Source organism: Halomicrobium sp. HArcel3 (assembly GCF_058933135.1).
In genome coordinates, this window is sequence record NZ_JBZYDN010000010.1 from 1 (window position 1) to 57,671 (window position 57,671).

Sequence of the window (57,671 nt, forward strand, 5' to 3'; positions counted from 1 at the left end):
GGCATCCGGCCGCTAATCAAACACCGGATCTTGGCGCCGTTCGACCACGCGCACAACGGCCGCATGGACACCGACGCGTACAACCAGCGCTGGATGTCCGAAACTGTCTTTTCCAGCATCAAACGCAACCCCGGCGCCACCGTCCACGCCCGCAGCTGGTGGCTCGAATTCCGCGAGATGGTGCTGAAAGCCACCGTCTACAACCTCCGCCGCAGCGTTAGATACTCGTGAAAATCACGCACCGACAGACCGATCCTACAGAGCATTTCAGTCCACCAGGCACCGCACCGCAGCCTTCCCTTCCCCTGGTCGGCCGACGAGACGGCCTCCCGGCCGACCGCCGGGCGGTTGCGGAGCGGTCAGGACGCGTGTCGCGCCGCCAGGCGCGACCGGGGAGGTTTGGTGGACTCAATCGCGAGCGCCTCGGTGCGCGAGCAACGCGGATCCTGGCGGAATGAAATGCTCTGTAGGATCGCTTGAGTGGGTCTAAGGTGACGGCGATCGACCTCCGAATGTTACCCAGCAGTTAGACGCCAGGAGCATTCACCCGTTTTCCACTCTGCTACGGGTGATCGGTGCATCATAGCTGGATACTGTTGTTCGATCCCATCAATACTCGACCCCCGAGACCGGCCAACTAGCGATCCTACAGAGCAGAATGAAAGGGCGAGGTGCGCTCGCCGACGTCCGACGACGTAAGCACCGCAGCGGAGCGAGGAGCGCAGCGAGTCGCACGAGGCGAACGCGACGAGGGCTTTCGACGTGTTTGACGTCGTGCTAAGAGCGACAACCCCGGCACCCACCAAACGCTACGTAGCTGATCTATACTGATCGGCAAAAAGAGCTAAGCGTCTGCTCCAGAGAGTACCCACGGAATGCAAGAGCGTGACGTGCTGGACCTGTTCCTCGTCGCCGTCCTGGCGGTCCTCACCTACGTCGAGGCGTTCGGGCTGGCCGACCCCATCGCGACGGTCGACGAGATACTCGCCATCTTCGCCGGCATCGGCGTCGAGGTGTACCTCGTCCTCGGGGGGCTGTTCGGCATCGTCTTCGTCGGCTACCTCACGGTGTACCTGCCGAAGAAAGACGCCAGCCAGCCCGTCCGTCGGTGAGCGGCGCGCAGGTTCCGCGGCGGTGACGGTCGGGGCGACGGCCCGGTCGCGAACGCGTGGAGACCGCGTGACCTTTATCTGGGGGCGCCGATCCGTCTGGCAATGACCGACTTCGACCCGGAGCGCTTCGAGGACAAGTACGCGAACTACTTCCCCGAGCTACAGAAGGCGTACAAGCAGGCCTTCGAGGAGATGAACGACGCGTACGACTCGGAGCTGATCCACGCCATCGACCAGCAGATCCTCAACGAGTCGGAGCCATTCTACGAGGGGGACGGCGAGTTCCGGATCGACCTGCCAGAGAGTCCCGTCGACCGTCTGGACGCCATCGTCGTCGCCGACGAGAAAGTCGAGGCGGTGCTCGAACGCTACGTCGACGAGCTGGAGCGCCAGCATCGACGTATCTTCGGCTTCGAGGAGTGACCGCCCATCGTCGTCGGCCCGACCCCCGTTCCGGAACGCAGGCAACGAACGGACGTGGGCAACGAACGGGTGAGTCCAAAGGTCTAAGCGCCCACGGAATCAAAGACAGGATATCATGAGCACCGAAACAGACGAGGCCGCGAACGACGACCTGAAGGAGCGCATCTCCAACTTCCTGCGCCGCAACTTCCCCCAGATCCAGATGCACGGCGGGAACGCGGCCATCGAGGACCTCGACCGCGAGGAGGGCAGCGTCACCATCCAGCTCGGCGGCGCCTGTTCGGGCTGTGGCATCTCGCCGATGACCATCCAGGCCATCAAGACGCGCATGACCAAGGAGATCCCCGAGATCGACACCGTCCACGCGAACACCGGCATGGGCGGCGGTGGCGGGATGGGCGGCGGCGGTCCGTCGATGCCCGGCGACTCCCGCGGCGGCGAGATCGGCGGCGACGACGACGAAGGCCCCGAAGCGCCCTTCTAGGGTTCGCGGTTCGTCGGTCGAACGCGGCCGTCGGTGGCCGTCTTGACGGTTTGCGGATTCTCCCATCGTTTTCACACCTGCTCCTGGCCCGTAGCGACAGCGGCCAGCCATGGTGACCGTCAGTACGCGTCCCGGGCAGAGACGGGGTAGGGCAGGGGGCAGACCTGACAAGTACCATATTATTTTGCTTTATTATCCGATGTCAATCAGGTAGGGCGATAGACGCCCGCCTGCAGTTGAATCAGGCGTATCAAGCGCTGAGGTCGCCACATTCGCCACAATTCGACAGATCCTTCGTTACTATCGGCGAAAATCGTCCGACGGATTTGATCCGAGCTTAGGCGGCTCCCTGTGGCCGCTCGAAGGGTTTGTGAATGTTAGCCCACGATCGATCTGCGACGTCGTACTTCGTACTAACAGGTGAAAAAGTAGTATCTCATCCTGATATTTTTCGCCGCAACAGGGCGTCGCCGCCGTCGCCCCGGCGGCGGGACGCGGGACGCCCGACCGCCGACGGTGCGCTGGAAGAAGACGGCCACGAACGAAGGGGCGCTCCGTGGTCAGGTCCCCTTCATGCCGCCGCTGGCCAGGCCCTTGACGACCCACTGCTGGACCGCTGCGAACAGGACGATGACCGGGACCATGGTGACCGTCGCCGCCGTCAGCACGAGGTGCCAGGCGACCTGGTTCTGGGACTGGAACAGCTGCAGCCCGTAGGGGAGCGTGCGGGTCGCACCGGTCTGGGAGAGCACCGAGACGAGCAGGAAGTCGTTCCACGAGATGGTGAACGTGTAGAATCCGGCGACGGCCAGGCCCGGCAGCGACAGCGGGAGGATGACCCGGGCCAGGACGTCCAGTTGCGAACAGCCGTCCATCTTGGCCGCCTCGTCCAGCGATTCGGGGATGTCGTCGAAGTAGCCCTTCAGCAGCCAGATGGCCAGCGGCAGGGCGATGACCGAGTGGGCGATGATGATCCCGAGGTGAGAGTTGATCAGGTCCAGCGTGTACATCAGCAGGAAGAACGGGATCAGGATCAACACGTAGGGCAACATCTGGGTCCCGAGGAAGGCCAGCAGGAGCGAGCCTCGCCCCGGGTAGTCGAACCGGCTCAGCGAGTAGGCGGCGAGGGTACCGACCGACAGCGTCAGCGCGGTCGTCGCCGTCGCGATGATGGTCGAGTTGACGAAGTACTGCTGGAAGGCGCCCGTCGAGAGCACGTTGACGTAGTTCGCGAGCGTCAGACTGGACAGCGACGGGAGCAGCGCCGACGAGTAGAGGAACGACTGGTTCGTGAACGTCGCCAGTATCATGTACAGCACCGGGAGCAGGAGGAACAGCATGAACACGCCGAGGGCCGCGTACACGGCCAGCGCTCGCCGTGGCGAGACGTCTTCGTCGAGCCACTCGTCGAAGCGCTGGATGGCGCTCGTCGTCCCGGTTCCGCCGTCGATAGCGTCCGTTTCAGTTGCCATGGGATACCTCGCTGTACATCAGTCGGTGTCCTCCAGTTTCACGTACACTGCGGTGAACGTGAGCATGATGACGAGCATCACCACGCCCATGCTCGCCGCGTAGCCGAGCGCGTACGTCTCGAAGGCCGTCTTGTAGACGTACGTCGCCAGCACTTCGGTGTTGCCGAGCGGCCCCCCGCCGGTCGAGAGGTAGACGATCTCGAAGTTGTTGAACGTGAAGATGACGTGCAACACGATCATGATCATCGACACGTAGGAGATCTGCGGGAGCGTGACGTGGCGGAAGCGCTGGAGCGCGCCCGCGCCGTCGAGGCGCGCGGCCTCGTACTGGGTCTCGGGGATCGAGTTCATCGCCGCCATCAGCGCGATGGCGTAGAAGGGCACGTTCCGCCAGACGTGCATCAACACGATGAGCGGGAACGCCATCTCCGGGTCGCCGAACCAGTACGTCGTCTCCAGGCCGAGCGCGCCGAGGACGATGTTCGCGGGGCCGAAGCCGTTCTGGACCATGAACCGGAACAGGATGACCATCACGATGATCGGCAGGACCCACGTCACCATCGAGACGCTCCTGAAGAAGCGCATTCCCGGCACTTTCTCCTTGAGCACCATCGCCAGCGCCATCCCGAGCAGGTACTGCAGTGACACCGCGAGCGCGGTTAGCAACACCGTCTGCCACAGGGCGGTCCGGAACACGGCGTCGTTGGCCATCTCGGCGAAGTTCTCGAAACCGACGAACGTCTCCTCGCCGGGCTGGAGCAGCGAGACTTCCAGGAACGCCATCTGGATACCCCGGACCGTCGGGTACAGGATGATCGCCGCGACCAGTATCGTCGCCGGCAGGATGAGCGCGTAGCCGAGCCACGTCTCCGAGAGGAGCGACTTGAACTCCTCACTGTAGCGCGGAGACCGACCCTGAGACGTGTTCGTGGCCATCTGGATTACAGGTCGCCTTCCAGGCTTTTCAGGTTCGAGTGGAGCGTGCTCCCGGCGTCGTAGGGGTCGGTCTCGCCGTAGGCGACCTCCTGCATCAGCGGGTAGAACTCCTGGCGCACCGGGCCCCAGGAGATCTTCGCCAGCGCGCGCCCCGTCTCGAACACGTCGGTGAATGGCATCCAGTTCTCGCTCTCCAGGGTCGTCTCGACGTCCTCGTGGACCGGCGTGACGTAGTTGCCCGGGGAGTGGGACTTCTGCTGTTCCATCACCGTGGGGCTACACCGGGAGGCGACGGCCTCGAATCCGAGGTCGCCGTTCTCGGAGTTGGCGTTCACCATGACCGGTTTGACCTCGAGGTAGGTCGCGCGCTCCCCGCCCTCGGCGTAGGGGAGGTGAGCCACGGCCGTGTTCTCGTCCAGAACCTCCGAGGCCGCATCGGAGTCGTCGATCTCCGGACCGCTCGTCCAGCCGCGGATCCACGGGCCGCACTCGATCATCGCGAAGTTGCCGTTGATGTACCCGGGGTCGTTGACCTGCCAGCCGGTCCCCAGCTGGTCGGGGTCGGCGATGGGATCGTCGCTCGCCCACACCTGGTGGTAGTACTTGTCGAAGACGAGGCCCAGCGTGTCCGCGTCGACGTTCAGCGTCCAGCCGTCCCCGTCAGTCGCGTAGAGGTTCTCCGTGTGCTGGTAGACGTGGGACATCCACTCCTGGAACGCGCGGACGCCGCCGTCCTTGGTGCAGTTGTGGAACGGCGTGAGGTCGGTCTCGGACTTGATCAACCGGCCGACCTCCAGGAACTCGTCCGCTGTCTCGGGCGGATCCTGTCCCAGTTCCTCGAAGACGTCGCGGCGGTAGATCATCGCCCGTCCGTTCCCGGTGTAGGGGAGCGCGTACAGTTCGCCCTGGTACGACATCGCCTCGATCGTGCTATCGACGTAGCCGTCGTACCACTCGAGGGCCTCGGCCTCGTCCCCGATGGGTTCGATGAGGTCCGCCTCGATGTACTCGGTGAGGTGCGAGAGGACGCCCTCCACGGAGTCGGGATCGCCCGAACGAGCGCCCGTGAGGTACGCCGAGCGCATGTCCTCGTACGTGTAGTCGGTTATCTGGACCTGCTCGCCGGTGCGCTCCTCGAAGAAGTTCTGGATGTTCGAGATCGCAGTATCGAGGTCCTCCTCGTCGGAGGGGAGGCCGGCGTCCCAGTGGAGCACGTCGGCGCCGGATCCACCGTCACCATCGTCGCCTCCCCCGGTCTCTGTCCCGAGACTATCCCCGCCTCCGTCGCCGTCTCCTTCCAGGCTACCACCGTCTCCGCCGTCTCCGCCGTCGCCACTACACCCGGCCAAGGCGATACCAGCGCCCAGGCCGATGCTCTGTACGAGTTTTCGTCGCCGAAGGCTGTCCGGACTGCTGTCTGGCATTGGTTCGCATTGACAGTCGTGAAGGATAAGTATATATATTTCCATTAGTTTCCTGACAATACTGTCCGGAACCGGCGTCCGCTGCCCAGCGTCGCGGTAGCGACGAGCGCACTCGTCCCGGCCACCGGTATATTTATCCAGCAAACGCCACTGTGTCGACGCATGCCGAAGATCACCTTCATCGGTGCGGGTAGCATGGTGTTCGCCACGACGCTCGTCGGCGACGTCCTCTCGTTCGACGAACTGCAGGACAGCGAGATCGCGTTGATGGACATCGACGAGCACCGCCTCGAACAGACCGCGCGGGTCGCGGAGTCGATGGTCGATAACGCCGGCCTGGACGCGACTGTCGAGTCGACCACGGACCGCGTCGAGGCCCTGGAGGACGCCGACTACGTGCTCAACATGATCAACGTGGGCGACACCGAGCCCTTCGAGAACGAGATCCGCATTCCCCAGGAGTACGGCGTGAAGCAGGCCATCGGCGACACCATCGGGCCGGGCGGCATCTTCCGGGCCCTGCGGACCATCCCGACGATGCTCGACATCGCGAACGACGTGGAGGAGGTGTGTCCCGACGCCCTCTTCCTGAACTACACGAACCCGATGTCGATCCTCTGCCAGACGCTGTACGACGCCACGGACGTCGAGACGGTCGGCCTCTGTCACAGCGTCCCCCACACCGCAGAGGCCATCTCCAGTTACGTCGACGTTCCACAGGACGAACTCGACTACTGGGTGGCGGGCATCAACCACGTCGCCTGGTTCCTCGAGGCCGAACACGACGGCGAGAGCGTCTATCCCGCGCTCCGCGAGGCGATGGACGACCCCGACATCTACGAGCGGGACACCGTCCGCTTCGAGATGATGCGACACTTCGGCTACTTCCCGACGGAGTCCTCCCACCACATGTCCGAGTACGTCCCCTACTTCCGGACCGACGAGGCGACCATCGCGGAGATGACGGGAACGGACTACGCCGAGCGCATGGAGACCGCCACCTACCTCGAGGGCTGGAAAGAGCGGTCGGCCCAGCGCGACGACCCCGACCTGGACGTCGACCTCGATTCGGTCGCGCCGGAGCGTTCCGAGGAGTACGCCTCCCGCATCATCCACGCCGTCGAGACCGACACGCCCCGGCGGATGAACCTCAACGTCTCGAACGAGACGAACGCCATCGCGAACCTCCCAGAGGACGTCTGCGTCGAGGTGCCCGTCCTCGTCGACGGCACGGGCGTCAACCCGTGTTCCGTGGGCGAACTACCCACCGAGATCGCCCACTTCCCGCGCCAGCACGCGTCCGTCCACCGCCTCGTCGTCGAGGGCGCACTGGAGCACGACCGCGAGAAGATCCACCGGGCGGTCAAACTCGACCCGCTGACGGCCGCGGCCTGTACGCTCGACGAGATCCACGAGATGACCGAGGAACTGCTCGAGGCGAACGAGGAGTACCTGCCGCGGCTGGAGTGATTACCGCGCGTCTGGAGTGACGACCGCGCGGCTGGAGTGACAATCCGGTTCGCGAGCGTTACTCGGCTACTTCTGCGCCCGTGTCCGTCTCGACCCCAGTCAGCGTCCCGAAGTCGTCGACCTCCGGCGGCGTCCGGTTCCTGACGGCCTCGCCCGTGTCGCCGTCGAAGAGGTGGATATTCTCCTGCGGGAAGGTGACGTGGATGGTCCGGCCGGCCTCCAGCACGATGTCGCCCTCGAGTGTCGCCGTGTACTGCTGGCCGCCGACGTTCAGGTAGACGTAGGTGACGTCGCCGAGTGGCTCGGTGACCTCGACCTCGGCCGGAATCGCGTTGCGGGTGTCGGCCGGAACGGCCTCGACGTCCTCCGGTCGGATACCCAGGGTGAAACGGTCGCCCGCGCCCTCGACGTCCGCGTAGACGTCGTCGTCGAGTTCGTACTCGAACGTCTCGTTGACCAGCGTCGGCGAGCCCGTCGCGTCCAGTTCCAGTTCGAAGAAGTTCATCGACGGCGAGCCGATGAAACTGGCGACGAAGCGATTCGCGGGCTCGTGGTAACACTCCAGGGGCGTCCCGAGTTGCTGGAGCTGGCCCTCGTTGAGGACGGCGATGCGGTCGGACATCGTCATCGCCTCCGTCTGGTCGTGAGTGACGTAGACGGTCGTGACGCCGAACTCCTGCTGGAGCGACTGCAACTCGGTACGCATCTGCGTCCGGAGCTTCGCGTCGAGGTTGGAGAGGGGCTCGTCCATAAGGAACACTTCCGGTTCGCGGACGATGGCGCGGCCGAGGGCGACGCGCTGTTGCTGCCCGCCGGAGAGGTCGCCCGGCTTCTTCCCCAGCAGGTCCTCGATCCCCATCATCGCCGCGACCTCCTCGACCCGCTCGTCGATCTCTTCCTTCGAGAGGTCGGTCGTCATCTTGAGCCCGAAGGCCATGTTGCCCCTGGCAGTCTTGTGGGGATACAGCGCGTAGTTCTGGAACACCATCGCCATGTCGCGGTTCTTCGGCTTGTTGTCCGTGACGTCGTTCCCGTCGACGAGAATGTCGCCCTGGGTCGGCGTCTCCAGGCCGGCGATGCAGCGGAGCGTCGTCGACTTCCCACAACCCGACGGCCCGACGAGGACGATCAGCTCACCGTCCTCGATCTCCGCCTCGAAGTCGTCGACCGCGACGATGTCGCCACTGTCGTCGTTGAATACCTTCGTCAGGTTGCGAATCTCTAGCTCGCCCATAGTCGATGATGTAGGATGACGATGATAAACCTTTCCGCAGTGGGACGGAGTAACACGCCACGCCAGGTGCGGAGCCGGGGACCGGTCCGCGACGGCTAGACCCGCGACGGCTAGACCGACGAAGAAGCGGTGCGGGGTGCCTCGACGAGTTCGTCCGGGAGGTAGTCGACGTTTGCCGCGAGCAGGTCGTCGACCATGTCGTCGATCTCGTCGAGCGTACAGGCGGCCGACGTCAGCGGGTCCAGTTTCACCGCCCGTCGGAGCGCGTCCTGGTCGTGGTCGAGGGCCGCTTTCACCGCGAGGCGCTGGACGCTCGTGTTCGTCCGGTCGAGCGCCACCAGCTGAGCGGGGAGCTCGCCGACGGAGCAGGGGTGAACCCCCTGGCCGTCGACGAGGCAGGGCACCTCGACGCAGGTGTCGTTCCCGAGGTTCGCGATGGCGCCCGCGTCGTTGCGGACGTTGACGTTCATCCGCCGGCGCTCGCCCGTCTCCATCGAGTGGATGATGCGCGAGCCGTACTCCTCCGAGCGCTCGATCTCCGGGTCGATGTCGTCGGCCGTCATCTCGCGGGCCTCCTGCTGGTACTCGCACCAGTGCTCGAAGTAGTGGCCCGTGGGCATCCAGTCGACGAAGTAGTCGTCGAACTCCTCGTCGACGGTGTACTCCTCGATAGTCGCCTCGTCGGTCCGGAAGTACGGCACGTACTCGGACATGTGGTTGCTCGACTCCGTGACGAACGCGCCGAAGTGCCGGAGGATGTCGAACCGGACGTTGTCACGCTTGTACGTCTCCGGGTCGTCGGCCGCCTCGTACAGCGCCGGATAGATGCTCTCGCCGTCGTGTTCGGCCTCGAGGAACCACGCCATGTGGTTGATGCCCGCGACCCAGTAGTCCAGTTCCTCGCGCGGAACGTCCGCGTAGTCGGCGACGGCCTGCGCGGTGTGCTGGACGCTGTGACAGAGGCCGACGACGTCGACGTCGGTGGCCTCGTCGACGGCCCAGCACAGCATCGCCATCGGGTTGGTGTAGTTGAGCAAGAGTGCGTCCGGGCAGAGTTCCTCCATGTCGCGGGCCAGGTCCAGCACGACGGGCGCGGTCCGCAGGAAGCGGAAGACGCCACCGGGGCCGAGCGTGTCGCCGACGGCCTGGTTCACGCCGTACTCCTGGGGGATGCGGATCTCGTTCTCGAAGGGCTCCCGGCCGCCGACGTGGATCATGTTCAGCACGTAGTCGGCGCCGTCCAGGGCCTCCCGCCGGTCGGTCGTGGTCTCGATGGTCGCGTCGACGTCGTTGTGTTCGACCATCTCCCGTCCAGCCGTCGCGACCCTGTCGAGTCGCTCCTCGTCGATGTCCATCAGGGCGATCGTACTCCCCTGGAGCTCCGGGTACGAGAGCACGTCACCCATCAGGTTGCGAGCGAAGACAATACTGCCGGCGCCAACGAAGGCAATCTTCGGCATGGCTGAAGATTACCTGTCGAACAGATAAATCATGGGGACGACCCGCACGGACGCCACCCCGGTGACGGGGGGAACGGAAGCGACCGGGGCGGAACGCCGAGCCGGAGGCAGCACGTACCGGCCATTCTCGGCACTGACAGCGCGGGTAGTCGCCGCGTACCGCCCACCTGCCGCGGGCAGAAGCGAGTTCGGATCAGCTCGAGTCAGACGATCTCCAGCACGTCTGCCATCGCCTCGTCGGGATCGCCGGTCGGTGAGAACTCGCAGCCGACGTAGCCGTCGTAGCCGGCGGCGTCGATGGCGTCGAAGACGTTCGCGTAGTTCAGTTCGCCCGTCCCGGGTTCGTGACGGCCCGGGACGTCGGCGACGTGGACGTGACCGATGTCGTCGACGTTCTCGGTGATCGTATCGGTGACGTTGCCCTCCGTTATCTGCTGGTGGTAGACGTCGTACAGGAGCGTCACGGCATCCGAACCGACCTCGTCGACTATCTCGAACCCTTCCTCGCTCGTCGTCAGGAAGTAGCCCGGGTGGTCGACCGTGGTGTTGAGCGGTTCCAGCGCGATAGTGACGCCCGCGTCCTCGGCGTCCGGAGCCACCCGCGAGAGCACCTCGACGACGTTGTCGTGCTGGGTCCCGCGGTCCAGGCCGTCCTGGTCCGGACCGGTCGTGGCGATGAGCGTGGGGATTCCCAGGTCGGCCGCGGTCTCGATCGACTCGCGGATCGTCTCGACGGCGTCGTCGGCCGCCGCGGGGTCGGTCAGGTCCCCGCCGGCGACGCAGGCGACGACGTCGACGCCTGCCGCGTCCGCCGCGGTCCCGATGGCGTCGAGGTCCTTCTCGCGCCAGTCCCAGAACTCGACGGCGTCGACGCCGGCGTCGGCGGTCCGGCGGATCCGCTCGTGGAACGGCTCGTCGTCGTACACCATCTCGATACAGACCGAGAGGTCGACCATCTACTCCTCCCCCGCCGGTGCCGGCGTCAGGTCGCCCGCGTCGATCATCGCCTGGAGCGGGTTGTCGTCGATGGACAGCGGGAGGTCCACGCGGCCGCGCCGCCGGGAGGACTCCCAGGTCGCGAAGATGAGCTCGGTGGCCCTGATCGCGTTCTCGGCGCCGAGTTCCGGCGTCTCCCCCTCGCGGAGACAGCGCACGTTCTCCGCGATGGCGCGGTCGACGAACGCCCAGTCGTGGAGGCCGTCCTTCGTCTCGATGGTCTCCCAGTCGCCGCCGTCACGGCGGATCCGTAGCGCCGGGAGTTCCTCGCCGTCGTCGCCCTCGGGGCCGACCTCGATGACGCCGTCGGTCCCGATCAGGCGGTTGTGACAGGCGAAGGCACTGGCGGGACCGCCCGTCCCGGTGCTGTCGGAGGCTGCGACGCCGTGGACGCCGTTCTCGTACTCCCAGTGGACGATCGCCTGGTTCTCGTTGTGGGTGCCGAACAGGATATTCTCCGCCGAGTAGTCGATCTGGCCCAGCACCCACTCCCCCGCCGTCTCGTCGTTGAAGTAGTTACAGAGGTCGAAGGAGTGGCTGCCGTAGTCGAAGATACCGACCGGCGCCCCGAACTCCACTCGCCGGAGGTCGCCGATCTCGCCCGCGTCGAGCAGGTCCTTGGCGGTCCGGACGGCGTCGCTGAAGCGGCGCTGGTGGTTGAACGTCAGCTGGACGTCGTGGCGGTCGGCCGCCTCGGTCATCTCCCTGGCCCCGCCGTAGGTGTCGGCCATCGGCTTCTCGCAGTGGATGGCGTCGACGACGCCGCTCCGGATGCAGTCGAGCGCGATGGACGCGTGGACCGCCGGGGGGACGCAGATGGAGACGATATCGGGCTCGACGGCTTCGAGCATCGCCTCGTAGTCCGTGAACACGCCCCCGTCGTCGAGGTCGAACTCGTCGGCGAAGGCCCGCGCGTTGTCCTCGACGACGTCCGCGCAGGCGACGAGTTCGCAGTCGTCGACCTTCTCGTACCCCGTCGCGTGGTGGTACGCCATCGCGTACCCGTCGCGACCGGGGTCGTCCGGTTCCGTACCCGTTCCGATAACTGCGACGCTGTAGGACACACCGACAACTGGGCCGGGAGCGTACAAAAGCGTTCGTGCGACGCTGGGCGACCAGTTCGCGGAGTGTCGAGTCGCAAGCCCCGGACCCGGTCACCCAGCGAATTATTTACGCAGGGCCGGTGTTACGTTGCAGTATGGACGACTGGCTCGACCCGCGAACCGTGGGCCGGAATCGGCTTGGGCCCCACGTGGACGTACTGCCCTACGAGGACCCCGAAGCCGCACAGACGCGCGAACGCACCCACTCACCCTGGATACGGTCGCTCGACGGCGAGTGGGCGTTCGACCTGGCCGCGACGCCGGCGGACGCGCCGGCCGGATTCCAGGACCCGGGGTTCGACGCCGGCGACTGGGACGGCATCGACGTGCCGATAAACTGGCAGGCGGCGGGCTACGGCGACCCGCACTACACCAACGTCGTCTACCCGTTTCCGCTCGACCCGCCGAACGTTCCGACGGAGAACCCGACCGCCTCGTACCGCCGGACGTTCCACGTCGACAAGGACTGGGACGGGCGACAGGTCCGCCTCCACTTCGAGGGCGTCGACTCGGCGTTCCACCTGTGGGTCAACGGCGAGCGGGTCGGCTACAGCGAGGGCGCCCGACTTCCCTCGGAGTTCGACGTCAGCGAGCACGTCCAACCCGGTGAGAACACGGTCGCCGTGCGCGTGTACAGGTGGACCAACGGGAGCTACGTCGAGGACCAGGACATGTGGTGGCTCAGCGGCATCTTCCGGGAGGTGTACGCCTACGCCGTCCCGGAGACCCACGTCGCCGACGTCGACGTGCGGACGGAACTCGACGACGCGTACCGGGACGCCCACCTCACGGCCGCCGTCGACGTCGCGAACGTCGGCACGGCGGACGAGGTGACCCGCCGGGTAGACGCGACGCTCCGGGACGAGGACGGCGAGGTCGTCGCCGAGCTGGAGGCCGCTGTCGACGTCGCTGCGGGCGAGACAGCGACCGTCACGCTCGAAACCGACGTCGACGACCCCGAGAAGTGGACCGCCGAGACGCCGACGTGCTACGCTCTGGAGGTCGAACTGGTGGACGCGTCAGACGAGGGGAACGGCGAGCGGACGGGCGGCGCGGTGACGGAAGTCGTCGCGGAGACCGTCGGCTTCCGCGAGGTCGAGGTCACGGACGGCCAGTTCCTCGTCAACGGCGAGGCGGTGACGATCCGCGGCGTGAACCGCCACGACTTCCACCCGGACCGGGGCCGTCACGTCCCCGTCGAGTCGATGCGCGAGGACGTCGAGCTGATGAAGCGGCACAACGTCAACGCCGTCCGGACGGCCCACTACCCCAACGACTCGCGCTTCTACGACCTCTGTGACGAGTACGGCCTCTACGTCGTCGACGAGACGGACCTGGAGTGTCACGGGATGGAGCTGGCCCGCGAGACGCCACACATCAGCGACGCCGACGAGTGGGAGGACACCTACGTCGACCGGATGGTCCGGATGGTCGAGCGCGACAAGAACCACCCGAGCGTCGTCGTCTGGTCGCTCGGCAACGAGTCGGACTTCGGCTCGAACCACGTCACGATGGCCGAGGAGACCCGCGAGCGAGACCCGACGCGACCGATCCACTACGAACCGGACGAGGAGCAGGTCGTCTCGGACATCGTCGGCCCGATGTACCCGCCGTGGGACCAGCTCGAGGCCTGGGCGGCCGAAGACGAGTACGAGCACCCAGTCATCCTCTGTGAGTACGCCCACGCGATGGGGAACGGCCCCGGCAACCTCCGCGAGTACTGGGACGCGTTCTACGAGCACGACCGCCTGCAGGGCGGGTTCGTCTGGGACTGGCTCGACCAGGGACTTCGCCAGACCACCGAAGACGGCGAGGAGTGGTTCGCCTACGGGGGCGACTTCGGCGACGAACCGAACGACGCGAACTTCAACATCAACGGCCTGGTGTTCCCGGACCGGACGCCCTCGCCCGGTCTGACGGAGTACAAGAAGGTCATCGAGCCGGTGACGTTCGAGCCGTCGGACCTCGAAGCCGGCGAGGTGCTCGTCGAGAACCGCTACGACTTCCGCGGCCTCGACCACCTCCGGGCCACCTGGCGCGTCGAAGCGGACGGGGAACTCGTCGAGAGCGGCGCCGTCGACCTCCCGGACGTCGCCGCCGGCGAGCGCGCGACGCTGACCGTTCCCGTCGATCCCGAGCACCTGGACGACGACGCCGAGAACCTCCTCACGGTCGAGGCTCGACTCGGGGGCGAGGCCAGGTGGGCACCGGCAGGGCACACCGTCGCAACCGGGCAGTTCGAACTGCCCGGCGGCGAGCCGTCGGCCCCCGCTCCCGACTCGTCAGCGCCGCTCAGCTGTGAGGCGACCGACCGCGGACTCGTTGTCTCGAACGCGGCGTTCGAACTGACCTTCGACGACACCCGGGGCGTCGTCGACTCGCTGTCCTACCGGGGCCGGGAGGTGGTGGCAAGTGGCCCCCGAACGGGGCTCTGGCGGGCTCCGACCGACAACGACGAGGGGCTCCCCCTCTCCCGGACGCTGCTCACCCGGCTGCGAGAGGTCCACGAGAACGGCGAACGGCTCACCCACGACGACGTCAGGACCATCGGGTTCGCCCAGCTCTGGCGGGAACACGGGCTCGACGACCTGCAGTTCCGGACGGACGAGGTGAGCCACGAGGTCGTGGGCGAGGAAGCCGTCGAGATAACCGTCGAGGGGCGCCTCGCCCCGCCGATCTTCGACCACGGCTTCGCGACGGAACAGGTGTACACCGTCCGGGACACCGGTGCGGTCGAGATTCAGACGCGAATCGAGCCCGAGGGAGACCTGTCGCTGCTCCCGTCGCTCCCCCGCGTCGGCCTGGACCTGACGCTCAACGGCGAGTTCGACCAGGTGACATGGTACGGTCGCGGTCCCGGCGAATCGTACGTCGACAGCAAGGAGGCGGCGCTCGTCGGGCGATACGACAGCTCCGTCGAGGAACTCCACACGCCCTACGTCCGCCCGCAGGCCAACGGCACCCGGACGGACGTCCGCTGGGCGACGTTCACCGACGGGCGCGGCGTCGGCATCGCCGTGACCGGTGATTCGCTCCTCGACGTCACGGCCCACGACTACGCGAGGGCGGACCTGGCGGCCGCGGACCACGACCACGAACTCCCCTCCCGCGACGAGATTTCGGTGTCGCTGGACCACGCCCACTGCGGCCTCGGGACGGGGAGCTGCGGACCGCCAACGCTCGAACAGTACCGGATCCACCCCGGCGTCTACGAGTTCGACGTCGAGATTCGACCGTTCGTCGGCTGATTTCGGGAAATACCGGGCCGTCTCAGTAACGAAAATCGGGGTAGTCGGTGCGTACTCGCGAACCGCGCTGTCGAACCGCGCTGTCGAAAAAACGGCCGGGCCGGAGCCTGTGGCGCGGGTCTACCACTCGGCGACGCTGCCGTCCTGGTGTCGCCAGACGGGGTTGTGCCAGTTCACCGTCTTCTCTGACTGTTCGCGGACGTGGTCCTCGTTGATCTCGATGCCGAGCCCCGGGTTGTCGGGGATCGTCACGTAGCCGTCGTCGTACTCGAAGACGGAGGGGTCGGCGAGGTACTCGAGGACGTCGCCGGTGTCGTTGTAGTGGATGTTCAGGCTCTGCTCCTGGATGAGGGCGTTGGGCGAGCAGGCGTCGACCTGCAGACAGGAGGCGAGCGCGACCGGGCCGAGCGGACAGTGGGGCGCCAGCGCGACGTCGTAGGCCTCGGCCATCGCGGCGATCTTCTTCACTTCCGTGATCCCGCCCGCGTGGGACAGGTCGGGCTGGATCACGTCGACGGAGCCGTTCTCGAAGATCTGCTTGAAGTCCCAGCGGGAGTACATCCGCTCGCCGGTGGCGATGGGCGTCGTCGTGTGCGCGGCGATCTGCGGGAGGGCGTCGTTGTGTTCGGGGAGGACCGGTTCCTCGATGAACATCGGGTCGTACGGTTCGAGCGCCGCGGCCAGGCGCTTGGCCATCGGCTTCGTGACGCGCCCGTGGAAGTCGACGCCGATGTCGACCTCGTCGCCGACGGCCTCGCGGACCTCACATAGGCGGTTGACCGCCGCGTCGACCGTCGCCGGGTCGTCGACGCGTTCGACCTCGGCGGTGGCGTTCATCTTCAGCGCGGTGAAGCCGGCCTCGACCTTCGTCTCGGCCTGGTCGGCCACCTCCGAGGGGCGGTCGCCGCCGATCCACTGGTAGACGCGGATCCGGTCACGAGCGGGGCCGCCCAGCAGGTCGTGAACCGGCGCGCCCAGTTGCTTCCCTTTGATGTCCCAGAGCGCCTGGTCGATGCCCGCGATGGCGCTCATCAGGACGGGTCCGCCGCGGTAGAATCCCCCGCGGTACATCGTCTGCCAGTGGTCCTCGATCCGCGTCGGGTCCTCGCCCAGGAGGTACGTGTCCATCAGCTCCTCGACGGCCGCGCGGACCGTGTGGGCGCGGCCCTCGACGACGGGTTCGCCCCAGCCGATCGTTCCGTCGGCCGTCTCGACCCGGAGCATGAGCCAGCGTGGCGGCACTTCGAACAGTTCGTAGTCGACGATATGAGTCATGTAGATGGCCTCGTATCTCACGTGTTTGCGCCAGGGGTGTTTAATAATTCCTGTGAGCGCAGCACGCGTCGGCGTCTGCCGAACTGGCGGGCCTGGCCGACGTCGACGGCGCCGGTGCAGTAAACGGCCCGGGGCCACCGCCGGCCGTTCACTCACAGTAAACGGTTTACGGGCCCGCTTCGTACGCCGGGTATGGCCGACAGTGTCCCGCGGGTGAAGGCGACGGAGACGAGTTTCCGGATCATCGAACTTCTGGACGAGCGGCAGGGGGCCGGCGTGAGCGAACTCGCCCGGGAGGTTGACATCTCCAAGAGCGCGGTGTACAAGCACGTCAAGACGCTCGAACGGCTCGGCTACCTCGTCCGGGAAGGCGACGACTACTTCCCGAGCAACAGGTTTCTCGATCTCGGACGGGGGGCGCGTGGTCGGCTCCCGGTCGAGGCGATCCGGCGAGTCATCGGCGACCTCGCGGAAACGACCGGCCACACGTCGAGTTTCATCGCCCACGAGGACGACCGCGGCGTCTACGCCCTCCGCATCGGGTCCGTCGACGCGGCGGGCGACCTCAGCGAGGGCGACGTCGCGCCGCTGCACGCGACGGCCGGCGGCAAGGCCATCCTCGCCGCCCTCCCGGCCGACGAACGGGCGGATATCGTCGAGCGAACCGGACTCGAAGCCTACACCGAGAAGACGATCACCGACGAGCGTGCACTGGAGCGGGAACTGCGGTCCGTCCGCGACCAGCGGGTCGCCTTCGACCGCGAAGAGTTCATCGACGGCCACCAGTGCGTCGCCTCACCCGTCGTCGACGGCGACGGCGAGCCCGTCGGTGCGGTCAGCGTCACCGGGAACATCCACCACATGTCCGGCAAACGGCTCGAAGAGGACGTGACGGGACTGGTGACCAGCGCCGCGAAGTCGATCGAGAACGCCCTCCTCTCCGCGTAGCGTTCTCCAGTAGTTAACGCGCGTGGGGAAAGCGGCCCAGGATAACACGATTACATCCGTTATTTTTACGGCGGGTCGCCCGCCCCAGTGCTACTTGTTGGCACGACACGGAGATCTGTTACCTATCAGTGAACGGAGCGCCAGTAACCGACCAGTTCGTCCCCGCAGCTCCTCCCGCCAGAACTGGACTCGGGGGCGCACATTGGGTGAGGAGGACGCGTAATTTCGAATAGACAGGAGTCAGTGAGCTTTCGAATAACACCATATTTCTTATAGTATCTGTCGCGAACTCACCCCGAGCAGACGAACGACCCGTTCTGTGGACAAAATCGTCGATCCACTGCCCGAGACGGTGGAAGTGCTGCCATGAGACACCGATTTGCCGAAAGGACGGTGGATAGACCGAGTGACAGTCGCGGCGGCGTGGCGATACACACGGAGCCGGCTGTCGATCGGGTACGCGTCCGAATTTCGACCGTATCGCGACCTCTGGTGGACGGTTCTCTCTGCCGAGCACTGGTCCACTATTGGTACTGCCAGCCACCAACGACTGGCTTCGTTCACCACTACTATAAACAAAGTGTCTATTATTTCGTTCTGTTACTTCTGCCGAGATTAGGTGGTGTCGAACTGGCGCACGGTCGGACGAGGAAAGAACAGTTAAAGTCGTCCATCGACGAAATATGGATAGTCATGAGCGAGACGACGGAGTACGAGGTAGTGGTCGTCGGGGGCGGCCCGGCCGGCCTGTCGGCGGCGCTGTACACCACCCGGCTGGGCCACGCGACGGCGGTCGTCGACCGCGGCGGCGGCCGGGCCGCGATGATGGCCGACACGCACAACGTCATCGGAATCACCGAGGACGTCTCCGGGATGGAACTGCTCGCCACCGCACGCGAGCAGGTCGAGAGCTACGGCGCCGACTGGCACGAGGACTACGTCGAGTCGGCCGAAACGGTGGCGGACGGGGACGAGAACGAGGAGCAGTTCCGCCTGGCGACGGCGAGTGGCGGGGAGATACTGGCCGACCGCGTCGTCCTCGCGACGGGGTTCTCTGACGTCCGGCCCGACCCGCCGCTCCCCCGGACCGGCGCGGGCCTGCACTACTGCCTGCACTGTGACGCCTACATGTTCGTCGACGAGTCGGTGTACGTGATGGGCCACGGCGACTCCGCGGCCTACGTCGCCATGATCATGCTCAACTTCGCCGACAACGTCGACCTGCTCCTGCGGGGTGACGAGCCGACCTGGAGCGAGGAGACGGGCGAACTGCTGCGGGCCCACCCCGTCGATATCGTCGAGGCGGACGTCAGTGGCGTGAACAACGGCGACGACGGCTGGCTGGAGTCCCTGGAGTTCGAGGACGGGAGCGTCCGCGAGTACCGCGGTGGGTTCGCCATGTACGGCTCCGAGTACAACACGGACCTGGCCGAACAGCTGGAGTGTGAGCTGAACGACGACGGCACCGTCGCCGTCGCCGACCACGGCAGGACCAGCGTCGACGGCGTCTACGCCGTCGGCGACCTCACCCCCGGTCACAACCAGGTTCCCATCTCGATGGCAGAGGGCTCCGAGGCGGGTATCGACATCCACATGGATATTCGTACCTACCCGATGTCGCTCGACGAGATCGAGGGATCGAGCGTCGACGAGGGGAACGTCCCCGCGGTCCCCGAGCAGATCCGCGACGCGGCACAGAAACGGGAGTAGCGGCCGCGACGAGGCACAGTTTCCGACCACACGCGGCCGGTGACACCACCGGAAAGCGGGCAATTTAACCTCGTGGGCGGAACCGTATGCTGTATGACCGACACGGACGGGACGAACGTGCTCTTCGTCGTCCTCGACACCGTCCGCAAGGACCACCTCTCCGTCTACGGCTACGAGGAGCCGACGACGCCCCGCCTCGCCGAGTTCGCCGAGGAGGCGGCGGTCTTCGAGAACGCCGTCGCGCCGGCCCCCTGGACGCTCCCTGTCCACGCCTCGCTCTTTACCGGACTGTACCCCTCGGAACACGGCGCGACCCAGGAGACGCCCTACCTCGACGGGGCGACGACGCTCGCCGAGTCCCTCTCCGCGGCGGGCTACGACACCGCCTGCTACTCCTCGAACGCCTGGATCACTTCCTACACCAACCTCACCGACGGCTTCGACGACCACGACAACTTCTTCCAGATCATGCCCAGCGAGTTGCTGTCGGGCCCGCTGGCGACGCTCTGGAAGACGATGAACGACAACGACACCCTCCGCTCCGTCGCCGACCGCATGGTCCAGGTCGGCAACAAGATCCACGAGCACCTCGCCGAAGGGGGTGGCGGCGACACCAAGACGCCCGCCGTCGTCGACAAGACCATCGAGTTCGTCGACGACTCCGACCAGTTCTTCGCGTTCGTCAACCTGATGGACGCCCACCTCCCCTACCATCCGCCCGAGGAGTACGCCGAGGAGTTCGCCCCCGGCGTCGACAGCACGGCGGTGTGCCAGAACTCCAAGGAGTACAACTCCGGTGCTCGCGACATCGACGACGAGGAATGGGACGCCCTCTCCGGCCTCTACGACGCCGAGATCCGGCACATGGACGACCAGCTCGACCGTCTCTTCTCCCACCTCAAAGAGACCGGCCAGTGGGAGGACACGATGGTCGTCGTCTGTGCCGACCACGGGGAGCTGCTCGGCGAGCACGACCTGTACGGCCACGAGTTCTGCATCTACGACCCGCTGGTGAACGTCCCGCTCATGGTCAAACACCCCGACGTCGAACCGGGCCGTGACGACGAGACCACCGTCGAACTGATCGATCTCTATCACACCGTGCTGGACGCGACGGGCGTCGCCGAGCGGAGCGAGGGGACGCCGAACGAGCGAACGGGGAGCGATGCGACCCGTGAGCCCGGCGTCGAGGGTGACGGCGAAGGGCTCGACCGCGTCCGGTCGCTCCTGAATGCGGACTACCGCGAATTCGCCGGGAGCGACGCTGGCAAGAGCTCCTCCGACCGCACCGGCGAACTCGACGGCCTGGAGCGTGGCGACGTCGGCTACGTCGAGTACCACCAGCCCGTCGTCGAACTGCGACAGCTGGAGGGGAAGGCCTCCAGTGCGGGCATCACTCTCGACACCGACTCGCGCTTCTACTCGCGGATGGGCGCCGCGCGCACGCCGGACGCGAAGTACATCCACAACACGCGCATCCCCGACGAGGCCTACCGGCTGGACGAGGACCCCGGCGAGACCGAAAACGTCGCATCGTCGGACGACGAGGACGGCAAGGTCGCCGCCGTTCGCGATGCCCTCTTTAGGTTCGTCGACGCTATCGACGCCGATTGGCCCGACGAGGCCGACGGGTCGGACGGCGAGGTACTGGACGACATGGACGACGACGCCAAGGACCGCCTGAAGGACCTTGGCTACATCGACTGAGCCGTGTCCGACCAGGGCGGGGTCCTGCTGGACTACGCCGACCGGAAGACCGTCCTCCAGATCCTCGGCGGGTTCGCCGTCGCCGGCCTCGTCCTCTACCTGCTGGTCGACTTCGTCGGGACCGAACAGGTCCTCGACGGACTCCTCCGGGCGGACCCCGGCTGGGTCGCCCTGGGGTGTCTCTCGACGCTGCTCTGTCTGGCCGCCTGGGGCAAGTCGTGGCAGATCGTCCTCTCCGTCTCCGGCGTGGACGTCCCGTACCGGCGGCTCCTCGTGACCTACTTCGCGGCCACGTTCGCCAACTACGTCACCCCGCTGGGACAGGCCGGCGGCGAACCGTTCATCGCCTACGTCCTCTCCCGGGACACCGAGGCCAGCTACGAGGAGAGTCTCGCCAGCGTGGTCACCGCGGACACGCTGAACCTGCTCCCCTTCTTCACCTTCGCCGGCGTCGGGTTCGCGACGCTCCTGTGGCAGTCCAGCCTCCCCGCGTCGGTACGCCCCTTCGCCGGGATGCTCGCCGTCCTCGCGGTGGGACTCCCGGTGTTCGGCGTCGTGGGCTGGCGCTTCCGCCGCCGGATCGGCCACGCCGTTCACCGGTTCCTCTCTCCCGTCCTCCAGCGGTTGCCCGTGGTGACGCCCGCGGGCATTCTCCGCCGAATGCGCGACCTGAACGAGGCGTTCCAGCGGATCGCTCGCGACCGGTGGGCGCTCGTTCGCGCGCTCGGGTTCGCCTACGTCGGTTGGGTCTTCTTCGCCCTCCCGCTGTTCGCCGCCGCCGAGGCCGTCGGCGCGACCATCCCGCTGTTGCTCGTCATGTTCATCGTCCCCGCCAGTACGCTGGCCGGGCTGGCACCGTCACCGGGCGGCAGCGGCGCGGTGTCCGGACTCCTCGTCGTCCTCATCCTCGCGCTGACGACCGTCTCGTCCGGGTCGACGGCGACCACCGTCGCCCTGCTCTACCGCGTCGAGAGCTACGTGTTCGCGCTGGTCGTCGGCGGGGCGGCCGCGGTGTACGTCCTGAAGCGGAACTGAGCGGGCGCGAAGCGGCCGCGAGGGTCGATGGACGAGCAACGCGAGTCCATCGGAACTGAGCAATCCCTTGGGGGTTGCGAAGGTCGGAAGGCGCGAAGCGTCTTCCGGAACTGAGCGAAGTCGGAGATTTCGCGAGGGCGAACCACGGCAGGGAGTGTGGATCTGTCCCAAAGACGAACTAGTCCAGAAAGTACTTGGTAGGTAAACATCAGCTAAAACACATGCAGTGTTCCCGCAGAGACACGATAGCCCTCCTCTCCAGTACAGCCCTCCTCGGAACCGCCGGTTGCATGCAGGGTTCGTCCGACGAACCTGAAACGCAAGGGGCGTCCAACGGGTCGAAAACGCAAGGGTCGGCCGGCGAGTCGGAACAGACGCCGTCCAGCGCCCTGCTGGCCACCGTCTCGGGGCCCGACGGCGAACAGACCTTGTTCGACGTGGACGCCGTGGCGAACGCCGGTGGCGTCCGCGAGCAACCGGACGGCGACGGGTACGAACTCGCGGCCACGCTCGACGACGAGGGAACCAGCAGTGCGAGCCAGGCGCTCCAGGCGACCGGAGCCGCCGATGCCCCCGACAACGCCACGATTACGGTGACGGTCGACGGCGAGGAGGCGAACACGTACGGCGTGGCGTCGAGCCTCGCAGACAGTGTCACCGCGGGCGACTGGAACGGACTCCTCCTCATGCTGTTCGAGGACGAGAAGACCGCGAAAACCGTCAAGTCCAAAATCGAGGAAAGCTGAGTCAGCGGCGACCTCCCACCCGTTTCCGGAAAGCCCCCACAGACTGAGTGACCAGTCCGTTCGGGCTGCCGAGTGGGACGGCGAGTTCGGGGCTGCGGTCAGCGGAGCCCTCGTTCCCGTTCCCACGCGCGGACGAGCGCGGTCAGCGTCTGGTTGACCGGGACGGCTTCGCCCGCCGCGGCGTCGACGACGTAGCCGTTGATGGCGTCGACCTCCGTCCTGGACCCCGAGTCGACGTCCTGGAGCATCGACGATCGATTCGCCGCGGTGTCGGCCGCGACGGACGCCACGAGTGAGACGACGGGTTCGTCGGAGAGGTCGATATCCTGCTCGCGCGCGACGCGGGCGACTTCCCTGGCCGACGCCGCGGCGACGTCGCCACCCGGCCCGTCGACCAGGGCTCCGTTCTCGACGCGAGCCAGCGCCGTGGTCGCGTTGATCCCGGCGTTGACGGCCAGTTTCTCCCAGAGCCGCCGGTGCATGTCGTCGGCGACGGTGGTCTCGATACGTGCGGCGTCGAAGGCCGCCCCAACCTCGTCGGCGACGGTCGAGGAGCCGCCCTCGCGCGGACCGAGTGCGACCTCCCCCACGCCGGTACACTCGACGTGACCCGGCTCCGCGAGGCGAGCGCCGTAGGTGCAGGTCCCCGCGAGCACCGGGCAGTCGAGTTCGTCGGCGAGCGTCGCCTCGTTGCCCATCCCGTTCTGGAGCGAGAGAGAGCTATCGAGTTTGCAGTCGGCCAGCGCCGCGGCCGCCTCGGGGGTGTCGTACGCTTTTACCGTGACGACGGCGAGGTCCGCGGCGTCGGGAACGCTGGTCGTCGCCGATGGCGACGTGGTGAACTCGAACTCACCGGAGACGCGGAGTCCACCCTCCCGAACCACGGAGACGTGCGGGTCCCGCCCGACGAGCGTGACGTCGTGCTCCCGGGCGAGTAGTCCGCCGAGTAGGCTTCCCAGACTCCCCGCACCGAAGACGACGACGTTCATTGGTAGCGGGTGGGCGTGGCCCCGTGAAAAAGGCGCTGCCCGCGTGATGTGTGTGGGTGTGTACTGACCGGGTAGTTCGTTGATGTTTTGCTGGAAGAAACGAGACCGCCAACAGCCAGAAAGCCCTCGGCGGGCTCCAGTCCCGGGGCTCGCTGCGCGCCTCACTCCGTTCGGTGCTTGCCTCGCCCGGGTTCCCGGACCCCGCCTCGCCCTTTCATTCCTCCAAGGACCGCAGCCCTGCCCTTCACCTGGTCGCGAGAGCGCGGCGTTGCCGCGCCACTCGCTCCCGGCCGACCGCCGTGCGGTTGCGGAGCGGTCAGGAAGCGTGACCCGGAGCGGACGCGACGGGTCCGGGGAGGTGTGAGGAGTCAATCGCGAGCGCGTTTCATCGCGCGAGCGAGGCTGTTCCTGGAGGACTGAAAGGGCGAGGCGTGGTCGACGAAGCACGGCGACGTAAGCACCGAACGAAGTGAGGCGCGCAACGAGCCGCGCGAGTCGAGCGCGCCGAGGGCTTTCGAGGTGTTGGTGTCGTCGTTGGCGCCAGCGCTCAGAATCACACCAGATCGTAACAGACACCCCCTACACTGATCGGAGAGTAATCGCCGAGGGCTAACAAGGAGCGCCCGGCTCACCTAGTCCTCCGTCCAGTAGTATATCTCCTCCTTCGGCGCGCCGCAGTTGGGACACTCCTGGGGGATGTCCTCGATTTCGCCCATCTCGCCGCAGTTCCAGCAACGCCACATCAGTTCGCCTTCGCCGGAGCGACCGGGGGTGACGTGCTCGCTGGATAGCGCCTCGATGCCGTCCTCCTGGGTGACGTAGAAGCCGTGTTCGTCGAAGCCGCGGATGGTGCCGAGCGCGACGCCTTCCTCGGAGTACACCGTCTCGCCGAAGCCGATGCCCAGTTCCTGAGCGGTCTCGTGGTCGTCTGCCATATCGTGACAGTTCGCCGAGGAGACTCATAAAACTGGACCCCGAGCGCCGGCGGGCCTGGGTGACTACGCTGCCTCGTCGACGTCGGAGCGGACGGCTGCACGCTGTTCAGGGATGACGTCGAACTCGGCGTCGACGTCACCGAGGACGAGCAGCGCGTAGTAGCGGAGGTACGTCTGGACCGGGACCGTCACCAGCAACGCGACCACGAGCGCGGCCAGAGCGAACAGCAGCCCCGTCACGACGAGCCAGGCGATGCCGACCGGTTCGAGGACCGACAGCAGGCCGATGCCGACGGCCAGGAGGATGCCGAATGGGACGAACAGGACGGCGATCAGGATGCCGGCCACCACGGCGATCAGGACGCCGCCGACGAGCGAGAGAATCCAGGCCGCGACGGCGTAGGCCAGGTACTGCTTCCACTGGGCCCGGATCGTCGGCCAGAGGCGTCGCCAGCCGTCGAGGACGGCGCGGTCTTCCAGTAGCATTATCGGGACGACGAAGTTCGTCGTGAAGCTGTCGACCAGTCCGACGACGACGGCCAGGACGAAGACGACCGGCAGGAGGACGAACAGCGCCGCTAGCGGCGCGGCGAAGCCGCCTGCGCCGAGTACGACGGGCGCGAAGAACAGTGCCATCACGACGAGGAACGGCGCCAGGAACACCAGCCCGACGATCAGGCGGAAGCCGAACAGACGCAGCCCCTTGCGCCAGTACCGGCCCCAGTACTCCCGGATCGAGACGTCCTCCGTCCGGAGCGACTCGACGAAGACGAACTCCATCACCGCGGCGACGAAGAGCAGCGCCAGCACAAGTATCACGAGAACGAGGACGACGGCGCCGACGAGGAGCCAGACGTCCGGGCCGGGGTCGAAGGCCGGGAACTCCTCGGCGGGCGGCGCTCCGGGGTCCGTCCCGCCGTTCCCGCCCGAGAAGCCCGTTCCCGGGAAGTTGGCGCCCGCACCACCGACGAAGAAGACGATCAGCGCGAGCTTGAGCCACGTCGTGCGGTCGATACTGGTGAGAAACGCACGGGTTACCCCGTAAGCGTCGTCGACGTCGTCCAGTGCGTACAGTGCCATACCGGTGCCTACGACGGCAAACCCCTTAGTTCTGTAACAAGAATTTCCAGTGCGGAACGTCGGGGAAGCGCTTATCTCCCTTCGGTCGAAACCGCTGTGCTCACGGCTCGCTTCGCGCACCGTTCGCTAAACCGAGGGCCTCGCTCCGCTCGCCCCTTTCTGCTCGCGTGTCGCTTCGCTCCCGCTCGCCTAACCGAGGTTCCTCGCGTGGCTCGGAACCTCTCTTACGAGAACAGACTCGTGTGCACCGGCGCGAAGTCGCTCTCGCCCTCCTCCTCGTCGCCGGCGGTGTCCGTCACGGCGTTGCCGGCGACGCCCGCTTCGAGGAAGTCCGCCACCGGCGGGCCGACGTGGTCGGGTTCGACGAGGAAGGCGTCGTGGCCGTGGTCCGAGTCGACGACGTGGTGGGCCGCCTCCACGTCCGCGCTCCGGAGGCTATCGGCCAGGGACTCGGCCTGCTGGGTGGTGAAGTGCCAGTCGCCGGTGAACGACATCACCAGTGCCTCGCCCTCGAAGGCGGCCAGCGCGTCGGCGTCGGACTCGAAGCCAGAGGACAGGTCGTAGTTGTCCATCGCGCGGGTCAGGTAGAGATAGCTGTTGGCGTCGAAGCGCTCGACGAACTTCTCGGCCTGGTAGTCGAGGTAGCTCTCGACGTCACGGTAGGGGAAGAAGTTCGCGGCGGGGTCGGCCGGGAACGACCGGACGGCGTCCCGGCCGGCGGCGCGGCGCCCGAACTTCCGCTCCATGCTCGCCTTCGAGAGGTACATGACGTGGCCGAGCTGTCGCGCCAGCGCGAGGCCGTCAGTCGGCTTCGACCGGTCCTCGCCGTAGTAGTCGCCGTCGTTCCAGTCCTCGTCGGTGGTGATGGCCCGGCGGGCGACGGCGTCGATGGCGAGGCACTGCGTGTCGAGGCGGGCCGCCGCGGCGATGGGGACGATGCGCTCGACGTGGTCGGGGTGGCGCGTCGCCCACTCGAGGACGTTCATCCCGCCGACCGACCCGCCGACGACGGCGTGGAGGTGGGGGACGCCGAGTTCGTCCAGCAGCGCGCGCTGGGCGTCCGTCCAGTCCCCGACCGTCACGGGCGGGAAGTCGGTGCCGTAGGGCTCGCCTGTCTCGGGGTTCTCGCTCGCGGGCCCGGTCGAGCCGTAGCAGGAGCCGGGAACGTTCGCGCAGACGACGTAGTACTCGGTGGTGTCGATCGCCTTCCCGGCGCCGACGATGTCGTCCCACCATGCGCGGGCCTGGCCGCCCGTGTCGCTGCGGTGGGTGCCTGCGACGTGGGCGCTGCCGGTCAGCGCGTGGCAGACGAGCACCGCGTTGTCGCCCGTGAACTCGCCGTACGCCTCGTACTCGATCTCCAGGTCCGGAATCGTCTCCCCGCACTCGAACTCGAACTCGCCCAGCGAGACGGTGTCGTGTTCGACTTCCATCCTATGTCCCCTCCACGTCAGTTCACCCGCTCGATGGCCTGGTCGAAGTCGGCGATGATGTCCTGTGGCTCCTCGATGCCGACGCTACAGCGCACGAGGTCGGGCGTGACGCCGCTCTCACGCTGCTCCTCCTCCGACTGCTGGGCGTGGGTCGTCGAGGCCGGGTGGATGACGAGCGTCTTCGCGTCGCCGATGTTGGCGAGGAAGGAGGCGAGTTCGACCTCCTCGCAGAACTGCCGGCTGGCCTCGTAGCCGCCCTCGAGGCCGAAGGTGACGATGCCACCGCATCCGCCATCGAGGTACTTCTCGGCCGCCTCGTGGGTCTCGTGGTCGTCCAGTCCGGGGTAGGTGACCCAGGCGACGTCGGGGTGGTCCTCGAGGAACTCCGCGACGGCCAGCGCGTTGGAGCAGTGCTGGTCCATCCGGAGTTTGAGCGTCTCCAGGCCCTGCAGCGTCGCCCAGGCGTCGAAGGGCTTCTGGCCGTCGCCGAGGTTGCGGACCGAGCGCTGCTTGGCCGCCATCGCGAACGCCTGGTCGCCGTACTGTTCCGAGAAGTTGACGCCCTGGAAACCGGGGCTCTCGCCGCCGAGTTCGGGGTACTTCTCGGGGTGGTCGCCCCAGGGGAAGCTGCCGCCGTCGACGAGGACGCCGCCGACGGTGGTGCCCGACCCGTGGATCCACTTCGTCGTCGACTCCCAGATGACGTCGACGCCGTACTCCAGCGGGTTACAGAGATAGGGTGTCCCGAACGTGTTGTCGACGAACACCGGGACGTCGCGCTCGTGGGCGACCTCGACGATCTCCTCGATGGGCGGCACCACGAGCGAGGGATTGCCGATGGTCTCGAAGTGGACGTAGGCGGTGTCGTCGTCGATGGCCTCCGCGTACGCGTCGGGGTCGAGCGTGTCGACGAAGCGGGCCTCGATCCCGCGGCGCGCGCCGATGGTCCGCATATAGCCGTGGGTACCGCCGTAGATAGACGCCGCCGAGACGATGTTCTCGCCCGCGCTGGCGAGGATGGAGGTTCCCGCGTCCAGCGCGGCCATCCCCGCACCGGTCGCGACGGCGGCCGTCCCCCCTTCGAGGTCGGCGATGCGCTGTTCCAGCATCGCCACGGTCGGGTTGTCGAACCGGGAGTAGACGTTGCCGTCCTCCGCGAGCGAGTACAGGTCCGCCGCGTGCTGGGCGTCCTCGAAGACGTACGAACTCGTCTGATAGATGGGGGGCGCGCGAGCGCGCGTGGAGGAGTCGGGCTCGGCCTGGCCCGAGTGGACACAGCGCGTCCCGAACCCCTGGGCGTCGTCGTTGGTCATGTACGTCATGCATATATCTCCAGACATCTATAACCAAGAGTTACGGCAATATTCGCTGTGACAGGAGCTGGCAAAGGACGTCGGCGAGTGGCGGAAAACACAATAGAGAAGCTATGCTTTTCCAGAGTAGACAGGATACATATAACCATCAGTCGACACTCGAAGTTCCCCAATCATCAGAAAATAGAAGACAGTACCGGATCCAGAGAACACACGAAAATCCCCCCACAATGTGCTTATTTGAGGCAATAAATATCTCACGACCACCAGAGTATCAGGAGTTGAAAATTCAATCGTGGCGTACAAAATAGTAGAAAGTGACAGAACAGATCTCAAGAGAGGATTCTGACTTATTTCGCGAGTCCATCGAGACGTCTCGTCGTCCCCCGCTTCGTCAGTGGGCGCGTTCCACCGACCAGTATCCGGTAACAGCGGAAAGAGGCGGCCAGTGCACCGGTCGACCTCGACGAACAGACGCGTGGCCCGCATAACAAAATTAGCGCCGTTATTCGAACGAAGGAAACCTGCTCGGGTGGGAGTACGGATCCGGCGATCGTGAACGACCCGCTGTCGAGTAGCCCATCCCTGGTAGACTGCCGGTCGTCGGTTTCGGGCTGTCAGCGTGCGCACAGAACTATCCGGTTATGCCGGACGATCTCGATACGGCCGATGGACGGCAGGCCCACCGCTGTAGGTGCCTGACGGGACTTGTACCGCCCGGCCTGCCAAGTGAACGCCCGGCACGACCGAACGTCGTGCCGTTCTCGTTCCGGTGACGGCGGATGGGTTGGTGGAGTGCGCTCGCCTGTAACGCTGACGGCACCGCTACCCGACGCGCGAGCGGTTGCACACCGAGGCGAACTGTGCTGGCCGTCGAGGCGCAGATCGCAGCCGCTGGGGGCGCGTTGCGACACCTGATTCGACGTTCAGTTGTCGAAAAATGGATCCCGACGCACGGGACGAAGAGGGTGGGCCCGGGGTCGTCAGACCGGGTCGAAGTACCACTTCTGGTTGTCGCCCTCCCACCAGCCGTACTGGATGACGTTCCCGCCGTCGCTCGTCGAGGAGTTTTCCACGTCGGCCACGTGGCCGCTGTGGCCGTTGACCAGTCGGTAGGTCCCGTCGCCGTTGTCGACGACGTTCCAGGTCTGACACGCGTGATTCGTGTCCGAGTACTGCCGGACGTTCGCCCCCTGGTCGGTCGAGGCGCTCGCGACTTCCAGGAACAGCCCGCTGTGGCCGTTCGCCAGGGTGTAGGTTCCGTCGTCGTTCCGACTCACGTCCCAGGTCTGGCACGCGTGGCCCGTGTCCGAGTACTGCCGAACGTTGTCGCCGTCACTCGTTCCGGCGCTGGCGACTTCCAGGAACAGGCCGCTGTTGACGTTCGTTATCCGGTAGGTCCCGGTCGAGATGGGACCGCCACTGCCTCCGCTGCCACCGTCGCCGCCGCTGCCACCGTCGCCGCCGCTTCCACCGTCGCCACCACTGCCACCGTCGCCGCCGCCACCACCGCCACCGCAGTAGCCGCCCTGACCGGGATTGGGCATCTCGAGGGACGGCGTGCCGTCGCAGCCGATCACCGGCCAGCCGTTCTCCCACTGGATGGGGTCGAGGAAGAGCTGGCGGGCGGGCGGCCAGCCGTACTCGCCGGCGAACTCCGGTCCCTGGGTGTCGTAGGCGTGGTAGACGAACCACCAGGAGCCGTCGTCCGCGACCGTCACGTCGCCGTGGCCCGGCCCGACGAAGCGATCGCTGTCCCCGAGATGGGTCGGACCCGCGTTCCACTCGTTGCGGTCGAGCATCGCGGTCCCGTTCATGTCGTAGTACGGCCCGAGGAAGTTCTCCGAGCGCCCGACCTCGATCTCGTACGTGCTGTCGAAGCCATCACAGCAGTCGCCGGTCGAGCCGAAGAAGTACCAGTAGTCGCCCCGCTGGAAGATGACCGTCCCCTCGTAGGCGCTCCCGGCGATCTGATCGAACGTTCCAGAGCGGAACGCCTGGAGATCGGGAGTGAGTTCCACCACGTAGACGCCGGCGAAGTTGGCCCAGAAGAGGTACGGCGTCCCGTTCTGGTAGACGAAGTACGGGTCGATGGTGTTGCCCGGGTAGGGGTGATCCGGGTTGGAGAGGATCTCCCCGTGGTCCGTGAACGGGCCGTCGGGCGTGTCGGACGTGGCGACGCCGATGCCCGGCACCAGACTGTCGTCGTCTCCCCGCGGCCAGAGGGAGTAAAACAGCACCCACTGGCCGTTGTGGTAGTGAACGTCCGGCGCCCAGATCGACCCGTACAGCCACCCGGGCCTGGAGTCGAACGCGTCCCCCTCGTCCGTCCAGTTGACCAGGTCCTGCGAGGAGAGAATCGGCACCAGCCGCTCGTCGGCGTCGTTGTTGTAGCTCATGTTCGAGGCGTACGTCCACCAGGTCCCGTCGTCGGCCCGGTGAATCGTCGGGTCGGCGAAGTCCGGTCCGTACAGCGGGTTGTGGTAGTGCGTCGAGCTCGGGTCTGCCGTCGCCGAACCGGTCGAGACGGCCGCCCCGGCCGCTCCGAGTGCCCCTGCGCCGAGTGATTTCAGGACGCTACGTCGTTCTATCTGCGGATCGTCATGACTGTCTGTCATGCATTTCGGACTAATGCAGGCGAACTTGATATATATTTTCCACAATATAATTTTAATAATATGGTAGGCGTGGAAAGTCAAAAGTTCCTAAGGGGGAGCGACAGCAGGTCGAACTCCCATCGCTGACCGCCGCCCACCATCCAGTCGTACTGTACGACGTTCGCACTGTCCGCTGTCGAGACGTCCTCGACGTCGGCGACGCATCAGGAGGTGACGTTCACCAGGCAGGAGGTGCCGTCGTCACCGTCGACAACGGGCCACTGTCGAACGGGGCCGTGTCGGACCACACAATCATACTATCACAAATAGGACTATCGAATATTCAGAAATCCTATGCTATTCGAGAGCGCTCCCCCGGGCTGGAAAGAAATGCCATCGCAAGAACGGGCAAGCGAACGAAAATGTCCCAGAGAGGCCGTGTACGCGCTTACCGTCGACGAACGTGCCCCATCAACACACCGATCGCGAACGTGCGGAGTGGGTTGCCCAGAGTGACGAGTCCGAGACACAGATCAGCCATGATACCACCTGAAACATCAGTATCCGGCGGATTTAGTCAGCAAGTCGTCGACCGGGATCGTGCAAGTCGTCTCTGGCACGATCACCGGCCGACAGCTCGTCTGCCACCAGTGTTGACAGAGAAAATTTGTATATGTGAATCTGATATTATTGCCCCGTAGCACCGCTACAGCTCGGCCCGCGGTTCGGACCCGTCGACGGAATCCGTCGTCGTCCGGACGACTGCTGGCGTGGCCCCGGCGGGTCTCGGCCCCACCGTCGCCGCGTCCTCGGCCCCGAACCGGTCACTCACAGACGGCTACATTTATTGCCTGCCGAGAACCAAACGAACTATCACGAGTGCAGTCCCCCAACGCCTTCCGTGCGGTCCGTCGATTATCATCATCCTGAGGCATGTCTACTGACGATTCTCCGTTTCCCGACCTCGACGGCTCGCGCGACTACTCGCGAGTGCTGCTCGTCCTGGTCTCGCTGCTCGCCGTGCTGGTCGCCGCCTCGGCCCTCCCAGTGCTCGCACCGGCGGGCACCCAGAGCCCGGTCGAGTCCATCGTCCCGATTCCCGCCGGCTCCTCCGGCGGGGGCGGCGTCTCGACGGCCGGCCCCGGCGGCGGCAGCATGGGCGCGTTGAGTCCCGGCCAGCAAACGAACGTCGGCGGGTCGCTCGGCGGCCAGAACGCACTGCAGTCCCAGAACGCCGAGATACACTTCGTCGTCCGGAGCACCGACCCAGCCTACTGGCGCACCGGCGTCTACGGCAACTATACGGGCACCGGATGGAAGCAGGACGGGGAGACCCGACCGTACAACGGGTCCATCGAGACGCGCGGCCCGGACGGCCGCGAGGTGACCTACGAGGTGGAGCTCAACCGCACTGCGAGGTCGCTCCCGACCGTCTGGCGCCCGGAGACAGTCTCGCGGGAGAACCTGCTGGTCACCGACGGCGGCGCCGTCCAGGCCGAGGCGGCGCTCGGCCCCGGGACGACCTATCGTGGCGTGAGCGACCGGCCGCCGTCGGACGAGAACCTGCTCCGGACCGCCGGCACGGACTACCCCACCGAGATCGAGGAGCGGTACACCCAGTTGCCGGCCAGCACCGAGGGACGCCTCGGGGCGAAGACGAGTCAGATAACAGACGGCGCCTCGACGCCCTACGAACGGGCCACCCGGATCGAGGCCTGGCTAGAGTCGAACAAGGAGTACACGCTGAACGTGAGCCGACCACCCGACGACGACGTCGCCAGCGAGTTCGTCTTCGAGATGGACGCGGGCTACTGCGAGTACTTCGCCACCTCGATGGTGACGATGCTGCGGAGCCAGGACGTCCCGGCCCGCTACGTCGTCGGCTACTCCACCGGCCAGCCCGTCGGCGAGAACACCTACACCGTCCGCGGGATGAACGCCCACGCCTGGGTCGAGGTGTACTTCCCCGACGTCGGCTGGGTGCAGTTCGACCCGACGCCGGCGAGCGACCGTCTCCAGCAGGAGCAAGAATCCCTGGAGAACCAGACCGGCGAGTCATTCGAGACGCCGTCGCCCGAAACGACCCCCACGCCCGGCGCGACGCCGACGCCCAACGAGACCGACGGGCGCGCCGGCACAGAGACGGCGGACGGCTCGGCGTCCACCACGCCGACCGGGACGCCAACTGACACGCCCACGCCGACCGGGAGCACCGACGGCGAAGGTGACGAGACGGGCCCCGGCAGCGGCGAGGGCGAGGGAGGGGGCGGCGGGACTGACGACCGACAGCGCGACGCCGGCGAGTACACCGTCGCGCTCAACCGCTCGGCCGCGCCCGGCGCGACGGTGGAGGTCACGGTGACGCGAGACGGACAGGTCGTCCCCGACGCGACCGTCCTGTTCAACGGCGACTCCGTCGGCGAGACCGGACCAGCGGGCACCGTCGTCGGCGAGGTTCCCTACGCCGAGCAGTTGAACGTCTCCGTCGTCGACGGCCGCAACGCCGGGCTCGTCGCACCCATCGTCCCCCAGGGCGAGGACGGACGCCTCTTCGCCGTCGACGGCCCGCAGGCCAACTCCTCGACGACGTTCACCCTGTCGACGAACGCGACGGTGACGGTGACCGGCGACGCCGTCACCGGCAACACGGTGACCGTGACGGCGTTCGTCGACGACGTCCCCGTCCGTGACGCCCCGATCACTCTCGACGGCGAGGAAGTCGCCCGGACTGACCGGGACGGCCGGGCGGACGTGCGGCTCCCGACCGAACCCGGGAACGTGACGCTGGCCGTCGAACGCGGCTCCGTCACCGGCGAGACGACGCTCGACCTGGCGCGGCTGAACGTCACCACGGAGCCGACAGCCCCGCTCGCGCTGCCCTTTACCGGCGTCGCGGTCGACGCGACCGTGGACGGCGACCCGGCGCCCGGCGCCAACGTCACCGTCGACGGCGAGCGGGTCGCGACCACCGGCGTCGACGGCACGGCGACGGCGACGCTTCCCTTCGCGTCCGGGGCCACCGTCGAAGTCGCGAAGTACGGCCAGCGCCGCGGGACGACCTACGACGGCCTCTTCCTGAATCTCGGGCTGGTCGGCCTGGCAGCCGGCGTCCTCGTCGGCGGCGTCGTCCTCGGGGCGGGCCGCTACGGCGTCGACGCCGCCCGCGGTCGCCACTGGGTCTGGCTCGCCGGCCAGTGGGTCGTCGGAGCGGTCGTCGCCGTCGGAGACGCCGCCGACACCGCGCTCACCCGACTCGCGGTGCGGGCGCGCCTGACCGTCGAACACCTCCGGGCGCTGGTCGAGGGCCGGCGCGACGTCGCGGACCTGCTCGACGCGTTCCGGGCGTGGCTCCGCGAGCGGGTCGCGGAAGCACGGACTCCAGTCGAAGATCTGGGCGTCGCCGGCGTCGTCTCGAACGGCGACGACGACGGGTACGCCGGAGACGCCCACGCGACGATCCGGGAATCGTGGGGCCGCTTCCTCGACGCCGTCTCCATCCGGCGACCGCACACCCGGACACCGGGCGAGATAGCCGCCCACGCCGTCGCCGTCGACGGCCTCCCCGAGACCGAGGTCGAACGGCTCCGGGACGCGTTCCGGGCCGTGGAGTACGGCCAGCGCGACCCGGACGAGCGGGCACCCGGCGTCGAATCGGCGGCCGAGGCCATCGAGGCCGCGGTCGAGGCTGCCGACGCCGCGGCGGCGAACGACGCGGGCGACGCCGACGACGCGTCGGACCGCGACGCCGAGGCGGATCCCGGCGGAACCGACGCGGGGGTGGCCGACTGATGCGACCGCGGATCCTCCTCTTCGGCGCCCTCGGCACGCTGGTGACGGTGCTGGCGGCCGTCGCGGTGTTCGCCTCCGGCGTCGTCGAGGCCATCGGGCCGCTCGCCGGCCTCGCGAGTGCGCTGGGGGAGGTCGACCGGCGACACCTGCTGCTCGCGGCGAGCGCCGTCGTCGGGCTGTTCGTGTCGGCGGTGAGCTGGCGAGCGACCGCGGCGGGCGGCGGCGAGGCCGACGCCTTCGACGCTGCGACCGCCGGCCCGCCGGAGTCGGTCACGAGCGCGCGCCAGCACCTGACGGCGGCGGGAATCGAACGAGATATCGACGCCGCCGTCCGGGGGAACGACGGTGCGACCCGGCACGTCCGCGACCGCCTCAGAGAGACGGTGACGGGCGCCTACGCACGCGCCACGGGGTGTTCGGTGGCCGAGGCGCGCACCGCCGTCCGGAACGGCGAGTGGACCGACGACCGGACCGCGGCGGCGACGCTCGCCGACGACGACGGGCCGACTCACTCACTGTGGTCGCGACTGCGCCTCTGGCTCGACCCGGAGGGCGAGCGCCAGCGGCGGTTCGATGGGACCGTGCGTGCCGCCGGTCGACTGGCCGGCGACGACCCGGTAGGGGGTGAGTCATGAGCGAGCGCGTCGGCCGCTGGGGCGTCGCGCTCGTCGGCGCGCTGACGCTCGTGAGCGTCGGGCTGCTCGCCGCCGAACCGTTCCTGCTCGCGGCGACGGCCGTCCCGCTCGCCTACGTCCTCTACGGCGCCGTCGCGCGCGTCCCGCCGGGCGCCAGCCTCCGCGCCGAGCGGACCGTCGAGACGGACAACCCGACGCCGGGGGAGGCCGTCGACGTCGCGCTCACGGTGACGAACGACGGCGACGCGGCGCTGACGGACGTCCGGATCGTCGACGGCGTCCCCGGCGAACTCACCGTCGTCGACGGGTCGCCGCGGGCCTGCGAGTCGCTCCGACCCGGCGACTCCGTCACCGTTCGGTACTCGCTGCTGGCCAAGCGCGGCACCTTCGCCTTCGACGACCCGGTCGCCCGGGTGCGCCCGCTGGCGGCGACGGCCGTCGCCACCGCGACGCTCGACGCCGAGGGCGACGCCTCGGTCACCTGCGCAAACGTCGTCTCCGAGGTCCCCCTCGCGGACGCGACGCTGCCGCGGGCCGGGACGCTCCCCACCGACAGCGGCGGGAGCGGCCTGGAGTTCCACGCGACGCGCAACTACCAGTCCGGCGACCCCGTCTCCCGCATCGACTGGCGCCGGTTCGCCAAGACGAACGAGCTCACGACTGTCCAGTACCGTGAAGAACAGGCGGTCCGGACGGTGCTGGTGGTCGACGCCCGCACCGTCACGCGTGTCACCCCCGACGCCGGCTACCCGACGGGGGCGGAACTTGGCGCCTACGCCGCCGAACGGCTCTTCGACGCGCTGGGCCGGACGAGCGTCGTCGCCAGCGTCGTCGCCGTGGGCCTCGACGCCGACGACGTCGTCGGCGGCCTCGACCCCGACGACCTGGTCTGGGTCGACCCCGGCGGCGACGGCGGCACGGCCGCGCGGGTGTCGCAGGTGTTCGACGGGATACAGGCGGCTGTAGCGAACGACGTGAGTGACGCCGCCGGACGAGCGAGCGGGGAGCGTGAGCGACCCGCGAGCCGCAGGGACGCCGACGTAGCCACCGACGAACCCCCGAACACCGACGCGCCGCCGTCCCCGGAGACCGACGACGAGACGGTTCCCGCTGCGGACGGCGGCGAGACGCCACACGTCGACGACGCGGCCCGACGACTGCTGGCGCGCCTGCCGCCGACGGCCCAGGTCGTCCTCTTCTCGCCGTTCGTCGACGACTGGCCGGTGACGTTGACCCAGAGCCTGGCGGCGCGGGGCTACCCGACGACGGTAGTGAGCCCCGACGTCACGCGCGGCGACGGGCTGGGCCAGTCCGTCGTCGGGCTGGAGCGCGACCTGCGCGTCCAGTCGGTCGAACTGGCCGGCGCGACGTGCATCGACTGGAACCTGGACGAGCCGATCGACATCGCCCTGCGAGCGTCGCTCGCGGACCTCTTCAAAGCATGACCGGACACGACGCCGTCGACGACCCGGAGCCGACCCGCACGAGCACGCTCGTCGTCGTCCTCGCGAGCGTCGTCACCGCCGCGGCGCTCGTCCGCGCCGCGGACGTCGTCTGGCCGGCCCTCCTCGGCGCGATGGGCGCCGTCACGCTCGCCGGGGTCGTCTGGGCGTCGGGGTGGGAGCGCCACGAGGCCGCCGGCAGTGTGCTTGCCAGCGTGCTGGTCCTCCCGGTCGGCGTCGGCATCGTGGCCGCGACCGCCGGGACGGTGCTAGTGCTGGCCGGCGGACTCTTTCCGGTCCCGTCTGCCGCCGACGTGCCTGGGACGGTCATCGCGCTCACCGCGCGGGCGGCGGTCGTCACCGGCGCCGTCGCGGCCGTCTTCGGCGCGACGACCGCGACGCGGGGCGTCCTCGACGCCGACACGCTCGAAGACGCGACGACGACGGCGGTCCGCACCGCCGTCGTCCCGTTCTGTCTCGCCATACTGCTCGCCGGCAGCGCCGCACTGCAGTTCCTCGAATCGAACGCCGCCGGTCCGGGGATACAGACCGTCGTCGGCGACGTCCTCCGGGGGATCACGAGCCTGTTCTTCCAGCCCGACCCGCTCGGACCGCACCTGCCCACGTTCGCGGTGATGGCCGGCGCCGCCCTGCTGGCCGCCCACCGGGGAGTCCACGCGCTACCGATCACCGAGCTCCTCCCCGAGAACGAGACCGGAGACGACTACCGCGAACGCATCGAGGCGGGACAGCGACGACTGTTCTGGGCGGGCCTCGTCGTCGTCGCAGCGGTCCCGATCGCCGCCATCGTCCACCTCGCCGTCCCGCCCCGCCAGCTGCGGGCCGCGCTCGGGTCGGGACTGTACGACGTGGTACTCGCCGTCACCGCCAACCCCGCGCTCCGCTCGCTGGCCTGGTGGCTGATCCTCTGCGGCGTCGCCGTCGCCGCCGTCGTCTGGCTGCTGCGGCGCCTCGTCCAGAGCTCCCCCGACCGCATCGGGAGCGTCCTCGCCCCCTTCGCCGGCGGCGTGGCCGTCGTCGCGCTGGCGTTCGCCGTCTCCGACGACGTGCTCTTCGAGGCCGTCGCGTGGGTGGCCGGGCAACTCCCCGGACAGTTCTCGACCCAGTTCATGGACGCCGTCACTCCCGTGATCAACGTGTACGGCTTCACGACCATCGGCGTCGCCGCCGCGGCAGCGCTGCTCTTCCTGACGACGGTGGCCGTGAGCGCGCTCTGGGCCGTCCTCGCCACGGGCTACGTCGAGGGACGGACGGCCGGCGTCACCATCGCCAGCCTGGCGCTGTTCAACACCGCCGCCTTCGCCGGCGTCCTCGACGTCTCGAACGTCCTCGTCCTCGGCGCCCTGGTCGGGGCCGTCCTCGTCTGGGACGCCGGCGAGTTCGGCGTGACGCTGGGCCAGGAAGTCGGCCGCCTGGCGAACACCCGCCGCGCCGAACTCGTCCACGCGACCGGGACCCTCGCCGTCGGCGGCGTCGGCGCCGGCGTCGCGCTGCTCATCGGCGGTGTCGGTGCCGTCGACGCCAGCACCGGGCCCGTGGCGCTCGGCCTCGTCGCCGTCCTCGGCGGCCTGCTGTTGCTGGTCGTGGCGCTCAGATAATCGAGGACCGGGAGAAGACGTTTACTGTGCGACGGCGGGCACTTCGACCTCGCTCACGACGTCTTCGACCACGTCGTGGCGCTCGACGCCGCGGACGCTCGCGTCGGCCGTGAGCACCAGTCGGTGAGCGAACACGTCCGCGACCACGGCCTTGACGTCGTCCGGGACGACGTAGTCGCGGCTCTCGATGACGGCGCGGGCGCGCGCGGCCTCGAAGAGGCGCTGGATGCCGCGCGGTGAGACGCCGACGTCGACGCGGTCGTCCTCGCGGGTCGCCCGCCCCAGTTCGACGACGTAGTCCCGGATCTTGCCGTCCACAGTCACCGACTCGGCGACGCGCTGGAGGTCGGGGATCTGCTCGCCGTCGACGATGGCGGTGACGCTCGGGGCCTGGGCCGTGCGGTCGGCGCGCCGGTCGATGAGTTTCCGCTCGCCCTCAAACTCGGGGTAGCCCATGGCGGTCTTGACGACGAAGCGGTCGCGCTGGGCCTCCGGGAGGCCGAAGGTTCCCTCCTGCTCGACGGGGTTCTGCGTCGCGATGACGAAGAACGGGTCGGGGAGGGCGTGGGTCTGGCCGTCGACGGTGACCTGGCCCTCGCCCATCGCTTCGAGCAGGGCGGCCTGGGTCTTCGGCGGCGCCCGGTTGATCTCGTCGGCCAGGACGACGTGGGAGAAGATGGGACCGGGCTGGAACTCGAAGGTGCCAGCGCCCTCGTTGTAGACGTTCGAGCCGGTGATGTCCGCCGGCAGCAGGTCGGGCGTGAACTGGATCCGCCGGAAGGACAGGTCGAGCGCGTTCGCGAAGGAGCGTGCGGTCAGGGTCTTCCCGGTACCGGGGACGTCCTCCAGCAGGACGTGCCCGCGGGCGAGGACGCCCGTCAGCACCGCTTCCAGAAAGGCGTCGTCGGCGATGACGGCGCTGCCCACCGCGTCGAGAATCTCGGCGCAGCGGACGGCGGCGGTCTCGTGGTCCATACTGGTGCCCCGTCGTCGGGGAAAATAAGTGTGGCTTCACCGGGTCGGCGATTCGGGAGTGTACGAGTGCAACGCACTCGCGACGCGCTCTATCAACGGCTCGTGAAGCGAGCCCTGTCGCCTGTCGAACGCGGCGTGTTTCATCGTCGCCACGTACCACGGCGAGACGTACGCCTGCTTGCTCGACCCGCCGCTGGTCCAGGCGTCGTCTGGAACTCGAATAGCTTCCGTGTGGCTCTGTGTTGTCATGGCAACGCCGATGCACTCCTCGGCCGCAAACGGATGCTCGTCCGTACTGAGAAGTAGCCACGGTCGATAGGCCGACGTCTCCTTGTGCGGCGCTGGTCCCCACCAGACCTCATCCCGTTCGGGCATCTACTGACCCTCCAAATCGTCCTCCGCCCCTGGCCCCCACTCTTCCGGGTCTTCGTTCCCCAGCCGCTCGGCCGCGGCCTGTGCTGTGCGGGCTGTCGTCAGCGCTACGTCGACGTCCGCGTCTTCGGCTATCGCCCAGTACTCGCCGCGGTGGCGGACGAGTCCCCGGTCTTCCAGCCTGGAGAGGACGACGCCGACGCTCCCGCGTGGGACCTCCGTCTCGACGCGAATCTCCTTGGGCGTGAACGCCTGGTCGTCGTTGGCACCGAGGAACGCTAACACGCGTTCAGCGTTGGTGGGACCGTCTCCTGTAGCCGTGAGTTCGGCTTCCCGAGCCGTCTCGAACTCCTCGACGTCGATGGGCATCGTAATCACCATAACTACGTAATCAGATGTAATAGAACTGGCGCCGAAGCCGTGGCGACGACCGTCCATCATTCATGATGCTACAGCGCCAATTCCAGAGCATGAACGACTCCGATACCTCGCGCGCTCGCCTCGTCGGCATCAACCACGTCGCGCTGGAAGTCGGCGACGTCGATGACGCCCTGGACTTCTACGGCGAAATCTTCGCGTTCGGGTTGCGCGGCCGAACCGGCTCGGGCGCATTCCTCGATATGGGCGACCAGTTCCTCGCGCTCTCCGAAGTCGACGACCCCGGGGATTCCGACCAGCACCGTCACTTCGGGCTGGTCGTCGACGACGCCGACGCCGTCGAGCGACGGCTCGAAGCACTGGACGTCGAGATGCTGCCCGTCTCGGGCCTGGACTTTCTGGACCCCTGGGGCAGCCGGGAACGAACTCGCCGCCCGGACCTGACACGCAGTAGAGGTTTGTCCCCGGGGCCCCAATCTCCGCGTCGACGCGCCGGGACCCCGCCCCGGGAACACGACTCATGCAAGAACCTACCCACGCCGCCACCGAGCCCCGCACGACGGGCGCGAGCGCGGACGCGACGCCCGACGGGCCGACCGGTCTCCCGTTCGTCGGTAGCGTCCGCCCGTTCGCACGCGACCCGCTCGAGTTCGTCACCAGGACGGCCCGCGAGTACGGGCCCGTCTCGTACTACGAACTCGGGACGTACTCCGTCTACCAGTTGAGCGACCCCGACCTGGTCAGGCACGTCCTCGTCGACCGCAACGAGCGCTACGTCAAGGGCGACCTCTTCGACCGGACGCTGGAACCCGTCCTGGGCCGCGGACTGCTCACCAGCGAGGGGTCGTTCTGGCGCGAGCACCGCCACCGCCTCCAGCCGGCGTTCCACCCGGACCAGATCGCCGACGCCGCGGCGACGATGACGACCTACGCGAGCGACGTCGCGGCCGAGTGGACCGACGGCGAGGCGCGTGACGTCCACGCCGACATGATGCGCCTGACCGTCGAGGTCGTCGCCGACGCGCTGTTCGACGCCGACATCCGCGAATCCGAGGCCGACATCGGACGGGCGCTGACGGTGGTGATGGACGTCGTCTCCGACCGGATGGGCTACCCGGTCGAGGTGCCGTCGTGGCTGCCGACGCGGAACAACCGCCGCTTCCGGCGGGCGGTCGAGACGCTCCGGCGGGTCGCCGACGAGATACTCGCGGACCACGACCGCTCGGCCGACCCGGACGAGGGCGACGTCGTCTCGCTGCTGGTCGACGGCCAGGCCGGCGCAGTCGACGACCACGCCGGTTCGGGTGCGAGTGGGAACGGAGTGACAGGGGTGCACGACGGCGGCCTCCCTCGCGAACAGGCCCGGGACGAGATCGTGACGATACTGCTCGCCGGCCACGAGACGACGGCGCTCGCGCTCACCTACGCGTTCCACGTCCTCGGGCGCTACCCCGACGTCGAACGACGCCTCGGCGAGGAACTCGACGACGTGCTCGGCGGCCGCCCGCCGACGGTCGAGGATCTCGCCGACCTCACGTACACCGAGCGGGTGGTCAAGGAGTCGATGCGCCTCTACCCGCCGGTCTGGGAACTCGTCCGCGAACCAGTGGTGAACGACGTCGTCGGCGGCTACCGGATCCCGGCCGGCGAGACGGTGTCGATGCACCAGTGGGTGCTCCACCGCGACCCCGACCTGTACGACGACCCGCTCGCCTTCCGGCCCGACCGCTGGACCGAGGAGATGGAGGCGTCGCTCCCGCCCTACGCGTACTTCCCCTTCGGCGGCGGCCCGCGGCGCTGCATCGGCGACCGGTTCGCGATGCTCGAAGCCAGGCTGGTGCTCGCGACCATCGCCCAGGAGTGGCGCTTCGAACCGCTCGACGACCTCTCCTTCTCGCCCTCGATCACGCTACGACCCGACGGGCCCGTGGAGATGGTGACCCACCGGCGGTAGGACGCGACAGGCCGATGGATGGAGCGAGAGCGGCCCCTGCCCTCGGCGTGAAGTAGTGTAAAGTGACAACACGAGTGACGATCGGAATTGCTAATTACGGCCCCCGAGTCGTCGAAACGAGGATGGCCACGGATCCCCGCTGTCCGCGCTGTGACGGGAAGGTGAGCGCCAGGGCCGCGTGGTGCATGCACTGCGGTGCGGACTTCGAAGTGCCGGGCGACGCCCGCCGTGTGGCCAGCGGAACGGCCACCGAGGAGGGGACGCTGGCCCGACTCGTCAGGAGTTTCGACCGGAACGACGGGACGCGCCAGGTGCTCTCGATTCTCGTCACGATTCCCGTACTGATCATTCTGGTCACTGTCGGCGTGTTGCGGGGCGGTGTCGGTCTCGCACTCGTAGGAGCCGTCGCGCTCGGCGTGTACTTTCGGCTCTGCGGGAGCGCGAGACGGATCGTCGTCCACGGCGCGTACGGCACCGCGGCGCTGATCGGCTGCATCCACCTCGTCGCTGCTGATCTCGATTCCGCGAACCTGCCCGGTGATCTCCTCCATGGACCGGTGATCCTGACCGTCGCGCTGCTCGTCGCTGCCGGCTGGTGGACCGACCAGCGCGTCTCCCGGCGGGGCTGAGCGAGCGGGCCCGAGCGCTCCATTCCGTGACGGTATCAAAACTACCATACCGTCCCGCCGCAACGGGACCACTACTGAGAGGTGTCCTGCGTGAGCAACAAACGCGAATACAAAGACGACTACCCCGACAAGACGCTGTACATCCCGGGTCCGACCGAGGTACGCGAGGACGTCATCCAGGAGATGGCCCAGCCGATGTTCGGCCACCGCATGGACCGGATGACCGACCTCTACACCACCATCGTCGAGGACACGAAGGAGTTCCTCGACACCGACAACGAGGTCATCATCCTCACCGGGTCGGGGACGGAGTTCTGGGAGGCCTCGACGCTCAACCTCGTCGACGAGAACATCCTCGTGCCGACCTGTGGGAGCTTCAGCGAGCGCCACGCCAACGTCGCCGAACGCCTCGGGAAGGACGTCGACCGTCTCGAGTACGAGTGGGGCCAGGCGATCAAGCCCGATGACATCCGCGAGACGCTCGAAACGAGCGACAAACACTACGACGTCGTCGCGACTGTGATGAACGAATCCTCGACCGGCGTCCGGAATCCCATCGAGGAGATCGGCGACGTCGTGGCCGAGTACCCGGACACGTACTTCGTCGTCGACGCCGTCTCCGCGCTGGGCGGGGACTACGTCGACATCGACGAACACTCGATCGACGTCATCTTCACGTCCACGCAGAAGGCCTTCGCGATGCCGCCCGGACTCGCCGTCTGCGTCGTCAGCCAGGACGCCTACGACCGCGAGGTCGAGAAAGAGACCTCCTCCTGGTACGGCGGCTTCCGCCGCTGTCTGGACTACTACGACCGGAAGGGCCAGACGCACTCGACGCCGGCCATCCCGGTCATGCTGGCCTACCGCAAGCAGATGAAGCACATGCTCACAGAAGGTCACCTGGGGCGGGACCGACGCCACGAGGAGATGGCCGAGTACGTCCGTGACTGGGCCGACGAGCACTTCGCGATGTTTCCCGAGGCGGGCTACGAGTCCCAGACGGTCGCGTGCATCGAGAACACGCAGGACATCGACGTCGCCGGGACCATCGAGACCGTCAGCGAGGAGTACGACATGGTGTTCTCCAACGGCTACGGCTCCCAGCTCGGCGAGCAGACGTTCCGCATCGGTCACATGGGCGAACACGACGTCGAGAGCGTGAAGGCGCTCACCGACGCCATTGAGGACGTCGCCGGGCTGTAGAGACGAATCCTGGGGATTTCAGACGCTTTCTCCGTTACGCGCCTCGATCGGACGGCGACAGCCATCGTCGCGGCAGAGGTGGTTACGCATCAGTCCTCGAACCACGGGTCGCGATACGCAGGTGCCAGACGCCGCCAGCGACGAAAGCGAAGAACCCCACGACGGTCAAGACGGCCCAGGCACCGAAGAGCGGCCCGATCGCACGGTACGCGAGGGCATTGAGCTCCGATCTGTACGGCGTAACGAAGACGAAACCGGTCGAGAGGAGCGGGAAGAGCGAAGCCAGTCCGCCGGCGAGGGCACCGGCTTCGAGCAACCGCCGTGACCAGCCTGTCGGATCAGACCGACGAAGCGAAAGGGCGAGCAGTATCGCCTCGCCGAGGGCCACGAGACTGGTCGTCCCGACGACCAACGCCAGCGCCACCGCGAGACCGGCGACGAAGCCACCCCCAGACTGATCGCCCGAGACAGTGACCAGGAGGTAGGCCGCCAACGCCAGACCGAGGACGGCGAAGAACCCGGATAGAGCAGGGACCAGAGGGATTCGGGATCCGAGGCGCATACGATCCACACCGGACGAGCGGAAGAAAAGTGTTCCCAAGACGTCATCAGACCGGAGTTTGTCCTCGTTCGATCGCTCGAACGAGGCCCGTCGAGGACTGCCAGAACACGCCTCCGCAGTCCTCAGCCCGAACCACGAACCTCTGTTATCAACTGGGCTACGACGCCCACGCCGGACGCGGCCAGACCACCAACGACGGTCAGGGCAAGCACCCCCGTGACGAGACCTGGAGTCGGATCGAGGAACTCCGGCACCCGAATCCCGGCCGGGACGAGCGACGTGAGCGGCCACAGGAGAACTACCGACGCGCCGAGCGCGCCGAGGACGGCACCGAGCGAGAGCAAGCGACGGGGCCACACCGCGGGCGTTCCCCATCGCAGCACCGCGGCGAGCGTCCCGGCTTCGGCCAGCGGCGGTAGCGCCAGGAGTAATCCGATCGCGAAGAAGAGGCCGGCGACGCTCGTCCCGCCGTCGTTGGCTGGCTCGTGCGTGACGATGGCGTAGACGACGACAACGAGGGCGACGCCGCCGACGAGGACGCTCCCGGCGGCGACCCGTCGCGGGGTGACGTCGGGGACCATAATTCCGCTTCCGGAGTGTCCGTAAAGTGTTTTCTGTCGCAGCGCCGGGTCTCCGTGGGACGGCCGGCCAACCAGCCGGCGTGGTACGCAACGGCGACGAGCGCGGCCGGAGCGTAGCGGTTTTTATGCGAGGGCGGGCAAGACCAGCCAACATGGCCACCGCCGAGGAACTCGGGGACAACCCGTTCGTCGAGGACCCACCAACCGATTTCACGCCGGTCGAGGAACTGGACGAGGGCGCCGCCCGCGAGCAGGCCGATCAGTTGCGCGAGGCTATCCGGTACCACGACCACCGCTACTACGTCGAGAACGACCCCACTATCGGCGACCGCACCTACGACAAACTGTTCTCCCGGCTGCAGAACCTCGAAGGGACCTTCGGGCTGGACACCGACGGGAGTCCGACCCAGCGCGTCGGCGGGGCGGCGCTGGACGAACTCGGCGAGGTCGATCACGTTGCGCCGATGGGCTCGATCGACCAGAGCGGCGAGGTCGCCGACGTCCGCGAGTTCGACGACCGGGTCCGCCGCGGGCTCGACGCCGACGCCGTGGAGTACTTCTGCGAGCCGAAGTTCGACGGGCTCTCCGTCGAAGTCGTCTACGAGGACGGCGAGTACGTCCGCGCTGCGACACGAGGCGACGGCACGGTCGGCGAGGACGTCACCGAGAACGTCCGCACCATTGGGAGCGTGCCACAGCGCCTGCGCGGCGACTACCCCGACTTCCTCGCAGTCAGGGGAGAGATCTACATGCCACGGGACGCCTTCCAGGCCTACAACCGCGAGCGCGTCGAGGCCGGCGACGACGCCTTCGCCAATCCCCGGAACGCCGCCGCCGGGACGCTGCGACAGCTCGACCCGAAGATAACTGCCGAGCGCCCCCTCTCGGTGTTCTTCTTCGGCGTCCTCGACTCGTCGACCGACTTCGACTCCCACTGGGAGATCCACGAGCGCCTCCCCGAGTGGGGGCTGCGAGTGAACGACCGCATCGAGGTGGTCGACGACGTCGACGCGGCCATCGACTACCGGGACCGGCAACTGGACGCCCGCGACGACCTGGACTACGAGATCGACGGCGTCGTGTTCAAGGTCGACGACAAGGATGCGTGCGAGGAACTGGGGTCCACCTCGCGAGCGCCCCGGTGGGCCTTCGCCTACAAGTTCCCCGCTCGCAAGGAACAGACCACGCTCCGCGACGTCGTCGTGCAGGTGGGCCGGACCGGGCGACTCACTCCGGTCGCGCTGCTCGACCCCGTGGAGGTCGGCGGCGTGACGGTCTCGCGGGCCTCCCTGCACAACCCCGCCCTCATCGAGGACCTGGAAGTCGACGTCGGCGACGAAGTGCGCGTCCAGCGCGCAGGCGACGTCATCCCCGACGTCGCCGAAGTCGTCGAGAAACACAGCGAGGGGGTCGTCGCGTTCCCCGAGGAGTGTCCGGTCTGCGGGAGCCCGGTCGAGCGCGACGGCCCGCTCGCCTTCTGTTCGGGCGGGCTGACCTGCCCCGCCCAGCGCGAGCGCGCCATCGAGCACTACGCCAGCCGCGACGCACTCGATATCGAGGGGCTGGGCGAGAAAATCGTCGAACAGCTCCTCGACGCCGGCCTGGTCGAGAGTCCCGCCGACCTGTACGAACTGACGGTCGACGACCTCGTCGACTTGGAAGGCTGGGGTACGAAGAGCGCACGCAACCTCGTCGCGGAGCTGAACGACGCCCGCGAGCCGCCGCTCGACCGGTTCCTCGTCGCCCTGGGCATCCACGACGTCGGTCCCGTCACCGCGCGGAACCTCGCCCGGGAGTTCGGCTCGTTCGAGGCCATCCGCGCCGCCGCCGAGGGCGAGAACGACGACGAAGATGAACCGAACGGCGACGGGCAGGTGACCCTCGACGCACTCGCCGAACAGAGCGACGACGGCGACGACCCTCGCGGCGACCGCGAGGCGTTCGAGCGCGTCGACGACGTCGGTCCGGAGGTCGCCGACAGCATCGTCGAGTTCTTCCACAGCGAGGGCAACCGCGAGGTGCTCGACGCCCTCGTCGACCACGTCGACCCGCAGGAGGCAGACGTCGAGGCCGGTGGCGACGAACTCGACGGTCTCACCTTCGTGTTCACCGGGTCGCTGGACGACTTCACCCGCAGCGATGCCCAGGAACTAGTCGAACGCCACGGCGGGTCGGCGACCAGCAGCGTCTCCGGCAACACCGACTACCTCGTCATCGGCGACAACCCCGGCCAGAACAAGCGCGACGCCGCCGACGACGAGGGCGTCCCGACGCTCGAAGAAGCCGAGTTCGTGGACCTGCTGGACGAGCGCGGGATAGAGACGTAGGGAATACCTGGGTGGTACGTGACCCTGTCGATGAGTCCTGTTCTGTACAGTATGCGGATGTAACGATCTGACGGATCCGTGAATGGTGGCGCTAGGAGGAACAGAGAGGGCAACAACCCGAAAGCCCTCGGCGTGCTCCGGTCCCGCGGACCGACTGCGCGCGCTCGTTCCTCGCGTGCTTATCGGTCCGGGGTTCCCGGACCCCGCCTCGCCCTTTCAGTCCGCCAGGCACCGCAGCCCTGCCCTTCCCCTGGTCGGCCGACGAGACGGCCTCCCGGCCGACCGCCGGGCGTTGTGGTAAGGAAGCGTGTCGCTCGCCGAACGGCAAGCGACCGGGAAGGAGTGGGGAGTCGATCGCGAGCGCGTTCATCGCGCGAGCGACGCGGAACCTGGTGTCCTGGCGAGCGAAGCGAGCCAGGGCTCAGGAGAGCTTGCTCTCCTGGTGGATGAAAGGGCGAGGGGCGGTCGCGTGGGCTGAGACGGGCCCTATCCGAGCGACGGAGGAGTGAGGATATCCCGCTCAGGGCACGCGAGCGCGCCGAGGGCTTTCGAGTTGGTTGCGTCTGTGATCGCAGCGAGAAGCACGACCCCATCAGCCGCTTAGTGTTTCACGTGTACTGAACGAAGCCCAACTGAAGAAAACCAGATCCAGACGACCGATCAGAGGTCGTACTGGTTGAAGGTGTAGTAGCTGACGGCGGCGGCCAGTCCGATCCACAGCAGGAGGTAGAACAGCGCGGCGCCGTCGGAGAAGTACAGCGGGACGGACTGGGCGCTTTCCTGGCACACCGTCCGATTGCCCATAAATCCAGGGACCTCAGTCGCGTTCCCGGCCAGCACGTCGCTACAGATGGTCGCCTGTTCGGAGTTGTTGCCGCCGCTGAACATACGATACCGCGCCAAGCGCTCGGCGTTACTTCCGTCGCCGAGCATCGAATTCATGATCGTCTTGTACGCCTGCGAGGGGTTCAGTAGCTTCAGGAAGAGGACGGTGGTCCAGTTCGCGGCGCCGGTGACGCCGAGGTACTCCCCCAGACCGTCGCCGATGGAGTTGGCCCAGAGGTTCCAGAAGAAGGTGATGGAGACGAAGAACGTCATGTTCCCGACGATGGAGTAGAGGCTGTTCTCGACGGCGCCGGAGATGCTGACCGCCACGGCCACCATCACCAGCGCGAACACCATCGAGAACAGGGCGAAGGTGACGTACAGGCCGGGCTTGAACGTGAGCCGCGAGGCGATGAGGAAGAGCGCGTTGACGAGGAAGGCCCCGGCCAGCGGGACACCGACGACGCCGCAGCGACCGACCACTTTCCCGATGATGACGTCCCTCCGGGAGTGGGGCAGCGACAGCAGCAGCTTCAGCGACCCGCTGGTTCGCTCCTTGCTGATCGCCGCGTAGCCGGCAAAGATGGCCACCAGCGGCAAGAATAGCGTGACGATGTTGAGGTAGATGAGATTGATGAGCAACTGCAGACCGACTTCCTGGCCGCCCCGTATCCCGACATCCCACCAGAGGGCGGCCCCGGCCGGGATGACGAAGAAGGCCGTGAAGACGAGCGAGAGGACCCAGAGCCCCTTCGAGCGCAGCGCGTCGCGGAACTCCTTCCTGGCGACGACGTCCCAGCTCATGCGTCACCCTCCGCACCGGCGGTCGCCGCACGCGACTGCGGCTGGTCCGTCCCGTCCGTGTAGGCCGCGAACAGCTCTTCGAGGGAGGGCTCGTGGGTATCGAAGTCCTCGACCTCGCCGCCGGCCTCCTCGATGGCGTTGAGGACGTCCATCTTGATGTCGTCCGAGCAGGTGACGACCAGTTCCGACCCGGTTTCGTCGACTGCGGTGACCCCCGACACGTCGCGGACGGCCGAGACGACCGCGTCGGTCCGCTGGTCCACGCTGACGGTGAGCGTCGTCTCCACGTCCGTCGCCTCCTGGAGGTTCTCGATGGAGTCCTCGGCGATTACCTGTCCGTCCTGGATGATCCCGACCCGGTCACAGACCGACTCGACCTGGCCGAGGATGTGCGAGGAGAAGAAGACCGTCGCGCCGCGCTCGTTCTCCTCGCGGACGATCTCGCGCATCATGCGCGCGCCGTTCGGGTCCAGCCCCGAGGACGGCTCGTCGAGGATGAGCAGGTCGGGTTCGCCGACGAGTGCCATCGCGAGCACGAGGCGCTGGGCCATCCCCTTGGAGTAGCCGCCGGCCTTCCGCTGGGCGTCCTCGGGGTCGAGTCCGACCCGGTCCAGTAGTTCCGCCGGGTCGACGTAGGCGTCCTTGGAGTCGATGACGAACTCCAGGTGCTCGCGGCCAGTCAGCCGGTCGTACACGTCGTAGCCCTCCGGCAGGACCCCGGTTCGCTCCCGGATGGCCGTCGATTCCTCGCGCACGTCGTGGCCCAGGACGCGCGCCGTGCCGTTCGTCGGCCGGACGAAGTCGAGCAGGACGTTGATCGTCGTCGACTTCCCGGCCCCGTTCGGGCCGAGGAAGCCGTATATCTCGCCCTCCTCGACGGTGAGGTCGACCCCTTCGAGGGCCGTCACCCCACCGAACTGTTTACGTACTCCGTCGAGTTCGATGGCAGCCATACGCGCCGGTTTATCCCCGCCCACGTATAATCTTTCGTGGATTCGAACGACGAGTGCAACGACCGGATCAGAGTGGAGGTTGTACCTTGATACCGGTGCTCCACGGTACCGACTACGTCGAACACCGACGGACTCGCTCTGCTCGTCCGTCGAGCCCACGCTCGCTCGGCTCGCGTGGACGCCGATAGACTCACTCCGTTCGTCTATCGAGCCCGGCCTCACGCAGTTCGGCCGGACGCCGGTACGGGCTGACAAACACCGCTTTCAGACCTCGTCTCCGGGGTCGTATCGCTCCTTCATCCGCGCTGCCTCGCGGGCGTAGCGCTCCCGGTCCGCGTCGTCCCGCACCGGCTCCAGGTCCTCCTCGGCCACGTCGACGGCGGCCGTGACGGCCTTGTTTCGCAGCATCGCCGACGACCGCTGGCTCGTCTGCTGGCGCTCCCCGTCCGGCGTCGCGTAGACGAGCGTCACCAGTCCCTTCGTCCCGTACTCGCGCTCGACCAGCCAGCATCGCGTCTCGCTCATACGATCAGCCGTTTTGGTGCTAGTAGTCTTGTAGGCTGTGTTCTCTGCAACAGATGTTCGAGACGGAGACCGATCCAACAACAGCGGAAAGCCCACGGTCCCTTTCAGTCCCGCCCGGGGATGATCCACAGAGCGAACCCAGTGTGGAGAGTGCCGGCGTTCGGCCACTACATCCCGAGGCCAGCCCACCAAATATCATATTTCGATATTTCGGGCGAGGATTCAAGCCAGGGCACCGGAATGAGAGGGTAATGGCACGCTGGCGTACGCGCGTGGACGACCTGCTCTACGACGGGGAGGACGTCGACACGGAAGTCGAAGTCGGCGAGGGGGCTGTCGTCGTCACGAGCCACCGCGTGCTAGCGTTCACGCCCGAGAGCGACGGGGCGAACTACGACTACGTCGACCGACCGAACGTCGCCGGCGTCGAGCGGACGGCCCGCGGGACCGTCGCCTACCTCTTCCACGCCGTCAGGGCGCTGCTCGTCGGCGGCGTGCTGCTCGCTGCCGGGCAGCTCGTCAGCCTCGACGACATGGTCGGCGGCGTCGACCTGGGGACGACCGGCGGAGCTGGGATGGGGCTCGGCGGCTTCCTCTCTATGATGCAGACGCTGCTGGACGTCCTGGCGATGCTCGACGAGATAATGACACTCGCCGGGGCCGGCGCGCTACTGCTCGGCGCGGTCCTGCTCGGCGCCTACGCGCTGAGCAGAGAGACGCTGCTCGTCGTCGAGGTGGCCGGCGACGACGACCTCGAACTACCGGCGGGCGAGGACGACTCCGTCGCCGACCAGCTGGACCGGGCTGTTCGTCCCGACGACAGCAGCGAGGATGGGGACGAAGCGCGGGACTCGAACCGGGACCCGGACCCGCTCGCCTGAATCGTGGACGGCGCCAGCCTGCTCGCGTGTCGCTAGCGCTCCCGCTCGCGTTTAGCTGGCCCCTCCCTGCGGTCGGGGACGCCCGCTGCTCGCGGTTCCTTTCAGTCACCGCTCCCACATTCGGCGGCCCCTCCCTCCGGTCGGCGCCGCCCGTCCCTCGGCGCCAGCCTGCTCGCGGGTCGCTAGCGCTCCCCGCTCGTATTTAGCTGGCCCCTCGCTTCGCTCGGGGCCAGCCTGCTCGCGTGTCGCTAGCGCTCCCGCTCGCGTTTAGCTGGCCCCTCCCTGCGGTCGGGCCCAGCCTAACCGTGCCGCTCAAATTCTCCGAGCGCCAACCCCGGGTAGATGGACGTAACCACCCTCCGCGAGCGTGCCGACGAGTTGCCGCGCGAGCCGGGGGTCTACCACTTCCTGGCCGACGACGGCCGCGTGCTCTACGTCGGGAAGGCCGTCGACCTGCGGAGCCGGGTGCGTTCCTACGCCGACCCGCGGTCGGCCCGCATCGGGAAGATGGTGCGCCGCGCCGTCGACGTCGACTTCGCGGTGACGGACACGGAGACGCAGGCGCTCCTGCTGGAGGCGAACTTCATCAAGCGCCACCAGCCGCCGTACAACGTCCGCCTGAAAGACGACAAGTCCTACCCGCTGGTGCAACTCACCGAACATCCCGTCCCGCGCATCGAGGTGACCCGGGACCCCGACGAGGGCGCGACCGTCTACGGCCCGTTCACGAACAAGGGCCGCGTCGACACGGTCGTCAAGGCCCTCCGGGAGACCTACGGCCTGCGCGGCTGTTCGGACCACAAGTACTCGAACCGGGACCGGCCGTGTCTCGACTACGAGATGGACATCTGCACGGCCCCGTGTACCGGCGAGATAAGCCAGGAGGAGTACCTCGGCGACGTCGAGAGCGTCCGGCGGTTCTTCGAGGGGGAGACGGGCGTGCTCGCCGACCCGCTCCGGCGGGCGATGGACGAGGCCGCCCAGGCCACGGAGTTCGAGCGCGCGGCGAACATGCGCGACCGGCTGGCCGCCGTCGAGGCGCTGGGCGGCGACAGCGATTCGGCCGTCAGCGACACCGCCGACGAGCGGAGCGTCGACGTCCTCGGCGCAGTCCGTGAGGGCGAGCGCGCGACCGTTGCCCGCCTCCACTCCGAGGACGGCCAGCTCGTCGAGCGGGACCGCTACCGCCTCGACGCGCCCGAGGGCGACGGCGTCGGCGAGGTGCTCGCCGCCTTCGTACCGCAGTTCTACGCCGAGCGAGACCTCCCCGACGCCATCCTCTGCTCCGAGCACCCCGCCGACGCGGACATCGACGCCTGGCTCGCCGCCGAGAGCGTCGACCTCCGGGTGCCCGGTGCCGGCCGGGAGGCGACGCTCGTCGACCTCGCACTGAAGAACGCCCGGCGCGGCGGCCCCGCCAGGGACGACACGGCCGCTCTCGCGGAGGCGCTGGGGCTCGACGCCGCCGACCGCATCGAGGGATTCGACGTGAGCCACGCCCAGGGGACGGCCGCCGTCGGGTCGAACGTCACCTTCGTCGACGGGAGCCCCGAGAAGTCACACTACCGGCGGAAGAAGCTCACCGACGAGAACGACGACTACGCCAACATGCGCGCGCTCGTCCGCTGGCGCGCCGAGCGCGCCGTCGAGGGCCGCGACGACCGGCCAGACCCCGACCTGCTCCTCATCGACGGGGGCCAGGGTCAGCTCGGCGCCGCCCAGGACGCACTCGCCCTCGTCGGCTGGGACGTCCCGGTCGTCGCGCTGGCGAAGGAAGAAGAGCTGGTGGTCACGCCCGACAGAACCTGTGACTGGGACGACGACGCGCCGCACCTCCACCTGCTCCAGCGCGTGCGCGACGAGGCCCACCGCTTCGCCGTCCAGTACCACCAGACCGTCCGCGACACCGTCGACACCGTCCTCGACGAGGTACCCGGCGTCGGGCCGTCGACGCGCAAGCGCCTTCTCCGGCGGTTCGGCAGCGTCGACAGCGTCCGCGAGGCGTCGCTCGACGAACTGCGGACCGTCGACGGCGTCGGCGACGAGACGGCCACGACTATCGACCGGCACCTGAGTTGAGAGCGTCGCCATCGGCGACGTGCAGGGCGTTCCAGAAACAGGTAACGCGTTCGAAACGGCCTCACGGGTGCGTCTCGGCCAAAAAAGGTCGAACGGGATTCCGTCACCCCTTGGGTGGTGGTGGGTGGTTGATAGGGGGTGTGAGCGCGGTCGGGTCCACGCGGCAAGCGCGTTTCCGCTCTGTGGACCCAGCAGGACAGTAACACGTAAACGGGTTCACTATACACCGCATAAGCGTCACCCCCGTGGCCCGCGACCGGATCCGACAACCGAACCGGCGCAGTCCACCGGTTTTCGATCGGGTTCGGATCCGTACCTGTTTCGAACTGTCGACGTGGACCGGGCCCGGGAACCCGTCGGTTTCGACGGACGTGACCGGCCCTTCGGTGGGCGTCCAGACGGACCGAAAACGCGAGTCAGCGCCGGCCAGTCGAGATTCACCTGGAGCGGAGCCGCCGTGCCGTCGCGACGACGACGAGGGCGTGTATCGTGAGCACGGTCGGAACTCCGTACGACTGGGCGGCGGGGACGACGTACGCCGTTGCACCGAGGACGAGGAGCGTCGCGAGACTCACGAACGCGTAGTACGAGGTGTACTCGTCGTCGCCGTCACCGGTGGCCTCGACCTGGAGATGGCGCTCGACCACCGGAAACGCCGGCCCCGGCCCGACGGTCTTCTCCGCGGAGTCGTACCCGACGACGCCGGCGTCGGCGAGTTTGGGGAGGTGATTCTGGCACAGTGAGATGTAGACGCTGTCCCGAATGTCGTCCGGTGACGTCTCCTCGTCGCTCACGCGCGTCGCGACGTCGGTGGCCAGCTCCTGGACTGTAGTCGATCCGCCGACCGAGGCCAGACACTGGAGACACGACCTGCGACGCTCGTTACCCAGCAGGTCGAACAACCGCTCTTCGCTGAGACCCGCGTCGCCGTGTGACGGCCCCGCCGCCGTCTCGATCCGAGCGCCGTTCATACGATATTCCAGTAGTACTGAATAAAACCTATAGACGGCCTAAGGGTGAATCGTCGGTTCAGTGAGTGTGCCACCGATTACGCGCCCGCCTCGACGATTGATTCGCGATAATAGTACACGCCAGCCAGCACGGCGACCAGTGCGCCGACCGCGACGGCGACGAGCGCAGCCGGTCCCGCCAGAGTCGTCGCCGCGTAGACGCTCGCGAGGAGCGCCAGTCCGCCACCGGCAGCGACCAGAGTCGGCTGATCCCAGCCGCCGTCAGTGTCGCTCGCGGAGGTCGCATCATCTCGGTTCTGGTCGACCGGGCCCTCGTCGACCGGACCCTCGTTGACCGGGCCTTCGTCGACCGAGCCCTCGTCGGCCGTTTCGGACTCGGGCAGGAGCGTCGGTTCGTTGACGAGGTACGGGTCGAACTGAGCGGTCCGCGCCGTTCGCTCGACGACGCCACGGTCCTGTTCGTAGTTGATGATACCGTCACGGTCCATCTTTGGGAGGTGTGACTGATAGAGCGCGATGTACACGCGCTGGCGCTCCTGTGAGCGCAACTGGGCGACCGTCGTGTCGTTCTCGACGGCCGCGATAGCCTCCGTAACGTCACGCATGTCTGCGGGCCCGTCGTGTTCCTGCAGGTACTTGAGGACCAGTCGGCGACGCCGACACTGAAGGATGTGGAAGACGTCGTCGCGGTCGAGTCGGTCGGTCGGTGCCTCTGTCTCCGTGATCAGCGTGGATCCCTCGTGAGTGGAGGACATGTTCTACACCCACCTCTATCGACGCCGGGACCATATACCGGGTCGAACGTTCCCCCCGTGAAACAGTCTTAACACCGCGTATGACCGTTCCAGACGACGGTTTCACCAGTTTCGCCGACCGTCGACACCTGCGACGTGACGTCCGCAGGCCCGAGTAATCCACGCGAGAACGGACGACAGCGGGAAGAGACACCGCAGCTCGACGAGGGACGGGGACGCACAGTAGGACGCCAAATGAGGCGATCGTGGCCGCACGACGGCTCCACAGCGACACGCAGGCCATCGACCGGCGCTGGAACCGGTTCCTCCCGAAACAGGCCGCAGCCTGTCGATTGAAACGACTGAAACAGTCTGGATAGCCGGTTCAGGCGGTGCCAGAGGAGAGTTTCGAGCGGGCTCCACAGGGACACGCCGGAAACGAGACCTCGGTCAGTCGGCTACGGAGAATCGTGTGCGGGACCTGTCGCGCTTGCCGTAGCTCCGACGGCACGTGCTGGGCCACGAGACGACGCCGAACGGCCATCGGTCGGTGGAGACGTGTCGTGATGGAGCTATCGCTGGCGGAGAATCGGCCCCGAACGGTGGGGACGAGCGGTCGAAGCGGTAGGCTGCGCCGTGCTATCCGCCGGTCGCGGTGCTCACGAGACGAGACGACGACACACCGCCCGGGTCCGTCTGACGGGCGGGCTCCGGCGTCTGTTCGGGGAGGCAGATGAGGTTCTCCCTGCCGAGAGACACCTTCACGACGTCTCCCTCGTCGTCCATCCGTGAGAGGAGCCTGCTCACCTTCGCTTTCGACCAGGACGTCGAGTCGACGATCTCGCTCTGTTTCATCTGTCCGCCTTCGGCCTCGAGCATCCGCAAGGTTCGCTCGGCGTCGGTCACCAGCGCGTCCTGGTGGCGCTCGAAGACGTCTCTCGCGGTCGAAGCGTCGGTCGCCTCCCGTTCCCCGCCGGCGTTGCTCGCCGCCTGAACAGACGCCGCGGGCGGTTCACTGACACCGGTTGAGTCCTCGGACGGGGAAGGCTGGCCACGACCACTTCGGAAGACGGATCGGGCCCACGCTCGCGGGCTCCGGTCGATGGTCGAGAGGGCGACGCCGATGCCGAGCAGGAATCCGACCAGTCCGCTCCCGTACAGCGCCGGCGTGTACGGGTTCGTCGGGTCGAAGCCGAGCTCGGCTTCCGTGCCATCGGCGATGTAATCACCGTCCGTGTCAGCCACGGTCGGATCGGCACCCTGCGCTAGCTCTCGGGCGTCGCCGAGTCCGTCGTCGTCGGTGTCGGCCACGGTCGGGTCAGTGCCTAGACCCGCCTCTCGTCCGTCGGCGAGCCCGTCGTCGTCGGTGTCGGCCACGGTCGGGTCAGTGCCCGCATCGAGTTCGCGGGCGTCACTGAGCCCGTCGTCGTCAGTGTCGACCAGGGTCGGATCCGTGCCCAGTTCGACCTCGCGGACGTCGTCCAGCCCGTCACCGTCCGTGTCGACCAGGGTCGGATCGCTACCGAGCTTGGCCTCTCGGGCGTCGTCCAGCCCGTCGCCGTCTGTGTCGACCTGCGTCACGTTGGCACCGAGTGCGACCTCTCGCCCGTCCTCGAGCCCGTCACCGTCCGTATCCGGTACCGTCGCGTTCGCACCGAACGCGAGTTCTCGTTCGTCGTCCAGCCCGTCGCCGTCCGTGTCGACGGCCGTCGGGTCCGTGCCCAGTTCGACCTCACGGGCGTCGTCCAGCCCGTCGCCGTCCGTGTCGACGGCCGTCGGGTCCGTGCCCAGTTCGACCTCGCGGGCGTCGTCCAGCCCGTCGCCGTCCGTGTCGACGGCCGTCGGGTCCGTGCCCAGTTCGACCTCGCGGGCGTCACCGAGGCCGTCACCGTCCGTATCGGCCAGGACCAGTGAGGTCCCCGCTTCGACCTCTCGCTCGTTGCTGACACCGTCTCTATCGAGGTCGGCGCCAGGCTCGATTCGCCAGACGGTGACCGTCGCGTTATCGACGGTCCCCCCATCACGCGTGCGCCCTAGCGAAACCGTGACGGACGTCTTGTCCGCGGGCTTGCTGACGTTCGTGAATACGACAGTCTGCTGATCACCGACGTCACGGACCTGTTTGCACGCGCCCGAGCCGAGACAGACCTCGTGGTCCGCAGTCGCTACGGTCGACACCGAGACGTCGATCTGCCCGTCAGTCGTGTTCGCTCCGTCCGCCCACACGAAAGCCATCTCGTCCGTACGGAAGACGGACTCGTTGACGGTGACCCCCGTAATGGCCGGCGTCGCGTCCGATTCGA

Annotated in this window: 46 protein-coding genes and 1 pseudogene (1 of these 47 running past the window's edge); 22 read left to right on the forward strand and 25 right to left on the reverse strand. The window is 67.4% G+C overall.

The window, feature by feature from the left end; genetic code table 11:
- From AC5FRV_RS18670 to AC5FRV_RS18685, 4 genes are all read left to right on the forward strand, one after another.
- Positions 1 to 231: transposase (locus tag AC5FRV_RS18670; protein ID WP_493562600.1), on the forward strand; the 231-nt coding region annotated here is incomplete at its 5' end.
- A 644-nt stretch (positions 232 to 875) separates the two neighbouring features.
- A complete protein-coding gene (locus tag AC5FRV_RS18675) occupies positions 876 to 1,112 on the forward strand; it encodes a hypothetical protein (RefSeq protein ID WP_493562601.1) in 237 nt (78 codons plus the stop codon).
- A gap of 102 nt (positions 1,113 to 1,214) precedes the next feature.
- Positions 1,215 to 1,535 carry a DUF5783 family protein gene (locus tag AC5FRV_RS18680; RefSeq protein WP_493562602.1) on the forward strand — a complete coding sequence of 107 codons (321 nt, stop codon included), beginning with the start codon at positions 1,215 to 1,217 and terminating at the stop codon, positions 1,533 to 1,535.
- 115 nt (positions 1,536 to 1,650) lie between these two features.
- Positions 1,651 to 2,019 carry a NifU family protein gene (locus AC5FRV_RS18685; RefSeq protein WP_493562603.1) on the forward strand — a complete coding sequence of 123 codons (369 nt, stop codon included), beginning with the start codon at positions 1,651 to 1,653 and terminating at the stop codon, positions 2,017 to 2,019.
- Between the two features lie 560 nt (positions 2,020 to 2,579).
- Here the strand turns inward: AC5FRV_RS18685 and AC5FRV_RS18690 are convergent.
- The 3 genes from AC5FRV_RS18690 to AC5FRV_RS18700 are packed head-to-tail and all read right to left on the reverse strand — an operon-like array spanning position 2,580 to position 5,851.
- The gene (locus AC5FRV_RS18690) at positions 2,580 to 3,491 is read right to left on the reverse strand and encodes a carbohydrate ABC transporter permease (protein WP_493562604.1); all 912 of its coding nucleotides are present in this window, start codon (positions 3,489 to 3,491) and stop codon (positions 2,580 to 2,582) included.
- A gap of 18 nt (positions 3,492 to 3,509) precedes the next feature.
- Positions 3,510 to 4,427, reverse strand: coding sequence for a carbohydrate ABC transporter permease (locus AC5FRV_RS18695; protein WP_493562605.1), 918 nt, complete (start codon positions 4,425 to 4,427; stop codon positions 3,510 to 3,512).
- Between the two features lie 5 nt (positions 4,428 to 4,432).
- A complete protein-coding gene (locus AC5FRV_RS18700; protein ID WP_493562606.1) occupies positions 4,433 to 5,851 on the reverse strand; it encodes an ABC transporter substrate-binding protein in 1,419 nt (472 codons plus the stop codon).
- Between the two features lie 162 nt (positions 5,852 to 6,013).
- Between AC5FRV_RS18700 and melA the strand changes: the two genes are divergently transcribed.
- On the forward strand, positions 6,014 to 7,321 hold the full coding sequence (gene melA / locus AC5FRV_RS18705; RefSeq protein WP_493562607.1) for an alpha-galactosidase: 1,308 nt from the start codon (positions 6,014 to 6,016) through the stop codon (positions 7,319 to 7,321).
- A 58-nt stretch (positions 7,322 to 7,379) separates the two neighbouring features.
- Here melA and AC5FRV_RS18710 read toward each other — a convergent pair whose 3' ends face one another.
- From AC5FRV_RS18710 to AC5FRV_RS18725, 4 genes are all read right to left on the reverse strand, one after another.
- Entirely contained in the window at positions 7,380 to 8,555 is a 1,176-nt protein-coding gene (locus AC5FRV_RS18710; protein WP_493562608.1) for an ABC transporter ATP-binding protein, read from the reverse strand.
- A gap of 110 nt (positions 8,556 to 8,665) precedes the next feature.
- Positions 8,666 to 10,015: an alpha-glucosidase/alpha-galactosidase gene (locus AC5FRV_RS18715; RefSeq protein ID WP_493562609.1), complete on the reverse strand. Its 1,350-nt coding sequence runs from the start codon at positions 10,013 to 10,015 to the stop codon at positions 8,666 to 8,668.
- A 203-nt stretch (positions 10,016 to 10,218) separates the two neighbouring features.
- Complete coding sequence (locus AC5FRV_RS18720; protein ID WP_493562610.1) at positions 10,219 to 10,971, reverse strand: hydroxypyruvate isomerase family protein; 753 nt, start codon at positions 10,969 to 10,971, stop codon at positions 10,219 to 10,221.
- Positions 10,972 to 12,075, reverse strand: a complete 1,104-nt coding sequence (locus tag AC5FRV_RS18725; RefSeq protein ID WP_493562611.1) for a Gfo/Idh/MocA family protein — start codon at positions 12,073 to 12,075, stop codon at positions 10,972 to 10,974.
- Positions 12,076 to 12,209: 134 nt separating this feature from the next.
- On the opposite strand from AC5FRV_RS18725, the gene AC5FRV_RS18730 reads away from it, so the two are divergent.
- Positions 12,210 to 15,362 carry a glycoside hydrolase family 2 TIM barrel-domain containing protein gene (locus AC5FRV_RS18730; RefSeq protein WP_493562612.1) on the forward strand — a complete coding sequence of 1,051 codons (3,153 nt, stop codon included), beginning with the start codon at positions 12,210 to 12,212 and terminating at the stop codon, positions 15,360 to 15,362.
- Between the two features lie 120 nt (positions 15,363 to 15,482).
- Here the strand turns inward: AC5FRV_RS18730 and dgoD are convergent, their stop codons facing one another.
- Positions 15,483 to 16,637, reverse strand: a complete 1,155-nt coding sequence (gene dgoD / locus AC5FRV_RS18735) for a galactonate dehydratase (RefSeq protein ID WP_493562613.1) — start codon at positions 16,635 to 16,637, stop codon at positions 15,483 to 15,485.
- 192 nt (positions 16,638 to 16,829) lie between these two features.
- Between dgoD and AC5FRV_RS18740 the strand changes: the two genes are divergently transcribed.
- From AC5FRV_RS18740 to AC5FRV_RS18760, 5 genes are all read left to right on the forward strand, one after another.
- A complete protein-coding gene (locus tag AC5FRV_RS18740) occupies positions 16,830 to 17,585 on the forward strand; it encodes an IclR family transcriptional regulator (RefSeq protein WP_493562614.1) in 756 nt (251 codons plus the stop codon).
- Between the two features lie 693 nt (positions 17,586 to 18,278).
- Positions 18,279 to 19,295, forward strand: a complete 1,017-nt coding sequence (locus AC5FRV_RS18745; protein WP_493562615.1) for an NAD(P)/FAD-dependent oxidoreductase — start codon at positions 18,279 to 18,281, stop codon at positions 19,293 to 19,295.
- Between the two features lie 93 nt (positions 19,296 to 19,388).
- The gene (locus tag AC5FRV_RS18750; protein WP_493562616.1) at positions 19,389 to 21,002 is read left to right on the forward strand and encodes a sulfatase; all 1,614 of its coding nucleotides are present in this window, start codon (positions 19,389 to 19,391) and stop codon (positions 21,000 to 21,002) included.
- 3 nt (positions 21,003 to 21,005) lie between these two features.
- Positions 21,006 to 22,037: a lysylphosphatidylglycerol synthase transmembrane domain-containing protein gene (locus tag AC5FRV_RS18755; protein WP_493562617.1), complete on the forward strand. Its 1,032-nt coding sequence runs from the start codon at positions 21,006 to 21,008 to the stop codon at positions 22,035 to 22,037.
- A 221-nt stretch (positions 22,038 to 22,258) separates the two neighbouring features.
- Positions 22,259 to 22,783 carry a hypothetical protein gene (locus AC5FRV_RS18760; RefSeq protein ID WP_493562618.1) on the forward strand — a complete coding sequence of 175 codons (525 nt, stop codon included), beginning with the start codon at positions 22,259 to 22,261 and terminating at the stop codon, positions 22,781 to 22,783.
- A 98-nt stretch (positions 22,784 to 22,881) separates the two neighbouring features.
- Here AC5FRV_RS18760 and AC5FRV_RS18765 read toward each other — a convergent pair whose 3' ends face one another.
- The 6 genes from AC5FRV_RS18765 to AC5FRV_RS18790 all read right to left on the reverse strand — a co-directional run bounded on the left by AC5FRV_RS18765 (position 22,882) and on the right by AC5FRV_RS18790 (position 31,151).
- Entirely contained in the window at positions 22,882 to 23,772 is an 891-nt protein-coding gene (locus AC5FRV_RS18765) for a ketopantoate reductase family protein (protein ID WP_493562619.1), read from the reverse strand.
- A gap of 632 nt (positions 23,773 to 24,404) precedes the next feature.
- Positions 24,405 to 24,707, reverse strand: coding sequence for a DUF7130 family rubredoxin-like protein (locus tag AC5FRV_RS18770; protein WP_493562620.1), 303 nt, complete (start codon positions 24,705 to 24,707; stop codon positions 24,405 to 24,407).
- A gap of 63 nt (positions 24,708 to 24,770) precedes the next feature.
- Positions 24,771 to 25,787 (reverse strand): DUF7544 domain-containing protein, encoded by a 1,017-nt coding sequence (locus AC5FRV_RS18775; protein WP_493562621.1) that lies wholly within the window; start codon positions 25,785 to 25,787, stop codon positions 24,771 to 24,773.
- A gap of 224 nt (positions 25,788 to 26,011) precedes the next feature.
- On the reverse strand, positions 26,012 to 27,220 hold the full coding sequence (gene metX / locus AC5FRV_RS18780) for a homoserine O-acetyltransferase MetX (RefSeq protein ID WP_493562622.1): 1,209 nt from the start codon (positions 27,218 to 27,220) through the stop codon (positions 26,012 to 26,014).
- Between the two features lie 17 nt (positions 27,221 to 27,237).
- Entirely contained in the window at positions 27,238 to 28,533 is a 1,296-nt protein-coding gene (locus tag AC5FRV_RS18785) for an O-acetylhomoserine aminocarboxypropyltransferase/cysteine synthase family protein (protein ID WP_493562726.1), read from the reverse strand.
- Positions 28,534 to 29,516: 983 nt separating this feature from the next.
- Positions 29,517 to 31,151: a family 43 glycosylhydrolase gene (locus tag AC5FRV_RS18790; RefSeq protein ID WP_493562623.1), complete on the reverse strand. Its 1,635-nt coding sequence runs from the start codon at positions 31,149 to 31,151 to the stop codon at positions 29,517 to 29,519.
- Positions 31,152 to 32,063: 912 nt separating this feature from the next.
- Between AC5FRV_RS18790 and AC5FRV_RS18795 the strand changes: the two genes are divergently transcribed.
- The 4 genes from AC5FRV_RS18795 to AC5FRV_RS18810 are packed head-to-tail and all read left to right on the forward strand — an operon-like array spanning position 32,064 to position 38,615.
- The gene (locus AC5FRV_RS18795; protein WP_493562624.1) at positions 32,064 to 34,919 is read left to right on the forward strand and encodes a transglutaminase TgpA family protein; all 2,856 of its coding nucleotides are present in this window, start codon (positions 32,064 to 32,066) and stop codon (positions 34,917 to 34,919) included.
- Positions 34,919 to 35,554 (forward strand): DUF7269 family protein, encoded by a 636-nt coding sequence (locus tag AC5FRV_RS18800; RefSeq protein WP_493562625.1) that lies wholly within the window; start codon positions 34,919 to 34,921, stop codon positions 35,552 to 35,554. The genes AC5FRV_RS18795 and AC5FRV_RS18800 overlap by 1 nt, the downstream gene beginning before the upstream one ends.
- Positions 35,551 to 36,999 (forward strand): DUF58 domain-containing protein, encoded by a 1,449-nt coding sequence (locus AC5FRV_RS18805; protein WP_493562626.1) that lies wholly within the window; start codon positions 35,551 to 35,553, stop codon positions 36,997 to 36,999. The genes AC5FRV_RS18800 and AC5FRV_RS18805 overlap by 4 nt, the downstream gene beginning before the upstream one ends.
- On the forward strand, positions 36,996 to 38,615 hold the full coding sequence (locus tag AC5FRV_RS18810) for a DUF7519 family protein (protein WP_493562627.1): 1,620 nt from the start codon (positions 36,996 to 36,998) through the stop codon (positions 38,613 to 38,615). Before AC5FRV_RS18805 ends, AC5FRV_RS18810 begins: the two co-directional genes overlap by 4 nt.
- A gap of 21 nt (positions 38,616 to 38,636) precedes the next feature.
- On the opposite strand, the gene AC5FRV_RS18815 is transcribed toward AC5FRV_RS18810, so the two are convergent.
- From AC5FRV_RS18815 to AC5FRV_RS18825, 3 genes are read right to left on the reverse strand one after another with little or no spacing between them, the layout of a single operon-like run.
- Entirely contained in the window at positions 38,637 to 39,590 is a 954-nt protein-coding gene (locus AC5FRV_RS18815; RefSeq protein ID WP_493562628.1) for an AAA family ATPase, read from the reverse strand.
- A gap of 36 nt (positions 39,591 to 39,626) precedes the next feature.
- The gene (locus tag AC5FRV_RS18820) at positions 39,627 to 39,965 is read right to left on the reverse strand and encodes a type II toxin-antitoxin system PemK/MazF family toxin (RefSeq protein ID WP_493562629.1); all 339 of its coding nucleotides are present in this window, start codon (positions 39,963 to 39,965) and stop codon (positions 39,627 to 39,629) included.
- Positions 39,966 to 40,331 (reverse strand): MarR family transcriptional regulator, encoded by a 366-nt coding sequence (locus AC5FRV_RS18825; protein ID WP_493562630.1) that lies wholly within the window; start codon positions 40,329 to 40,331, stop codon positions 39,966 to 39,968. It abuts the gene before it with no gap.
- A gap of 101 nt (positions 40,332 to 40,432) precedes the next feature.
- Here AC5FRV_RS18825 and AC5FRV_RS18830 point away from each other — a divergent pair.
- The 4 genes and pseudogenes from AC5FRV_RS18830 to AC5FRV_RS18845 all read left to right on the forward strand — a co-directional run.
- A pseudogene (locus AC5FRV_RS18830) lies at positions 40,433 to 40,651 on the forward strand (VOC family protein); the annotation flags it as partial.
- A 209-nt stretch (positions 40,652 to 40,860) separates the two neighbouring features.
- Entirely contained in the window at positions 40,861 to 42,294 is a 1,434-nt protein-coding gene (locus AC5FRV_RS18835) for a cytochrome P450 (RefSeq protein ID WP_493562631.1), read from the forward strand.
- A gap of 122 nt (positions 42,295 to 42,416) precedes the next feature.
- Positions 42,417 to 42,923 (forward strand): hypothetical protein, encoded by a 507-nt coding sequence (locus tag AC5FRV_RS18840; protein WP_493562632.1) that lies wholly within the window; start codon positions 42,417 to 42,419, stop codon positions 42,921 to 42,923.
- A 90-nt stretch (positions 42,924 to 43,013) separates the two neighbouring features.
- The gene (locus AC5FRV_RS18845) at positions 43,014 to 44,126 is read left to right on the forward strand and encodes a pyridoxal-phosphate-dependent aminotransferase family protein (protein WP_493562633.1); all 1,113 of its coding nucleotides are present in this window, start codon (positions 43,014 to 43,016) and stop codon (positions 44,124 to 44,126) included.
- An 82-nt stretch (positions 44,127 to 44,208) separates the two neighbouring features.
- Here the strand turns inward: AC5FRV_RS18845 and AC5FRV_RS18850 are convergent, their stop codons facing one another.
- Entirely contained in the window at positions 44,209 to 44,688 is a 480-nt protein-coding gene (locus AC5FRV_RS18850) for a hypothetical protein (RefSeq protein ID WP_493562634.1), read from the reverse strand.
- A 122-nt stretch (positions 44,689 to 44,810) separates the two neighbouring features.
- Positions 44,811 to 45,269 (reverse strand): hypothetical protein, encoded by a 459-nt coding sequence (locus AC5FRV_RS18855; RefSeq protein WP_493562635.1) that lies wholly within the window; start codon positions 45,267 to 45,269, stop codon positions 44,811 to 44,813.
- A 152-nt stretch (positions 45,270 to 45,421) separates the two neighbouring features.
- Here AC5FRV_RS18855 and ligA point away from each other — a divergent pair, with 152 nt between their 5' ends.
- On the forward strand, positions 45,422 to 47,596 hold the full coding sequence (ligA, locus tag AC5FRV_RS18860) for an NAD-dependent DNA ligase LigA (RefSeq protein WP_493562636.1): 2,175 nt from the start codon (positions 45,422 to 45,424) through the stop codon (positions 47,594 to 47,596).
- 660 nt (positions 47,597 to 48,256) lie between these two features.
- Here the strand turns inward: ligA and AC5FRV_RS18865 are convergent.
- The 3 genes from AC5FRV_RS18865 to AC5FRV_RS18875 form a co-directional block, all read right to left on the reverse strand.
- Complete coding sequence (locus AC5FRV_RS18865) at positions 48,257 to 49,225, reverse strand: ABC transporter permease (protein ID WP_493562637.1); 969 nt, start codon at positions 49,223 to 49,225, stop codon at positions 48,257 to 48,259.
- Positions 49,222 to 50,178, reverse strand: coding sequence for an ABC transporter ATP-binding protein (locus AC5FRV_RS18870; RefSeq protein WP_493562638.1), 957 nt, complete (start codon positions 50,176 to 50,178; stop codon positions 49,222 to 49,224). Before AC5FRV_RS18870 ends, AC5FRV_RS18865 begins: the two co-directional genes overlap by 4 nt.
- 264 nt (positions 50,179 to 50,442) lie before the next feature.
- Entirely contained in the window at positions 50,443 to 50,703 is a 261-nt protein-coding gene (locus AC5FRV_RS18875) for a DUF7967 family protein (protein ID WP_493562639.1), read from the reverse strand.
- 251 nt (positions 50,704 to 50,954) lie between these two features.
- Here AC5FRV_RS18875 and AC5FRV_RS18880 point away from each other — a divergent pair, with 251 nt between their 5' ends.
- Positions 50,955 to 51,584 carry a hypothetical protein gene (locus AC5FRV_RS18880; RefSeq protein WP_493562640.1) on the forward strand — a complete coding sequence of 210 codons (630 nt, stop codon included), beginning with the start codon at positions 50,955 to 50,957 and terminating at the stop codon, positions 51,582 to 51,584.
- A gap of 342 nt (positions 51,585 to 51,926) precedes the next feature.
- The gene (locus AC5FRV_RS18885; RefSeq protein ID WP_493562641.1) at positions 51,927 to 53,663 is read left to right on the forward strand and encodes an excinuclease ABC subunit C; all 1,737 of its coding nucleotides are present in this window, start codon (positions 51,927 to 51,929) and stop codon (positions 53,661 to 53,663) included.
- Between the two features lie 437 nt (positions 53,664 to 54,100).
- Here the strand turns inward: AC5FRV_RS18885 and AC5FRV_RS18890 are convergent, their stop codons facing one another.
- From AC5FRV_RS18890 to AC5FRV_RS18900, 3 genes are all read right to left on the reverse strand, one after another.
- On the reverse strand, positions 54,101 to 54,634 hold the full coding sequence (locus AC5FRV_RS18890) for a DUF7344 domain-containing protein (RefSeq protein WP_493562642.1): 534 nt from the start codon (positions 54,632 to 54,634) through the stop codon (positions 54,101 to 54,103).
- Positions 54,635 to 54,711: 77 nt separating this feature from the next.
- The gene (locus AC5FRV_RS18895; protein ID WP_493562643.1) at positions 54,712 to 55,389 is read right to left on the reverse strand and encodes a DUF7344 domain-containing protein; all 678 of its coding nucleotides are present in this window, start codon (positions 55,387 to 55,389) and stop codon (positions 54,712 to 54,714) included.
- A gap of 618 nt (positions 55,390 to 56,007) precedes the next feature.
- Positions 56,008 to 57,671 carry the 3' portion of a helix-turn-helix transcriptional regulator gene (locus AC5FRV_RS18900; RefSeq protein ID WP_493562644.1) on the reverse strand. 94 nt of this gene lie beyond the right edge of the window, so only the last 1,664 of its 1,758 coding nucleotides appear in the window; the start codon falls outside the window, past its right edge — the gene reads right to left on this strand; it ends in the stop codon at positions 56,008 to 56,010.

Bases quoted from the DNA above. Each gene is read 5' to 3' on its own strand.
- AC5FRV_RS18785 (WP_493562726.1), bottom strand. From the start codon at position 28,533: ATGACCAACGACGACGCCCAGGGGTTCGGGACGCGCTGTGTCCACTCG.
- AC5FRV_RS18810 (WP_493562627.1), top strand. From the start codon at position 36,996: ATGACCGGACACGACGCCGTCGACGACCCGGAGCCGACCCGCACGAGC.
- AC5FRV_RS18720 (WP_493562610.1), bottom strand. From the start codon at position 10,971: ATGGTCGACCTCTCGGTCTGTATCGAGATGGTGTACGACGACGAGCCG.
- AC5FRV_RS18895 (WP_493562643.1), bottom strand. From the start codon at position 55,389: ATGTCCTCCACTCACGAGGGATCCACGCTGATCACGGAGACAGAGGCA.
- AC5FRV_RS18680 (WP_493562602.1), top strand. From the start codon at position 1,215: ATGACCGACTTCGACCCGGAGCGCTTCGAGGACAAGTACGCGAACTAC.
- AC5FRV_RS18815 (WP_493562628.1), bottom strand. From the start codon at position 39,590: ATGGACCACGAGACCGCCGCCGTCCGCTGCGCCGAGATTCTCGACGCG.
- AC5FRV_RS18870 (WP_493562638.1), bottom strand. From the start codon at position 50,178: ATGGCTGCCATCGAACTCGACGGAGTACGTAAACAGTTCGGTGGGGTG.
- AC5FRV_RS18700 (WP_493562606.1), bottom strand. From the start codon at position 5,851: ATGCCAGACAGCAGTCCGGACAGCCTTCGGCGACGAAAACTCGTACAG.
- AC5FRV_RS18875 (WP_493562639.1), bottom strand. From the start codon at position 50,703: ATGAGCGAGACGCGATGCTGGCTGGTCGAGCGCGAGTACGGGACGAAG.
- AC5FRV_RS18885 (WP_493562641.1), top strand. From the start codon at position 51,927: ATGGACGTAACCACCCTCCGCGAGCGTGCCGACGAGTTGCCGCGCGAG.
- AC5FRV_RS18710 (WP_493562608.1), bottom strand. From the start codon at position 8,555: ATGGGCGAGCTAGAGATTCGCAACCTGACGAAGGTATTCAACGACGAC.
- AC5FRV_RS18865 (WP_493562637.1), bottom strand. From the start codon at position 49,225: ATGAGCTGGGACGTCGTCGCCAGGAAGGAGTTCCGCGACGCGCTGCGC.
- AC5FRV_RS18690 (WP_493562604.1), bottom strand. From the start codon at position 3,491: ATGGCAACTGAAACGGACGCTATCGACGGCGGAACCGGGACGACGAGC.
- AC5FRV_RS18750 (WP_493562616.1), top strand. From the start codon at position 19,389: ATGACCGACACGGACGGGACGAACGTGCTCTTCGTCGTCCTCGACACC.
- AC5FRV_RS18760 (WP_493562618.1), top strand. From the start codon at position 22,259: ATGCAGTGTTCCCGCAGAGACACGATAGCCCTCCTCTCCAGTACAGCC.
- AC5FRV_RS18890 (WP_493562642.1), bottom strand. From the start codon at position 54,634: ATGAACGGCGCTCGGATCGAGACGGCGGCGGGGCCGTCACACGGCGAC.
- AC5FRV_RS18745 (WP_493562615.1), top strand. From the start codon at position 18,279: ATGAGCGAGACGACGGAGTACGAGGTAGTGGTCGTCGGGGGCGGCCCG.
- dgoD (WP_493562613.1), bottom strand. From the start codon at position 16,637: ATGACTCATATCGTCGACTACGAACTGTTCGAAGTGCCGCCACGCTGG.
- ligA (WP_493562636.1), top strand. From the start codon at position 45,422: ATGGCCACCGCCGAGGAACTCGGGGACAACCCGTTCGTCGAGGACCCA.
- AC5FRV_RS18795 (WP_493562624.1), top strand. From the start codon at position 32,064: ATGTCTACTGACGATTCTCCGTTTCCCGACCTCGACGGCTCGCGCGAC.
- AC5FRV_RS18675 (WP_493562601.1), top strand. From the start codon at position 876: ATGCAAGAGCGTGACGTGCTGGACCTGTTCCTCGTCGCCGTCCTGGCG.
- AC5FRV_RS18880 (WP_493562640.1), top strand. From the start codon at position 50,955: ATGGCACGCTGGCGTACGCGCGTGGACGACCTGCTCTACGACGGGGAG.
- AC5FRV_RS18825 (WP_493562630.1), bottom strand. From the start codon at position 40,331: ATGCCCATCGACGTCGAGGAGTTCGAGACGGCTCGGGAAGCCGAACTC.
- AC5FRV_RS18790 (WP_493562623.1), bottom strand. From the start codon at position 31,151: ATGACAGACAGTCATGACGATCCGCAGATAGAACGACGTAGCGTCCTG.
- AC5FRV_RS18855 (WP_493562635.1), bottom strand. From the start codon at position 45,269: ATGGTCCCCGACGTCACCCCGCGACGGGTCGCCGCCGGGAGCGTCCTC.
- AC5FRV_RS18840 (WP_493562632.1), top strand. From the start codon at position 42,417: ATGGCCACGGATCCCCGCTGTCCGCGCTGTGACGGGAAGGTGAGCGCC.
- AC5FRV_RS18740 (WP_493562614.1), top strand. From the start codon at position 16,830: ATGGCCGACAGTGTCCCGCGGGTGAAGGCGACGGAGACGAGTTTCCGG.
- AC5FRV_RS18820 (WP_493562629.1), bottom strand. From the start codon at position 39,965: ATGCCCGAACGGGATGAGGTCTGGTGGGGACCAGCGCCGCACAAGGAG.
- AC5FRV_RS18805 (WP_493562626.1), top strand. From the start codon at position 35,551: ATGAGCGAGCGCGTCGGCCGCTGGGGCGTCGCGCTCGTCGGCGCGCTG.
- AC5FRV_RS18730 (WP_493562612.1), top strand. From the start codon at position 12,210: ATGGACGACTGGCTCGACCCGCGAACCGTGGGCCGGAATCGGCTTGGG.
- AC5FRV_RS18685 (WP_493562603.1), top strand. From the start codon at position 1,651: ATGAGCACCGAAACAGACGAGGCCGCGAACGACGACCTGAAGGAGCGC.
- AC5FRV_RS18770 (WP_493562620.1), bottom strand. From the start codon at position 24,707: ATGGCAGACGACCACGAGACCGCTCAGGAACTGGGCATCGGCTTCGGC.
- AC5FRV_RS18835 (WP_493562631.1), top strand. From the start codon at position 40,861: ATGCAAGAACCTACCCACGCCGCCACCGAGCCCCGCACGACGGGCGCG.
- melA (WP_493562607.1), top strand. From the start codon at position 6,014: ATGCCGAAGATCACCTTCATCGGTGCGGGTAGCATGGTGTTCGCCACG.
- AC5FRV_RS18695 (WP_493562605.1), bottom strand. From the start codon at position 4,427: ATGGCCACGAACACGTCTCAGGGTCGGTCTCCGCGCTACAGTGAGGAG.
- AC5FRV_RS18765 (WP_493562619.1), bottom strand. From the start codon at position 23,772: ATGAACGTCGTCGTCTTCGGTGCGGGGAGTCTGGGAAGCCTACTCGGC.
- AC5FRV_RS18715 (WP_493562609.1), bottom strand. From the start codon at position 10,015: ATGCCGAAGATTGCCTTCGTTGGCGCCGGCAGTATTGTCTTCGCTCGC.
- AC5FRV_RS18850 (WP_493562634.1), bottom strand. From the start codon at position 44,688: ATGCGCCTCGGATCCCGAATCCCTCTGGTCCCTGCTCTATCCGGGTTC.
- metX (WP_493562622.1), bottom strand. From the start codon at position 27,220: ATGGAAGTCGAACACGACACCGTCTCGCTGGGCGAGTTCGAGTTCGAG.
- AC5FRV_RS18775 (WP_493562621.1), bottom strand. From the start codon at position 25,787: ATGGCACTGTACGCACTGGACGACGTCGACGACGCTTACGGGGTAACC.
- AC5FRV_RS18800 (WP_493562625.1), top strand. From the start codon at position 34,919: ATGCGACCGCGGATCCTCCTCTTCGGCGCCCTCGGCACGCTGGTGACG.